Source organism: Arthrobacter sp. P1_B11 (assembly GCF_056406715.1).
In genome coordinates this window covers 110,466-157,878 of record NZ_JBFTZQ010000006.1, presented here as the reverse complement: position 1 = coordinate 157,878, position 47,413 = coordinate 110,466, and the positions used below count along the sequence as shown (strand labels likewise).

The 47,413-nt window shown below is 67.0% G+C and carries 41 protein-coding genes, 1 rRNA gene and 1 pseudogene (1 of these 43 running past the window's edge); 12 read left to right on the top strand and 31 right to left on the bottom strand.

The features are described 5' to 3' along the window. The 5 genes from AC1D14_RS07125 to AC1D14_RS07105 form a co-directional block, all read right to left on the bottom strand. Window positions 1-148, bottom strand: a 16S ribosomal RNA gene (locus tag AC1D14_RS07125); the annotation flags it as partial. Between the two features lie 516 nt (window positions 149-664). After that, window positions 665-1,978, bottom strand: coding sequence for a tyrosine--tRNA ligase (gene tyrS / locus AC1D14_RS07120; RefSeq protein WP_230117637.1), 1,314 nt, complete (start codon window positions 1,976-1,978; stop codon window positions 665-667). Between the two features lie 83 nt (window positions 1,979-2,061). Next, window positions 2,062-4,290, bottom strand: coding sequence for a HelD family protein (locus tag AC1D14_RS07115; protein WP_230117636.1), 2,229 nt, complete (start codon window positions 4,288-4,290; stop codon window positions 2,062-2,064). Between the two features lie 128 nt (window positions 4,291-4,418). After that, window positions 4,419-4,976 (bottom strand): adenine phosphoribosyltransferase, encoded by a 558-nt coding sequence (locus AC1D14_RS07110; protein WP_476968232.1) that lies wholly within the window; start codon window positions 4,974-4,976, stop codon window positions 4,419-4,421. Window positions 4,977-5,035: 59 nt separating this feature from the next. Further along, window positions 5,036-5,695, bottom strand: coding sequence for a DNA-3-methyladenine glycosylase (locus AC1D14_RS07105; protein ID WP_230117634.1), 660 nt, complete (start codon window positions 5,693-5,695; stop codon window positions 5,036-5,038). 112 nt (window positions 5,696-5,807) lie between these two features. Here AC1D14_RS07105 and AC1D14_RS07100 point away from each other — a divergent pair, with 112 nt between their 5' ends. Both AC1D14_RS07100 and AC1D14_RS07095 read left to right on the top strand, forming a co-directional pair. After that, on the top strand, window positions 5,808-7,307 hold the full coding sequence (locus AC1D14_RS07100) for a DNA-3-methyladenine glycosylase 2 family protein (RefSeq protein ID WP_476968231.1): 1,500 nt from the start codon (window positions 5,808-5,810) through the stop codon (window positions 7,305-7,307). Window positions 7,308-7,330: 23 nt separating this feature from the next. Then, entirely contained in the window at window positions 7,331-7,840 is a 510-nt protein-coding gene (locus AC1D14_RS07095; protein ID WP_230117644.1) for a methylated-DNA--[protein]-cysteine S-methyltransferase, read from the top strand. A 323-nt stretch (window positions 7,841-8,163) separates the two neighbouring features. On the opposite strand, the gene AC1D14_RS07090 is transcribed toward AC1D14_RS07095, so the two are convergent. The 10 genes from AC1D14_RS07090 to argC all read right to left on the bottom strand — a co-directional run bounded on the left by AC1D14_RS07090 (window position 8,164) and on the right by argC (window position 18,360). Beyond that, window positions 8,164-8,895 carry a maleylpyruvate isomerase family mycothiol-dependent enzyme gene (locus tag AC1D14_RS07090; RefSeq protein WP_230117632.1) on the bottom strand — a complete coding sequence of 244 codons (732 nt, stop codon included), beginning with the start codon at window positions 8,893-8,895 and terminating at the stop codon, window positions 8,164-8,166. A gap of 30 nt (window positions 8,896-8,925) precedes the next feature. Further along, window positions 8,926-9,465 (bottom strand): pyridoxine/pyridoxamine 5'-phosphate oxidase, encoded by a 540-nt coding sequence (locus AC1D14_RS07085; protein WP_476968230.1) that lies wholly within the window; start codon window positions 9,463-9,465, stop codon window positions 8,926-8,928. 148 nt (window positions 9,466-9,613) lie between these two features. Beyond that, on the bottom strand, window positions 9,614-11,050 hold the full coding sequence (argH, locus tag AC1D14_RS07080; RefSeq protein WP_230117630.1) for an argininosuccinate lyase: 1,437 nt from the start codon (window positions 11,048-11,050) through the stop codon (window positions 9,614-9,616). Window positions 11,051-11,055: 5 nt separating this feature from the next. Further along, entirely contained in the window at window positions 11,056-12,261 is a 1,206-nt protein-coding gene (locus AC1D14_RS07075; RefSeq protein WP_230117629.1) for an argininosuccinate synthase, read from the bottom strand. 108 nt (window positions 12,262-12,369) lie between these two features. After that, the gene (locus tag AC1D14_RS07070) at window positions 12,370-12,906 is read right to left on the bottom strand and encodes an arginine repressor (RefSeq protein WP_230117628.1); all 537 of its coding nucleotides are present in this window, start codon (window positions 12,904-12,906) and stop codon (window positions 12,370-12,372) included. Further along, window positions 12,907-13,914: an ornithine carbamoyltransferase gene (gene argF / locus AC1D14_RS07065; protein ID WP_230117627.1), complete on the bottom strand. Its 1,008-nt coding sequence runs from the start codon at window positions 13,912-13,914 to the stop codon at window positions 12,907-12,909. Beyond that, a complete protein-coding gene (locus tag AC1D14_RS07060) occupies window positions 13,911-15,179 on the bottom strand; it encodes an acetylornithine transaminase (RefSeq protein ID WP_230117626.1) in 1,269 nt (422 codons plus the stop codon). The genes argF and AC1D14_RS07060 overlap by 4 nt, the downstream gene beginning before the upstream one ends. Further along, on the bottom strand, window positions 15,176-16,135 hold the full coding sequence (gene argB, locus AC1D14_RS07055) for an acetylglutamate kinase (protein ID WP_476968229.1): 960 nt from the start codon (window positions 16,133-16,135) through the stop codon (window positions 15,176-15,178). The genes AC1D14_RS07060 and argB overlap by 4 nt, the downstream gene beginning before the upstream one ends. A 30-nt stretch (window positions 16,136-16,165) precedes the next feature. Then, window positions 16,166-17,332 (bottom strand): bifunctional glutamate N-acetyltransferase/amino-acid acetyltransferase ArgJ, encoded by a 1,167-nt coding sequence (gene argJ, locus AC1D14_RS07050; RefSeq protein WP_230117624.1) that lies wholly within the window; start codon window positions 17,330-17,332, stop codon window positions 16,166-16,168. Further along, the gene (gene argC, locus AC1D14_RS07045) at window positions 17,329-18,360 is read right to left on the bottom strand and encodes an N-acetyl-gamma-glutamyl-phosphate reductase (RefSeq protein ID WP_230117623.1); all 1,032 of its coding nucleotides are present in this window, start codon (window positions 18,358-18,360) and stop codon (window positions 17,329-17,331) included. The genes argJ and argC overlap by 4 nt, the downstream gene beginning before the upstream one ends. 158 nt (window positions 18,361-18,518) lie before the next feature. On the opposite strand from argC, the gene AC1D14_RS07040 reads away from it, so the two are divergent. Further along, the gene (locus AC1D14_RS07040; RefSeq protein WP_230117622.1) at window positions 18,519-19,607 is read left to right on the top strand and encodes a fatty acid desaturase family protein; all 1,089 of its coding nucleotides are present in this window, start codon (window positions 18,519-18,521) and stop codon (window positions 19,605-19,607) included. A 27-nt stretch (window positions 19,608-19,634) separates the two neighbouring features. Here AC1D14_RS07040 and AC1D14_RS07035 read toward each other — a convergent pair whose 3' ends face one another. The 11 genes from AC1D14_RS07035 to AC1D14_RS06985 all read right to left on the bottom strand — a co-directional run bounded on the left by AC1D14_RS07035 (window position 19,635) and on the right by AC1D14_RS06985 (window position 30,774). Next, window positions 19,635-20,732, bottom strand: coding sequence for an alanine racemase (locus tag AC1D14_RS07035; protein ID WP_230117621.1), 1,098 nt, complete (start codon window positions 20,730-20,732; stop codon window positions 19,635-19,637). Window positions 20,733-20,797: 65 nt separating this feature from the next. Further along, entirely contained in the window at window positions 20,798-21,610 is an 813-nt protein-coding gene (locus tag AC1D14_RS07030; protein WP_476968228.1) for a DeoR/GlpR family DNA-binding transcription regulator, read from the bottom strand. A gap of 62 nt (window positions 21,611-21,672) precedes the next feature. Further along, the gene (locus tag AC1D14_RS07025) at window positions 21,673-22,362 is read right to left on the bottom strand and encodes an SDR family NAD(P)-dependent oxidoreductase (RefSeq protein ID WP_476968227.1); all 690 of its coding nucleotides are present in this window, start codon (window positions 22,360-22,362) and stop codon (window positions 21,673-21,675) included. Continuing rightward, a complete protein-coding gene (locus AC1D14_RS07020; RefSeq protein ID WP_476968226.1) occupies window positions 22,359-23,678 on the bottom strand; it encodes a sialidase family protein in 1,320 nt (439 codons plus the stop codon). Before AC1D14_RS07020 ends, AC1D14_RS07025 begins: the two co-directional genes overlap by 4 nt. A 3-nt stretch (window positions 23,679-23,681) precedes the next feature. Next, on the bottom strand, window positions 23,682-24,458 hold the full coding sequence (locus AC1D14_RS07015; RefSeq protein ID WP_230117617.1) for an HpcH/HpaI aldolase family protein: 777 nt from the start codon (window positions 24,456-24,458) through the stop codon (window positions 23,682-23,684). A gap of 87 nt (window positions 24,459-24,545) precedes the next feature. Continuing rightward, complete coding sequence (locus AC1D14_RS07010; protein ID WP_230117616.1) at window positions 24,546-25,535, bottom strand: aldo/keto reductase; 990 nt, start codon at window positions 25,533-25,535, stop codon at window positions 24,546-24,548. A 51-nt stretch (window positions 25,536-25,586) separates the two neighbouring features. After that, window positions 25,587-26,417 (bottom strand): ATP-binding cassette domain-containing protein, encoded by an 831-nt coding sequence (locus AC1D14_RS07005; protein WP_476968225.1) that lies wholly within the window; start codon window positions 26,415-26,417, stop codon window positions 25,587-25,589. After that, window positions 26,410-27,327 carry an ABC transporter ATP-binding protein gene (locus tag AC1D14_RS07000; RefSeq protein WP_230117614.1) on the bottom strand — a complete coding sequence of 306 codons (918 nt, stop codon included), beginning with the start codon at window positions 27,325-27,327 and terminating at the stop codon, window positions 26,410-26,412. The genes AC1D14_RS07005 and AC1D14_RS07000 overlap by 8 nt, the downstream gene beginning before the upstream one ends. 1 nt (window position 27,328) lies before the next feature. Next, window positions 27,329-28,264 carry an ABC transporter permease gene (locus tag AC1D14_RS06995; RefSeq protein ID WP_230117613.1) on the bottom strand — a complete coding sequence of 312 codons (936 nt, stop codon included), beginning with the start codon at window positions 28,262-28,264 and terminating at the stop codon, window positions 27,329-27,331. Further along, entirely contained in the window at window positions 28,261-29,196 is a 936-nt protein-coding gene (locus AC1D14_RS06990; RefSeq protein WP_476880867.1) for an ABC transporter permease, read from the bottom strand. Before AC1D14_RS06990 ends, AC1D14_RS06995 begins: the two co-directional genes overlap by 4 nt. A 3-nt stretch (window positions 29,197-29,199) precedes the next feature. Then, entirely contained in the window at window positions 29,200-30,774 is a 1,575-nt protein-coding gene (locus tag AC1D14_RS06985; RefSeq protein WP_230117611.1) for an ABC transporter substrate-binding protein, read from the bottom strand. 222 nt (window positions 30,775-30,996) lie between these two features. Between AC1D14_RS06985 and AC1D14_RS06980 the strand changes: the two genes are divergently transcribed. The 5 genes from AC1D14_RS06980 to AC1D14_RS06960 all read left to right on the top strand — a co-directional run bounded on the left by AC1D14_RS06980 (window position 30,997) and on the right by AC1D14_RS06960 (window position 39,940). Then, the gene (locus tag AC1D14_RS06980; RefSeq protein WP_230117610.1) at window positions 30,997-32,334 is read left to right on the top strand and encodes a four-carbon acid sugar kinase family protein; all 1,338 of its coding nucleotides are present in this window, start codon (window positions 30,997-30,999) and stop codon (window positions 32,332-32,334) included. Next, on the top strand, window positions 32,331-33,368 hold the full coding sequence (pdxA, locus tag AC1D14_RS06975; protein ID WP_230117609.1) for a 4-hydroxythreonine-4-phosphate dehydrogenase PdxA: 1,038 nt from the start codon (window positions 32,331-32,333) through the stop codon (window positions 33,366-33,368). Before AC1D14_RS06980 ends, pdxA begins: the two co-directional genes overlap by 4 nt. 131 nt (window positions 33,369-33,499) lie before the next feature. Further along, window positions 33,500-34,465: a quinone oxidoreductase family protein gene (locus AC1D14_RS06970; protein WP_230117608.1), complete on the top strand. Its 966-nt coding sequence runs from the start codon at window positions 33,500-33,502 to the stop codon at window positions 34,463-34,465. Between the two features lie 205 nt (window positions 34,466-34,670). Beyond that, window positions 34,671-38,525, top strand: coding sequence for a Pls/PosA family non-ribosomal peptide synthetase (locus tag AC1D14_RS06965; protein ID WP_230117643.1), 3,855 nt, complete (start codon window positions 34,671-34,673; stop codon window positions 38,523-38,525). A 56-nt stretch (window positions 38,526-38,581) separates the two neighbouring features. Next, window positions 38,582-39,940: a M1 family metallopeptidase gene (locus AC1D14_RS06960; RefSeq protein WP_230117607.1), complete on the top strand. Its 1,359-nt coding sequence runs from the start codon at window positions 38,582-38,584 to the stop codon at window positions 39,938-39,940. A gap of 24 nt (window positions 39,941-39,964) precedes the next feature. Here the strand turns inward: AC1D14_RS06960 and AC1D14_RS06955 are convergent, their stop codons facing one another. From AC1D14_RS06955 to pheS, 3 genes are all read right to left on the bottom strand, one after another. Then, on the bottom strand, window positions 39,965-40,588 hold the full coding sequence (locus tag AC1D14_RS06955) for a 4'-phosphopantetheinyl transferase family protein (protein WP_230117606.1): 624 nt from the start codon (window positions 40,586-40,588) through the stop codon (window positions 39,965-39,967). 61 nt (window positions 40,589-40,649) lie between these two features. Continuing rightward, a complete protein-coding gene (gene pheT / locus AC1D14_RS06950) occupies window positions 40,650-43,193 on the bottom strand; it encodes a phenylalanine--tRNA ligase subunit beta (RefSeq protein ID WP_476968224.1) in 2,544 nt (847 codons plus the stop codon). Between the two features lie 2 nt (window positions 43,194-43,195). Beyond that, a complete protein-coding gene (gene pheS, locus AC1D14_RS06945) occupies window positions 43,196-44,257 on the bottom strand; it encodes a phenylalanine--tRNA ligase subunit alpha (RefSeq protein ID WP_476968223.1) in 1,062 nt (353 codons plus the stop codon). Window positions 44,258-44,510: 253 nt separating this feature from the next. Between pheS and AC1D14_RS06940 the strand changes: the two genes are divergently transcribed. The 3 genes and pseudogenes from AC1D14_RS06940 (at window position 44,511) to AC1D14_RS06930 (ending at window position 45,368) form a co-directional block, all read left to right on the top strand. Further along, a complete protein-coding gene (locus AC1D14_RS06940; RefSeq protein WP_476880872.1) occupies window positions 44,511-44,960 on the top strand; it encodes an eCIS core domain-containing protein in 450 nt (149 codons plus the stop codon). Then, a pseudogene (locus tag AC1D14_RS06935) lies at window positions 44,957-45,040 on the top strand (SIMPL domain-containing protein); the annotation flags it as partial. The gene AC1D14_RS06940 and the pseudogene AC1D14_RS06935, both read left to right, overlap by 4 nt. 34 nt (window positions 45,041-45,074) lie before the next feature. After that, window positions 45,075-45,368, top strand: coding sequence for an SIMPL domain-containing protein (locus AC1D14_RS06930; RefSeq protein ID WP_354962127.1), 294 nt, complete (start codon window positions 45,075-45,077; stop codon window positions 45,366-45,368). On the opposite strand, the gene pcp is transcribed toward AC1D14_RS06930, so the two are convergent. After that, window positions 45,365-46,006 (bottom strand): pyroglutamyl-peptidase I, encoded by a 642-nt coding sequence (gene pcp, locus AC1D14_RS06925; protein WP_230117602.1) that lies wholly within the window; start codon window positions 46,004-46,006, stop codon window positions 45,365-45,367. The two genes, AC1D14_RS06930 and pcp, sit on opposite strands and share 4 nt — an antisense overlap. 77 nt (window positions 46,007-46,083) lie before the next feature. Between pcp and AC1D14_RS06920 the strand changes: the two genes are divergently transcribed. Continuing rightward, window positions 46,084-47,199, top strand: coding sequence for an Rv2578c family radical SAM protein (locus tag AC1D14_RS06920; protein WP_476968222.1), 1,116 nt, complete (start codon window positions 46,084-46,086; stop codon window positions 47,197-47,199). Between the two features lie 36 nt (window positions 47,200-47,235). On the opposite strand, the gene AC1D14_RS06915 is transcribed toward AC1D14_RS06920, so the two are convergent. Next, on the bottom strand, window positions 47,236-47,413 hold the 3' portion of the coding sequence (locus AC1D14_RS06915; RefSeq protein ID WP_476968236.1) for a (deoxy)nucleoside triphosphate pyrophosphohydrolase. Its footprint extends 311 nt past the window's final position; only the last 178 of its 489 coding nucleotides appear in the window; the start codon falls outside the window, past its right edge; the stop codon is at window positions 47,236-47,238.

The window sequence follows — 47,413 nt, the reverse complement described above, 5'->3', positions numbered from 1 at the left end:
CTTATCCCAGAGTTAAGGGCAGGTTACTCACGTGTTACTCACCCGTTCGCCACTAATCCCCGRTGCAAGCACCGGATCATCGTTCGACTTGCATGTGTTAAGCACGCCGCCAGCGTTCATCCTGAGCCAGGATCAAACTCTCCGTTGAAAAAAACAGACACAACCAGGAACCACGGGAAAACGCGGAACCAAGCTGCACAAAATTTGAAACCAGCTGTAAAAACCAGACCACACCACAGGGGCGGCGCARYCYGGTCAATTCAACCAATTCATATAAAATAAACCGGTATCAACAAACTTGGCACACTATTGAGTTCTCAAACAACAGACACATTCGAATACTTCTCGAAACAATTCGCAAGTCTATTCGCAAATTTCATTTGTTTCGCATTTCTTCGCTGCGATGTTTATAGCTTATTTCATTCATATTCACTTTGCAAATCCGGGTTGTTTTCCCGATATTCACTTGGTGGTACGAATCCGCCCATAGCAAATGGAAGCTTTTCTTCATTTCGTGCGTTGCACATGAAGAATCGCATCTCAAGTGAAGGGGGGTTTGTCACCACTCAGCGGCGGCGACTCAGAAAACATTACACGCTCCCCCGCGGCCGTGCAAATCGGCTGCGAAGGAGCGTGCAATTGGGTTTTTGCGGCGCCAGAAGTGCTAGACGCCTGACACCTGAACGGTGGCCAGGTTCTTCTTTCCCCGGCGCAGCAGCAAGTACTTTCCGTGAAGCAGCTCGGATGCAGGAATCACAGCATCCGGATCTGACACCTTGGCATTGTTGACGTAAGCGCCGCCCTCACTGACGGTCCTGCGGGCAGCGGATTTGCTCTCCGACAGTCCTGAGGCAACCAGGAGATCGATGATGCCCAGGCCCGCCCCGTCCACTGACGCGGAAGGCAGTTCGGCGGTCGCGGCCGCGAGGGTCTGCTCGTCAAGCAACGAGAGGTCGCCGTTGCCGAACACGGCGGCCGACGCAGCGATGACCTTTTCTGTGGCGTCGACGCCGTGAACCAGCGAAGTCACTTCGTAAGCAAGCTTGCGCTGGCCCTCCCGGGCGAAGGGACGCTCAGCAATGGATTCCGCCAGTGCCTCAATCTCTGCCCTGCCTAGGAACGTGAAGACCTTAAGGCGGTCCACAACATCGGCATCCGCCGTGTTCAGCCAGAACTGGTAGAACGTGTACGGGCTGCACATGGCCGCGTCCAGCCAGATGGCGTTGCCCTCGCTCTTGCCGAACTTGGTGCCGTCGGAGTTGGTGATGAGCGGGGTGCCGAGCGCGTGGACGGTCTTGCCCTCCACCTTGCGGATGAGTTCCGTACCGCTGGTGAGGTTGCCCCACTGGTCGGATCCGCCGGTCTGCAGAACACAGCCGTAGTCGCGGTGGAGCTGGAGGTAGTCCATCCCCTGCAGGATCTGGTAGCTGAACTCCGTGTAGCTGATGCCTTCGTCCGAGCTGAGGCGTGACGCGACAGCGTCTTTGCGCAGCATGGTGCCTACACGGAAGTGCTTTCCGATCTCGCGCAGGAAGTCGATCGCGCTCAGCGGCGCGGTCCAGTCGAGGTTGTTGACCATGCGGGCAGCGTTGCCGCCCTCGAAGCTGAGGAACCTGCGGACCTGGGCCTGCAGGTAGCCCACCCACTCAGTGACGGTGTCCTTCGTGTTCAGGGTGCGTTCCGCCGTCGGCCGCGGATCCCCGATCAGGCCGGTGGAGCCGCCCACGAGACCCAGGGGCTTGTGGCCGGCCAGTTGCAGCCTCCTCATAAGGAGGAGCTGGACCAGGTTTCCCAGGTGCAGGCTCGGCGCCGTGGGGTCGAACCCGCAGTAATACGTGACCGCATCCCCTGCGAGGAGTTTCTCCAGCTCCACCTCGTCGGTGGAGACGTGGACAAGGCCGCGCCATTTGAGCTCCTGCCAGACGTTGGCAAAGCTGGGGTCGTTCTGCTGGGATTCGAGGTCGTTTAGGTGTGACACGACTTCTAAGTTAGCAGGATCGGCGGCGCCTGGCCCCCGATGAAGGTTCGGATGTCAGGCGCCCGGGCCGTTCTCTTCAACTTCTAGCGTTCGATGCCCGCCGGAATGCCGTCAGCAGCGATGAGCCGGAGCCGTTGGGTGGGCCGGGTCATCGCCACATAGAGGTCTCCCACGCGTCCGTGTTCATGATTCAGCATCACGGACGGTTCAAGGACCACCACGCCGTCGAACTCGAGGCCCTTGGCTTCCCTGGGACTGATCACCACAACGTCCTGTTCGTAGCTGCCGGCGCCCGTCCCGATGCGGCGGCCGTAGGCCGCGCGCAGCGCTGACGTCGCTTCCGCCAGGAGATCGCCGTCGGCAATCACCGCCAGCAGGCCGCCGTCGATCGCGTCCAGCTCCTCCGGGAGCACCTCCACCAGCCGGCTCACCAGGCCGCCCGGCTCCACGCGGTCGATGACGGGCGACCAACGGCCCTCACGGACAGCCTTGGGTGCGGACACCACGAGCCCGGCGGCGTTTGCCATCCGGGCTGCGGCCTCGGCGATCTGCGACGGTGTCCGGTAGTTGACCGTGAGCTCTTCGAGCTGCCAGCGGTCTCCGAACATCGGAGCGAGTGCACCCTGCCACGAATTCGCGCCGGCCACGGAGCTGGTCTGGGCAATGTCCCCCACGATGGTGAAGGACTTCAGCGGGCAGCGCCGGACGAGGAGGCGCCACTGCATGGGCGAAAGTTCCTGGGCTTCGTCGACCACGATATGGCCGAATGCCCAGGTGCGGTCGCTGGTGGCACGCTCGGCGGCGGTCAGCCGTGCCTCGCGTTCCTCGTTCTGCTCAACCAGTTCCTCGGCAGAGACCAGGACATCGACGCCGGCCGTCTCCATGTTGACGAGCGTCTGCCGGGCGTTTGCCAGATCGCGGGCGCGGTCGTGCTCCTGCTGTGCCAGTCCGCGGCCCGCGGCGGGATCGAGCTCGCCGAGGAGTTCGGCTGCCTCGTCGAGCAGGGGAACGTCGGCCTCGGTCCACCGGGCGTCAGGTGCCCGGAGCAGGAGTTCGCGCTCCTTGGCGGTCAGCTTGGGCGTGCAGGCTTCCAAAATCGCGGGTTTGCTCAGCAGTTCACTGACAAGCTTTTCGGGCGTCATCGGCATCCAGCAGAGGTTCAGGGCCACGCGGACATCCCGTGCGGAGCGCACATCCTCGGCGAGGTAGGACCGGTCGGCATTGTTGCCGATGTTGCCGGCTTCCACCAGTTCCGTCATCTGCTCCGTCAGTTCCCGGAGCAAAATCTTGACGAAGGTAACGCGTGCCTCGTTGTGCGGCTTGCCGGTGGAGCGGGCGCGCTCCCGGGCCCGCCGGACCTGCCGCGGCGTGAGGACCAGCTTGCGTCCGTCCACTTCCAGAATGCGGTTTTCGGCGGGGATGCGCTGGCGGTTTGCCACGGCGTTGGCGACGACGTCGGCCATGTCCAGCCGCCCCTTGATTGCAGCGACGTCCGCCTCCGGCTCGGGCACGGCATTGATGCCCGGCATCAGCCGGCCAACGCTCGCCATCACCACTCCGGTCTCGCCGAGCGAGGGCAGGACGCGTTCGATGTACTTCATGAACGACGACGACGGTCCCACGAGCAGCACGCCGGCGGTCTTGAGCCTGTCCCGGTGCGTGTACAGCAAGTATGCGGCGCGGTGGAGCGCAACGGCGGTTTTGCCCGTTCCCGGACCACCCTGGACGACAAGGGCTCCGGAGATGGAGGACCGGATGATGCGGTCCTGTTCGGACTGGATGGTGCCGACGATGTCCGACATCCGGCCGGTCCGCTTCGAGTTCAGGGCAGCGAGCAGGGCACCTTCACCCTGCAGGGAGTCGTTGTCTGCCAGCATGTCCGCGTCGAGGACGTCGTCTTCGATGGCCTTGACCTCGCGGCCCTGCAGGATCAGGTGCCGGCGACGGCGAACACCCTGGCGGTCGAAGGCAGTGGCCTGGTAAAAGTGCCCGGCTTCGGGCGCACGCCAGTCCACCATGAGGCGCTGGAGGTCCTCGGTGGTCAGGCCGATGCGGCCGATGTACTGCGCCTCGCCCGAGTCGAGGTCCAGCCGGCCGAACACGAGGCGGTCGTCGACGGCGTCGAGTTGCGCCAGGCGGTCTTCGTACAGTGCAGCAAAGGCGTCGCGTTCTGAAACGTTCTGCATGGTGCCCACAGCGCCGGCACGGCGCACGTGCGCCAGCTGGGTGCGCTTTTCCTCGCGCAATTCATCAAGCCGTGCGTACAGACCGGCAACATAGTCCCGTTCGTGGGCCAAATCGGCGTCGAGCATCTAAACGTTCCCCTATCGCAAAAGACAGACCGTCCATTCTACAACCATTTTTGTCAGCGCGCCCGTGGTGCCATGTATTTCCGGCGCCTCAGAGAATTGTCGCCAGCGCTGGCTGCTCACACGAGCTGCTAGAGGCGGAGCAGCGAGCGGACGCGGTGCCCGGCAAGGGCTGCGCGGCCGCGCAGCTCCCCCAGCTCCATGACCACTCCCACGCCGGACCCGTGGACACCGCAGCGTTCGAAGAGCCGCACCGCTGCACTGAGTGTTCCGCCGGTGGCCAGGACGTCGTCCAGGATCAGCACCCGGCTGCCGGCGGGCAGGTCCGTCTTGTGGAGTTCAAGCGTGGAGGTTCCGTACTCCAGGGCGTAATCCTCGGCGTAGACGTCACGGGGCAGTTTGCCCGCTTTCCGCACGGTGATGACCCCTGTTCCCGTGGCGTAGGCTGCGGCGGCGGCAAGCAGGAAGCCGCGGGCCTCGACGCCTGCCACGGCATCGAACTGGCCCTTGAACGGTTCCACCAGGGAGTCCACGACGGCCCGCAGCGCACGGCCGTCGGCGAACACGGGAGTCAGGTCCTTGAACACGATTCCCGGCTTCGGATAGTCCGGCACGGTGGCGCAAAGCCGGGTGATCAGCTGGTCCACGGGAACGGATTTGGGGGCCGGGGTCTGCTCGCTCTGGTTCACCCGTCAAGCCTACGACGTGTTGCCGAGCCGCCGCGTTACTGAACCCCGCCGGTCACGGACTAGGCCGAACGCACCTTCGCCGCCTTATAGCGGGAAACCGTGGGGTCCCCCGTCAGCCAGAAACGCCAGGGATAGTCGTGCGATCCGCCGTCCCCGGCGACGCCCACTCTGGGTCCGGCGCTTACGCCGGCCACCGGCGCCGGGGGAAGTTCGAGGCTGAACGGGTGCGTGAGCGCGTCCCGGCCGCTGTCCGCCGTCGTCAGTCCGAGGGCGGTGGCCAGGCGGGCAGGTCCGCTGGCCAGGTCCTTGGCCGATTTCGACGTCGGCCGCCTCGCCAAGGCAAGCGGCAGCCCGTCCACAATCTCTCCCGCACGCAGCAGCACGGCGGAGGCGTGGCCGGACGGCCCGCAGACGATGTTGGCGCAACTGTGCATGCCGTATGTGAAGTACACATAAAGATGCCCGGCCGGGCCGAACATCGGCGCGTTCCGGCGCGTGGGGCCGCGGAATGTGTGGGACCCGGGATCGGGATGCAGCGAATCGCCGGGCCCCATGTAGGCCTCGAGTTCCGTGATCCGCACGGACACAGGACCATCCGGGCTGTGGTGGGTGAGGACGGCGCCCAGGAGCAGGGGCGCTACCTCGCGGGCATCGCCGGTGAGGAATTCCCGCACGTGATCCTCGTCCTCCGATGCGGGGTGGCTGCTGCTGACGGTCATGCTCCGACTTTACCCACCCGTGCCCCCGCCACCGACGGGAGGGCGCAAACTATCGCACGGCGATGTCCGATTTCCGCTAGCTGCGTCCTGCTTCGGCTGGCAGGATGGAGTCATGGACTTCTTGCAGCGCTACCGTGCAATCGACGCACGGGACACCCGTTTCGACGGGCAGTTCTATACGGCGGTGCGGACCACGGGAATCTATTGCAGGCCCTCGTGCCCGGCCAGGACGCCGAAAGCCGAGAACGTCACCTTTTACGAAACCTCGGCTGCGGCCCACGACGCCGGCTACCGCGCGTGCAAGCGCTGCCTTCCGGAAGCAGTGCCGGGAACGCCTGCGTGGAACGTGCGCTCGGACATCGCGGGCCGTGCCATGCGGCTCATCAACGACGGCGTGATCAACCGCGACGGCGTGGAAGGACTGGCCGCACGCCTGGGATATTCGTCCCGGCAGCTGAACAGAATCCTCAGCCACGAGCTCGGCGCCGGGCCGCTCTCCCTCGCCCGGGCCAGCAAGGCACAGACCGCCCGAACACTGCTGGTGTCGACGCCCATGAAACTCGCGGACATCGCTTTCGCGGCCGGGTTCAGCAGCGTTCGCCAGTTCAATGAGACCGTGGGCGAGGTGTTCGACATGACCCCCACCGCCCTGCGCGCCACCGCGCGGATTCATCCGTCGCCGGCTGCCAGTACCGCGCTCACGCTGAACCTTCCCTACCGTGAACCCTTCGACCCGGGCATCTTCGGCTTCCTTGCGGTCCGCGCCATTCCCGGAATCGAGGCGGGCACGCCGTCGTCCTATGCCCGTTCGCTGCGGCTGCCGCACGGTGACGCGCGCTTCAGGGTCGAGTACGACGCCGGCGCCCCTGGGCGGCCCCTGGTGCTCACCATCGGCGCGGTGGACCTGCGCGACCTGTCAGCCCTGCTGAGCAGGGTCCGCCGGCTCTTCGACCTCGACGCCGACCCCCTCGCCATTGACGGAGCACTCGGCACCGATCCCCGGCTGTCAGAGGCTGTTGCCGAAACTCCCGGCATCCGCATGCCCGGCGCCCTGGATCCGCACGAGCTCCTGGTCCGCGCCATGGTCGGGCAGCAGATCACGGTGGCCGCGGCCAGGACGGCCCTCACCCAGCTGGCCGCCGCGGGCAGCCCGAGCACCGCTCCCGGCGAAGGCTTGGACAGGATGTTCCCGACGCCGGAGCAGATCGCACTGGCCGGCCAAGGACTGCTGCGCGGGCCGCGGCGGAGAATAGACTCCCTTGTGGCAACCGCCGCGGCGCTTGCTTCCGGGGACCTGGACCTGGGCTACGGGGACGATCTGCCCGGTCTTCGCGCGAATCTCCTTCCCTTGGCGGGCGTGGGCCCCTGGACAGTGGGATACGTTGCGATGCGAGTGATCGGCGCACCGGATATCTTCCTGGCCAACGACGCCGCGGTACGCAATGGAATCCGGGCACTCGGGCAGGTGTCCGCCACTCAAGGCGCCTCGCCTGATTCCACGCTGTCCTCAGATTTCAGCGAAGTCAGCCCGTGGCGGTCGTACGCCACCATGCACCTCTGGCGCGCCGCAGCGGCCGCGCCGAAAACCACCACAAAGAAGGCTTTGAAATGACATCTCAGCACAACGGCGCAGACATGAATGCGCAGCTGCTCACCATGACCACGCCGGACGGCCCATTCACGATCATCGCCCGCGACGGCGTTGTGCTGGCTTCGGGCTGGACCGCCGATTCGGGCGAACTCACCGGGCAGATCCATCCGGAGCTGCAGCCCGTGGCGTACGACAGCGTGGACGACCTCGGCCCCATCTCCTCCGCGGTGGAAGCCTTCTACGCCGGGGATCCTGTTCCGGCCATGAGCGTGCCGGTGCTGCAGAAGTCAGGCCCGTTCCGCGCCCATGCCTGGGATGTGCTGCGCACCGTCAGCCCCGGCGCGCCGGTGACGTACACCGAATACGCGGTGCTGTCCGGCAACGCCAAAGCGGTCCGCGCCGCGGCCAGCGCGTGCGCCTTCAACGCTGCGGCCCTTTTCGTGCCGTGCCACCGTGTGGTCCGCACCGACGGCACGTTGGGCGGTTTCCGGTGGGGGCTGCGGATCAAGGAAAGCCTGCTGGCCCGTGAAAAAGAGGCCCTCACCCGGACCTAGGTCTTAGGCGGCTATCGGCCCGGTGGGGCGTGCGCGTTTGTGGGCCTTGGCTTGGTGCCGGAGTTCGCGTCTCTGGCGGGTTTGAGGCTGTGGCATTTCCGGACCCTGAACGCCGCGCTGCCGGCATCGCCGGAGTCACCGGCGGGCTCAAACGCGACGGCGATCCGGGCCTGAGTGGCAGCCGCCGCGGACTTAAGATCCTCCAGCTCCCGCAACTGGTCAATCATGGTGCCGCTACTGGCTTCTGGTTGCCGTCCATAACCAGAGTCTGCCAGCGACCCCTGACAAAAATGCGATAGGGCGGGCAAGGGTCCAGCATCCGGCTAGTGCGGCACTCCCGAGGGCCAAGGAAGCAGCTCCGGCAGGTCCACTCCGTCGGCGGCTGCCGAGGCACGCAGGCTGCCCAACGAAGGTTCGCGCCCGGCCAGCCACGCAGCGATATCCGTGACCATCCCGCTGATCACCGTGGAACGCCCGCCGGCTCCGATGGCCACGGGCGGCAGGCCCAGCGGCTGGAGCACAAACTTCTGCCCCTCCGGAACCCGTGCCGTCAGGAAGTCGAACAGATGCTCGCAGAAAAGCCTGCTCCACGCTTCAGGGCCAGGACCCGTGCCGAGGTCCGAGGCATGGATCACGAGTTCGCGCCAGAGGGCGCGGCCGCCGTCGAAGACCACTCCCCCGCGGTAGGCGATGGGGACCTGCCAACCGGCGGCATCCAGCGCGTCGAAGGCCCGGAGCGCCCGTTCCAGCGCGGCGTCCAGGTCGGCGCGGTGTTCATCGATGCTGTGCCCCGCGGCCATCCCGATCGCCTTCGTGCGGCCCTCGTAGCCGCCGTCGTACAACTCCACGGAAGCGCCGCGAGCGGCGAACTCCAGCTGTCGGGCCATCGCGTTCGAGATCCCGGTGATGTGGGCCAGAACATGTCCCCGTGTCCAGCCCGGAAGTTTCGACGACGCCGGGACGTCATCAGCGGTGAGTTTTGCCGCCTGGGAGGCAACGGCGTCGGCCGCTTTGTGCAGTTCCGTGAGTACTGTCTCAGGTGTGATTGCGGTCATACGGCAATCGTAGCGGACGGTTAATCGGCCTTAACGCAGCTCGGCGTTCCCCGCCGGCCGGTAGAAGTGCCTGATGTGCCTGCGGTCGTGCCGGGCCTGCCAGAACTCGATCTCCAGAGGCTGGATGGCGTAAAGCTGCCAGTCCGGATTGTGGCTGCCGTCCGCCGCTGGCCGGGCGTCCCAGTCCGCCGCCGATGCCTCCGCGGACAGCTCCACCGCGTGGCCAACCACACGGACCTGCCTGCCCTGCAGCGGCCAGTAGAAGTTCAGCGCGGCCCTGGGGTTCGCCGATAGTTCCCTCCCCTTGCGTGAGGTACGGGACGTCGCGATGTGCCAGCCGTCGTCGTCGATGTCTTTCAGGATCAGCATCCGGGACGACGGCTGGCCGTCGGAATCCGCCGTGGCCAGGCTGCACGCATGCGGCTGCCGCTCCCCGGCATCCAGGGCAGCCGCCAGCCACTTCCGGAACAGCTCGGCCGGGTCCGCGGGGGCAGTAGCCGCATCAAAGTCCGGAAGGTTTTCGGGGAAATCCGGCAGGGCACGCAATTGCCGGCGGAAGGATTCGCTCATGGCGCCATGGTAGCGGGGAGTTTTCGCTCGTTAACGCGCAACGCTCTCTCACTTTTCGCAGGAAAATCGGCAACGCTCTCTCCCTTTCTTGAGGAAAGTGAGAGAGCGTTGCCCAAAAAGCTGCAGGAAGTGAGAGAGCGTGCGGCTGTTAGCCGGCGTACTCCCGCACACCGGCGAGCTCGGCTTCCAGCGCACCAAGCTGGCGTTCGACGGCGGCCGGTGCCGTGCCGCCCTGCGAGTTGCGGCTGTTGAGCGAACCCTCGGTGCTGAGGACTGTGCGGACCTCCGGCGTCAGGTGCTCCGAGATGGCGGCGTATTCCTCATCCGTAAGGTCCCAGAGCTCGACGCCGCGGCCTTCGGCCTGCTTCACCGCGGCGCCGGAGAGCTCATGCGCCTCGCGGAACGGGACGCCCTGGCGGACCAGCCATTCGGCAATGTCGGTGGCCAGCGCGAAGCCCTGCGGTGCCAGCGACTCCATCCGTTCGGTGTTGAACTTCAGCGTCGCGATCATGCCGGAGACTGCCGGGAGCAGGAGCTCCAGCGTGTCGGCGGCGTCGAACACCGGCTCTTTGTCCTCTTGGAGGTCGCGGTTGTACGCGAGCGGCAGTCCCTTGAGCGTGGCCAGCAGCCCGGTCAGGTTGCCGATCAGCCGGCCGGCCTTGCCGCGTGCCAGTTCAGCCACGTCCGGGTTCTTCTTCTGCGGCATGATCGAGGAGCCCGTGGAGTAGGAATCATGCAGCGTGACGAAGGAAAACTCCTTCGTGGCCCACAGGATCACTTCCTCCGAGACACGCGAGAGGTCCACGCCGATCATGGCGGTCACCCAGGCGAACTCAGCGAAGACATCGCGGGAGGCGGTGCCGTCGATCGAGTTGTGCGTTGCCGAGAAGAAGCCCAAGTCCGCAGCAACAGCTTCCGGGTCCAGGCCCAGCGAGGAGCCCGCAAGAGCGCCGGAGCCGTAGGGCGAAACGCCGGCGCGTTTGTCCCAGTCCTGCAGCCGCTGGACATCGCGCAGCAGCGCCCAGGCGTGGGCCAGCAGATGGTGGCTGAGCAGGACCGGCTGCGCGTGCTGGAGGTGCGTGCGGCCAGGCATGGCCACGCCCCGGTGCGCCTTGGCCTGCTCCACGAGAGCATCGATGGTGGCCAGGACTCCTCGGGCAATGATCCGGGCGTGGTCGCGCAGGAACATGCGGCCGAGGGTGGCCACCTGGTCGTTGCGTGACCGGCCGGCGCGGAGCTTGCCGCCCAGCTGGGTGCCGGCGCGCTCGATCAGGCCCCGTTCCAGCGAGCCGTGCACGTCCTCGTCGGACTCCGCGGCCGTGTAGGCGCCGGAGGCGACGTCCGCGTCCAGCTGCTTGAGGGCCGCGAGCATGCCCTCCAGCTCGGCATCGTCCAGGAGGCCTGCCTTGTGCAGCACGCGTGCGTGCGCCACCGAGCCGGCAATGTCGTAACGGGCCAGGCGCCAGTCAAAGTGCGTTGACTTGCTCAGCGCTGCCAGGGCGTCTGCGGGGCCGCCGGCAAAGCGGCCGCCCCACAGGGCTCCAGTGTTCGTTGCTTCCGATTTGGTGGTTTCCTGCTCAGCCACAGGGGCTACTTTCCGGCGACGCGGAGGTCGCGGCCGGAGGCAACCTTGGCGGACATGCCCCACAGTTCGATGAAGCCGCGGGCCATCGACTGGTCGAAGGTGTCGCCGGTGTCGTACGTGGCGAGGTCGAAGTCGTAAAGCGAGGTCTCGGAGCGGCGGCCGTTGACGATCGCCTGGCCGCCGTGCAGCACCATGCGGATGTCGCCGGAGACATACTTCTGGGTGTCCTCGATGAAGGCGTCCAGGGAGCGCTTGAGCGGGGAGAACCACTGGCCGTCGTACACAAGCTCGGCCCAGCGCTGGCCAACGGTGGCCTTGAAGCGTGCCTGTTCGCGCTCGATGGTGATGTCTTCGAGGTGCTTGTGCGCGGTGATCAGCGCCATGGCACCAGGGGCCTCGTAGATTTCGCGGGACTTGATGCCCACGAGGCGGTCCTCGACGACGTCGATGCGGCCCACGCCCTGCGCGCCGGCGCGGCGGTTGAGTTCCTTGATGGCCTGCAGCGGGGTGACCTTGACGCCGTCGATCGCTACCGGCACGCCGGCTTCGAAGGAGATGGTGACCTCATCCGGGGCCGGCGGGAATTCCGGCGTGGCGGTGTAGTCGTAGATGTCCTTCGTGGGGGCGTTCCAGATGTCCTCGAGGTAGCCGGTTTCGACGGCGCGTCCCCAGACGTTCTGGTCGATCGAGTACGGGTTCTTCTTGGTGGTCTCGATCGGCAGTCCCTTTTCCTCGGCGAAGGCGATGGCCTTGTCCCGGGTCAGGGCAAGGTCACGGACCGGCGCGATGCACTTCAGGTCCGGGCCGAGGGTCTGGATGCCCACTTCGAAGCGGACCTGGTCGTTGCCCTTGCCGGTACAGCCGTGGGCCACGGTGGTGGCGCCGAATTCACGGGCAGCCTTGACCAGGTGCTTGACGATCACCGGGCGGGAGATGGCGGAGACCAGCGGGTAGTGGCCCTGGTAGAGGGCGTTGGCCTTCAGCGTGGGCACGCAGTATTCGTTGGCGAACTCGTCGCTCGCGTCCGCCACATAGGCTTCGACGGCACCGCAGCCCAGCGCGCGCTGGCGGATGGTCTCCAGCGATTCGCCGCCCTGTCCGACGTCGACCGCTACGGCGATGACCTCGGCGCCGGTGGCTTCACCGATCCAGCCGATGGCTACAGAAGTATCCAGGCCACCGGAGTAGGCCAGAACAATACGCTCAGTCACTTCACATGCTCCTTAGTTGTTTGGTTGAATTTGTTCGTCTGATGAAAGCCTGTCACACCCTTGTGCCGGGCCCAATTTTTGTACGTCGCTGCTGCTTCGGGCCGGCGGCTACGGGCTGGTGCCGGCTTCCTCCGCGAGCTGCAGAAACCGGGCGGCAAGGTCCGGTCCGCCCTGCGGATCCCGGGCGACCAGCAGCACGGTGTCGTCCCCCGCGATGGTGCCCAGGACGGACGGCATCACGGAATGGTCGATCGCGAGGGCCAGGAAATTCGCGGCCCCGGGCGGCGTGCGCAGCACGGCAATGTTGGCAGACGCTTCGGCCGTGACCAGGAGTTCGCCGCACAGCCTCGCCAGCCGTGCGTCAAGGATTTCCTGGCTGACTCCGCTCTTGGCCCCCCGCTCCCCGCCCTCGCCGGGCACGGCGTAGACCAGGACGCCTTCTTTACCGCGGACCCGGACGGCGCCCAGCTCCACGAGATCCCGCGACAGGGTTGCCTGCGTGACCTGCACCCCGTCGTCCGCGAGCAGCGCCGCCAGCTCCGCCTGGGAGCGCACGGACTCGCCGGTGAGGATCGCGGTGATCCGCGCCTGGCGGGCTGTCTTGGTGGCCGGGCTCGCGCCCGGCGACGGAGGCTGGACTGACAATTAGGCCTGCCCTGCCACCGGCGGCAGTCCCTCAACAACGGCCAGGCCCGACCGGTGCATGAGCCAGGCCATCAGCGCCTTCTGCGCGTGGAGCCGGTTTTCGGCCTCGTCCCAGACGATCGACTGCGGGCCGTCGATGACGGCCGCCGAGATCTCGTAGCCGCGGTACGCGGGAAGGCAGTGAAGCACGACGGCGTCTTCCGCCGCCTGTGCCATAGCCGCCTCATCGACGGAGTACTCGCGGAAAAGCTGCAGCCGGGCTTCCTTTTCGGCTTCCTGGCCCATGGAGACCCAGGTGTCCGTCGCGACGACGTCCGCTCCCTTGAGGGCTTCCCCGGCGTCCGTCGTGACGAGGACGGAGCCGCCGGTTTCCGCGGCGCGCTCCTGGGCCGCCGACACGATGCCCGCGGCTGGCAGGTAGCCTTCCGGCCCGGCGATGCGGACGTGCATTCCGGCGGTGACACCGGCCAGCAGGTAGGAATTGGCCATGTTGTTGGCGGCGTCGCCAAGGTAGGCCATGGTGAGCCCCTTGAGCTCGCCCTTGTGCTCCTTCACGGCCAGCAGGTCCGCCAGGAGCTGGCACGGGTGGTAGTCGTCGCAGAGGGCATTGATGACCGGCACCCGGGAGTTTTCCGCCATGGCGACGAGGCCCGAGTGGGCGCCCGTGCGCCACACGATGGTGGAGACCATGCGCTCAAGCACCTTGGCGGTGTCCTCCACTGATTCCTTGTGGCCGATCTGGGCCTCACCGGGGTTGATGATGAGGGCGTTTCCACCCATGTCCGCCACACCGGTGGCGAAGGAAACCCGGGTCCGGGTGGAGGTCTTGTCGAAGATCACGGCGACCGTCTGGCGGCCGCTGCCCTCTGCCGCGAAGGGCTGCGCGCTGTACGGCGCGGCCTTCAGTCGCATGGCGAGGTCCAGCACCTCGGCCTGCTCGGCAGGAGTCAGGTCGGTGTCCTTCAGGAAGTGGCGGATCTTGACGGATGATGTGGCTGGTGAAGTCACTGTGCTTCCTTTGCAGTGTGCAGGATGTCAGGAAGGGCGGCCAGGAAACGGTCCGCCTGCTCTTCCGTGAGGATCAGGGGCGGGGCCAGCCTGATGGTCCGCGGACCGGGGCTGTTGATGATGAACCCGGCATCCAGGCCGGCTGTCACGACGGCGGGGGCTACGTCCGCGTCCAGGTCGAAGCCGATGAGGAGGCCTTCGCCGCGGACTTCCGTGACGCCGTCGATTCCGGCCAGCCTCGAGCGGAGGTGTTCCCCCACGCTGCGGACGTTGTCCAGGACGTGCTGGTTTTCGATGGCGTGCAGGGTGGCCAGGGCGGCCGCCGTAGCCACCGGGTTCCCGCCGAACGTGGTGCCGTGCTGCCCGGCCGTCAGGAGCGCGGACGTTTCAGGGCCGAACGTGACCAGCGCTCCGATGGGGAACCCGCCGCCCAGGCCCTTGGCGAGGGTGACGGCGTCCGGCACGATGCCGGCGTCTGCACTGGCCAGCCATTTGCCGGTGCGTCCGATGCCGGTCTGGACTTCGTCTAGGATCAGCAGTGCGCCTGCCTTGGTGGTGGCTTCGCGTGCGGCCCGCAGGTAGCCGGCGGGCAGGGGGCGGACGCCGGCCTCGCCCTGGATCGGTTCGAGGAAGACAGCCGCCGTGGTTTCATCGATCGCCTCCACGAGGGCGTCGACGTCGCCGAACGGAATGTGGACCACGCCGCCGGGCAACGGTTCGAACGGCGCCCGGTACGCTTCCTTGGCGGTCAGGGCGAGGGCGCCCATGGTCCGGCCGTGGAAGGCGCCCTCCAGCGCGATGATCTTGGTCCGGGGCGTTCCGTTCCCGGCCGTACCGGAGCCGTTGTTCCGCCGGGCCAGCTTGAACGCGGCCTCGACGGCCTCCGTTCCGGAGTTCGCGAAGAACACCTTGGAACCGGCCGGCGCCTTGCTCAGTTCGAGCAGTTTTTCGGCCAGTGCGATCTGCGTGGGGCTGGTGAAGAAGTTGGAGACGTGGCCCAGGGTGGCAAGCTGGCTGGAGATCACCGACGTCACGAACGGGTGCGCGTGGCCCATGGCATTCACGGCGATGCCGCCGAGCAGGTCCAGGTACTCCTTGCCGTCGGCATCCCAGACCAGGCACCCGGCGCCGCGGACCAGGACACGCTGAGGGGTGCCGAACACTCCCATGAGCGAGGACGAGTAGCGGCTCAGCCACTCGGCTCCGGTCGTGTGGCCGCGGGTCTCGACCAGGTCGACCACCGGGGACTTTTCAATCTGGCTCATGCATTCACTTCCTCGTCCGGTACCACCTGCGTGCCAATGCCCGCGGTGGTGAAGGTTTCCAGCAACATGGAGTGCGGGAGGCGCCCGTCCACAATGTGCGCGCGCTCCACACCCTCATCGACGGCCTTCAGGCAGGCAGCCATTTTGGGGATCATCCCGGACTCCAGCCGCGGCAGCATCTCCCGCAGCTCCGAGGCCGTCAGCGACGAAATAAGCGATGACCTGTCCGGCCAGTTGGCATAGAGGCCTTCGACGTCGGTCAGGATCACCAGCTTGGAGGCGCCAAGGGCCGACGCGACGGCAGCGGCCGCAGTGTCCGCATTGACGTTGAGCACCTGTCCGGTGGTCTGGAACCGCCGAGCTCCTTCGTCATTGCTGTCCTCGTCAATGATTTCCGGAGCGACAGTGGAAATCACCGGGATCCGGCCTGCCGCGAGGATATCGACGATACCCTCCGGGTTGACACCAACGACTTCGCCGACGAGGCCCAGGTCCACTTCCTCGCCGTCCACGACCGTTCCGGTGCGGACGGCGCGCAGCAGACCGCCGTCCTCTCCGGACATGCCCACAGCGTACGGGCCGTGGGAATTGATCAGTCCCACTAGTTCGCGTCCCACCTGGCCGGTGAGGACCATGCGGACCACGTCCATGGCTTCGGGGGTGGTGACACGCAGGCCGCCCTTGAACTCGGACTCGATGCCCAGGCGGCTGAGCATGGCGTTGATCTGCGGGCCGCCGCCGTGCACCACCACGGGGTGGATGCCCACATGGTGCAGGAACACGACGTCTTCGGCGAAGGCCCGGCGCAGTTCGTCGTTGACCATGGCGTTGCCGCCGTATTTGATCACCATGGTGGTTCCGGCAAAGCGCTGGATCCACGGCAGGGCCTCGATCAGTGTGCCGGCTTTGTCCTGGGCGTCACTCATGGACGTGGTCGCGCGGGTCTGGGTGTTCATGCTGCTGTTCTCCAGGGGTGGCTGGTGGATCTAGCTTGAGTACGCGCTGTTTTCGTGGACGTAGTCGTGCGTGAGGTCGTTGGTCCAGATGGTGGCTTCCGCGCCGCCTGCCTGCAGGTCGATCTCCACGAGCACCTCGCGCGGTTCGAGGTCCACGAGCTTGCGGTCCTGGCCGATGCTGCCGTTCTGGCAGATCTGGATGCCGTTCATGGAGACGTTGAGCTCGTCCGGCTCGAAGGCGGCGTCGGTGGTTCCGACGGCGGACAGGACACGGCCCCAGTTCGGGTCCTTGCCGAAGATGGCGGCCTTGAAGAGGTTGGACCTGCCCACCGCGCGGCTGACGGTTTCGGCGTCGCGTTCGCTGGCGGCATTGAAGGTCCGGATGGCGATGTCGTGGCTTGCACCTTCTGCGTCGCCGATCAGCTTGCGGGCCAGCTCGGCGCACACCTGGGTGAGGCCGTCGCCGAAGGTCTCCGCGGACGGCACGGCGCCGGAGGCGCCGGAAGCCAGCAGCACCACGGTGTCGTTGGTGGACATGCAGCCGTCGGAGTCAGCACGGTCGAAGGTGACGCGCGTGGCGTCTCGGAGGACGACGTCGAGCATTTCAGCTTGGACATCCGCGTCAGTGGTGAGCACCACCAGCATGGTGGCCAGCCCGGGCGCGAGCATACCGGCGCCCTTGGCGATGCCGCCGATGGTGAATTCGTTTCCCTCGGCGTCAACGCCGGTGAAGATTGCCTGCTTGGGAACCGTGTCCGTGGTCATGATGGCCGTTGCGGCGTCCGCACCGCCGTCCGCGCTCAGGGCGGCCGCCGCGGCGTCGATTCCCGGAACGATCTTGTCCATGGGCAGCTGCTCGCCGATCAGGCCGGTGGAACAGACGAACACGTCCGTGGCCGAAATGCCGAGGACTTCAGCCGTTTTCTCCGCGGTGGTGTGCGTGTTCTGGAAGCCCTGCGGCCCGGTGCAGGCGTTGGCGCCGCCCGAATTCAGGACAACGGCGTCCACCCGCCCGTCGGAGACCACCTGGCGCGACCAGTGGACGGGAGCGGCCGCCACGCGGTTCGACGTGAAAACCGCCGCGGCTGCCTTGGAGGGGCCGTCATTGACCACGAGCGCGAGGTCCGGATTCCCGGAGGCCTTGAGGCCGGCTTTGACGCCTGCGGCGCGGAATCCTTGGGGTGCGGTAACAGTCACGGGGCAACTCCCTGCAGGTTGAGGCCGGCGGTTTCCGCCAGTCCGAGGGCAATATTCATGGACTGCACGGCTCCGCCTGCGGTTCCCTTGGTCAGATTGTCGATGGCACAGGTGACGATGACGCGGCCGGTGTGTTCGTCGAAGGCCAGCTGCATGGCGGCGTGGTTGGACCCCTGCACGGACTTGGTGGAGGGCCACTGACCCTCCGGGAGCAGGTGGACGAACGGTTCGTCGTCGTAGGCCTCGGCCCAGGCGCGACGCAGCTCCTCGGCCCCAATGCCGGGCTTGACCCTGGCCGTGGCCGTGGCCAGGATGCCCCGGCTCATCGGCGCCAGCGTGGGCGTGAAGGATACCGTCACGGACTCTCCCCCGGCGTTTGACAGTCCCTGTTCGATTTCCGGGGTGTGGCGGTGGCCGCCGCCCACGCCGTAAGGGCTCATGGACCCCATGACCTCGGCGCCGATCAGGTTTACCTTGGCGGCCTTGCCTGCCCCCGAGGTGCCCGAGGCGGCGACGATGACCACGTCCTCGCCCTGCAGCAGCCCGGCGGCGAAGCCAGGGGTGAGTGCCAGCAGGGCCGACGTCGGGTAGCAGCCGGGAACGGCGATCCGCCGGGCTCCCTTGAGCTTCTCGCGCTGGCCGGGCAGTTCCGGAAGTCCGTAAGGCCAAGTGCCGGCGTGCGCCGAGCCGTAGAACTTCTCCCATGCGGCGGCGTCCTCCAGGCGGTGGTCCGCTCCGGCGTCGATCACCACGGTGCCCTCAGGCAACTGGGCAGCGATTTCCGCCGACGCCCCGTGCGGGAGCGCCAGGAACACGACGTCGTGCCCGGACAGGTTCTCCACTGTGGTGTCCTCAAGAATCCTGCTCGCCAGGCCATGGAGATGTGGCTGCAGTTCGCCTAGTCTGGAACCGGCGTTGCTGTGCGCCGTGATGGCACCGATGGTGACGTCGGGATGCCCGGACAATAGGCGCAGCACCTCGCCGCCGGCATAGCCGCTCGCGCCGGAGACGGCAACAGAAATAGTCATGGGAACGACTATACAGCAAGAGTATGCATAGGTCCTGATATTTATGCATGACCTCGGTGCGCGCCGTAACAGCGTATGGTTGACAGAGGGTGATCCTGACCGCGCAGCCGAGTGTCGGCTGCAGCGTTGCCCGTAATCAGTTACGAGGCAAGCCGTCCATGACGCCCACCATCACTTCCGAGCGCCCGAAGTCGCGGGTCCGCCAAGCCAATCCGGTGACCCAAAGCTACTCGGACCTGCTTAAGTCCGTGCGCGCAGCCGGCCTGCTGGAACGGCGCCAAGGCTTCTACATCACCGTTTTCTCCAGCCTGGTGGTCCTCATGACCGCCACCTGGTTCGGCTTCGCGCTGATCGGGCAGAGCTGGTTCCAGCTCCTGATCGCTGCCGCTCTCGGCATCATCTGCACACAGCTGAGCTTCCTCGCCCATGAGGCAGGCCACCGCCAGATTTTCGCCTCCCGGCGCGCCAACGACTGGTCCGCCAGGCTGATTGCCACGTCTGTGGCCGGAATCAGCTACTCGTGGTGGGAGCAGAAGCACGGGGCGCACCACAACCACCCGAATGTCATCTCCAAGGACCCCGACATCGCCACCGGTGCCATCGCATTCCACACCGAAGCCGCTGCCGGCCGCCAGGGACCGCTTTCGTTCCTCACGCGCAAACAGGGCTGGTTCTTCTTCCCGCTGCTGTTCCTGGTGGGCCTGGGCTTGCAGATCGATTCGGTCCGCTTCATCTTCCGGCGCGCCAAGGTCACCCACCGCTGGGTGGAACTGCCCATCCTGCTGGTCAGGCTCAGCATCCTTCCCGTGCTCGCGTTTTCCTTCCTCCCGCTCGGGATGGCCTTCGCCTTCGTCGGCGTGCAGCTCGCCGTCTTCGGCTTTTACATGGGTGCCTCCTTTGCGCCAAACCACAAGGGCATGCCGGTTCTTCCGGCGGACAGCCGGGTGGACTTCCTGAGCCGTCAGGTCCTCACGTCCCGGAACATTTCCGGGGGCCGCTTCATGGACATCCTTCTCGGCGGGCTGAACCGCCAGGTGGAGCACCACCTCTTCCCGGACATGGCCCGGCCCCAGCTGCACAAGGCGACGGCGATCGTGCGCCAGTACTGCGACACCCACGGCATTCCCTTCACCGAGACCACGCTGACGGCCTCCTACGGCATCATCGTGCGCTACCTCAACGACGTGGGCCTTGCAGCCGGCCGCCGCTTTGAGTGCCCCATGGCCACGGTCACGCGGCGCTACTAGGAACCGCACCCTGAGGCACGGCCATCCTCAGGTGTTCTTGCCGCGGGCCGCAACGGTCCACCGGCCAGTGAACACCCCGCCGCTGACCAGGCTCGCCTCGTCCACCAGGTTGATGGTCAGGCATACGTGGTTGGGGACCACCCTGAGCCGCCGTCCGAGCGCCGGCATTGGAGTGCCGTCGGGCCACTCCACCGTGGCGTGGTGTTCGGACAGCGACGTGATCCTGGCACCGGGATAGTCGAGCAGGCGGCCGTAGCCGCTGGCCCACGCCGCGCGGTCGCTCCCCAGGATCTTGCTGCCGGCATCCATGATGAACCGCCCAGGCTCGCCTGGACCCGTCCTGTGATGGCTGACCACCGTACTCGCAACCGTCAGCGCGATGCTCTCTGGCGTGCACCGCTCAAGCTCCAGCTGCTGGGCATCACCGAAAACGTAGACGCCCGGCCGCAGTTCGGTAGCTGCTGTGTCTCCTCCCACCAAGGCGGTCGGAGTGGAGCCGCCGCTAATTTCTGACACGTTGAACCCCTCCGCCGCCATGCGCGTGGCCGCCCGGATCAGCGCTTCATCCTCCTGCCGGGCCGCTGCCGCAGGCATCCCGGGCGCATAGCTGTGGCCGGGAAACGTGAAGACGCCGACAACCTCCAGCCCGGCGTCCGCGGCCGCGCGGGCAACGCCTGCGGCTTCGTCAGGATGGACTCCGCTTCGGTGGTGTCCGCTGTCGATCTCCACGCGAACGGCAATGTTGCCGGCGTCCGTTCCGAGGTTTTGTCCCATGAACGCCGCGCTCTCCGCAGAGTCCACACCGACGGTGATGCGGGCTTGGGCCGAAAGGCGGCGCAGCCGTTCTGCCTGACCCTGGGTTACCCACAGCGGGTAGGCGATGAAGATGTCCTTCACCCCGCCGTTGGCAAAGACTTCCGCCTCGCCGATCGTGGCCACGGTGAGCCCCACTGCTCCTGCCGCGAGTTGCCTGGCCGCTACCTCGAGGATCTTGTGTGTCTTGGCGTGCGGGCGAAGCTTCACTCCGCGGGCACGGGTGGCGGCGGCCATCCGTGCGATGTTGCGGTCCAGCACGTCCACATCGATCATCACTTCCGGCGTGGTGATTTCATCGGGAATGCACATTCAGGGACCTCGGATTCTGCGATGGATGGTTCATGTGGCCGTGGTGCGCGTCTGCGCCTGCGGCCCTAACTGACACGTTTCGCGGGGGCGGGGCCAGCGGCTCCGTTGTCGCCAACGTCCACAAGCTGAACGGTGGCGCCCGTTTTGCGGAACAGCTGGATCTGGAATGCATCGGCGTGGCTGTCAGTCACCAGCGTCCAGGGAAGGGGAATCCGCGCCCAGGCGTGGAAGGGCCTTTTGCCCAGCTTGGTGGAGTCGGCAAGGACATAGACAGTGTCACCGCGCCGTGCCATGAGTTCTTTGAGCCTGGTCTGGGCATGGTCTGCCTCGCACAGTCCGTCCTCGGCCGTCACGGCATCTGCGCTCAGGAAGACCCTGTCGAAGCTCATGCGTTCGAGCGCGGCTTCGGCGAGAGGACCGACGAACGTCTGGCTGACGCCGCGGAGTCTGCCGCCGAGGCAATCCACCTGCACGCCCGGCGAGTCAGCGAGTTCCTGCAGTGTGTTGATGCCGGGTGTTGCCACGGTCAGGTTGTTCCGCTCCCGGAGGGCGTGCGCGAGGGCGCCGACAGTAGAACCGCCGTCGAGCAGTATGCTTTCGCCGTCCTTAACCTCCGCGGCGGCCCAGGCCGCAATTGCCTGCTTTTGTTCGAAGGCCTCGCCGGTACGCTGACGCAGCGATGGTTCCGGATGCGCGCCCAGCGCAACGGCCCCTCCGTAGGTCCTGGCGAGCTTCCCCTGTTCGTTCAGCTGTGCCAGGTCCCGGCGGATCGTAGAGGCGGTCACGTTGAAGTGACGCGACAGCTCCTCCACAGAGGCCAGCCCTGTGGTGACGGCGAGGTGGTAGATCTCTTCTCGCCTGGCTTTGGCGGTGGTCATGTTCCGTTCTCCTTCGGGAAGGGCGCGCTGTCATCATGCCACGGGCAGGCCTGCCCGGCCTGCTACAGAGACGCGCCGCCGCAGATCACATAGTTCTGCCCGGTAATGGACTTGCCGTGCGGCCCGAGCAGGAAACCGGCCAGTGCCGCAACGTCTTCCGGATCCACCAGCCGGCCCAGGGCCGGGAGTTTCGGCGGCGTGGCCGACCTGCCGGGATCGTCGAGCATGGGTGTGTCCGTCGGGCCGGGAGAAAGGACATTGACGGTGATGCCTCGCGGGGCCAGTTCCTGCGCCCAGGTGCGGCCCATGCCAAGCAGCGCCGCCTTGGTGGCTGCGTACTGGCTTTTGCCGGGCGAACCCGTAGACGTTCTGCTGCCAATCAGCAGGACGCGGCCGCCGGCCGGCATCCGCGGCACGACGATGTTGGCCAGAGCGCTGGCGGCGGCCACGTGCACCGTGAACATACCGGCGAGCGCCTCCGGATCCAGGTCGCCCAGGACGGCGGTCCGCTGGAACCCGGCCGCATGCACCAGGGCGTCGACAGGGCTGACTCCGGCGACGGTTTCAGCCAGCGACGCCGGGTCCGAGAGGTCTGCCCGCAGCCACCGGAACCCTGGTCCCAGCGAAGTCTCGCTGCGGCTCAACCCGGTGACCGTCCAGCCGTCGGCCAGCAGTCGCTCGGCGATGGCCGTGCCGATGCCCGAACTGCAGCCGGTGACGACGGCGTGCCGCTCAGCCTGCGGACTGCTCACGAGTCCCCGCCGGGCGTCGCGGTCCCTTCGTAGGCCCACTGCGGGTCCACTCGCACGTACTTGATGGCCTGGCGGAAGTACGTGTAGGCGATGTTCAGCGCGCCGTCCGGGCCCTGATGGATGGACGGGTAGGAGTACTCGCGGTTCAGGCCGTCCCGGGAGTTGTTGGACAGGCAGTAGCCGTCGCCCACATCCAGGTTCCGCCGGACGGGCCAGCTGCGGCCGGAGTCCTCCGAAATCGCCAGCGTCATCGGCGAGCGCGGCGTGCCCCAGAAGGCCGTCCGCTCCCCGGCATCGGCGGGACCCGAACCGCGGGCCTGCACAGCCGGTCCCACCTGTGCGTCAGCGAGTTGCCCCTGTTCGTCGGCCAGCCCGTCGTCGTCGATCTCGTCGTAGAGCGAGAGCCGCCGTTCGGTGTTCTCCTCCGCCCTGGCGTGGTTGTAGACCAGCGCCAGCCGGCCGTCAGCCAGTGCCGTGAACTGGATGGAGGAGTTGTTGTTGGGCAGCTCGGTGGGGACCGGTTCACTCCAGGTGGTGCCGTCATCGGTGGAGCGGGACTCGTAGATCGAGTCCGCCCAGCGGCTGCGGAACAGCGCCAGCAGCGAACCGTCGGCCACCGGCTGGATGTTCATGTGGACGCAGCCCAGGCTCCCCGGCAGGACGTGCTCGCTCCAGCTGGCGCCGGCGTCGTCGGAAATCATGACGGCGCTGTCGTCACTATTGCCCACCCACTTTTCACCCGGGGTGGTGATGCAGCGGAAGATCGGGATGATCAGCCGGCCCGACGGCAGGACCACCGGCAGCTGCCGGACGAACACGCCGCCGGTTTCGTTGGCCGGGAACAGCGTCTCCACCGGACCCCACGTCCGGCCGCTGTCCTTGGAAGTCCGACGGCGGACCTCGGCGGTGTCCTGGTTGCCCGCCTTCTGCGCGGTGTAGAGCAGCCACAGCGAGCCGTCCGGTGCGGTGAACAGGATGGGGTTCTGCTCGGACCGGGTGCCGTCGTCGGAGAGCTGCTCCGCCGGGGACCATTGCGTGCTCCCCGGTTCGAGCGTGGAGAACCAGATGGAGATGTCCGGCACGCCCTCCTGGGTTCCGCCGAACCAGACACAGCCCAGGCGCCCGTCCGGCAGGGTCAGGAGGTTCGCGGCGTGGCTTTGCACGGTGGGCGCGGGCAGGTAAGCGAAGTCCGCGCCGTCGGCGTGCCTGACGCTGCCGTCGGGGGTGATGGAGCTGTACTCGGTGCCGTGCGTCGTGGGGGTGGGCGTCGTGGGGGTGGGCGTCGTGGGGGTGGGCGTCGTGGGGCTCGTGGACATGGATCAGTCCTTCGCGGTTGCGGCGGCCAGGTGGGCTTTGGCGGCCAGTTCCAGGTGGGTCAGGTCCGAGGCCACCGTGGTGAACGTGTAGCCCTGGCGGAGCCGTTGGGCGGCGATGTCGCCCGAGGCGGTGTGGATGCCGGCGGCCACGCCAGCCGAGGCCGCCGCTTCGGCGATCGTCTCCAGCGCGGCGTTGAACTCGGCGTCGATCGCGGGGTCGCCGGGGTACGCGCCGCCGACGGCGATGGCCAGGTCAGACGGGCCCACGTAGATGCCGTCGAGCCCGGGCGTCGCGCAGATTTCCTTGACGTTTTTCAGGCCGTCCGGCGTCTCGATCATCGCGAATACCAGGGTGGCGGCGTTGGCGTCGGCCGGAACCGGCCCGATCCGCAGGGCGGAGCGCATGGGCCCGTACGAGCGGCCGCCCATCGGCGGGTACTTGGCCGCAGCAACTGCCGCGGCGGCGTCCGCCGCCGTGTTCACCAGCGGCACGATCACGCCGACGGCGCCGGCGTCCAGGGCCTTTCCGATCGCGGTCAGGTTGTTGTCCTCAACGCGCACCATGCCGACGGCGGTGTGCCCGGCGTCGATGGCCATGAGGCCGCTGAGCACGCCCGAGTAGCCGAGCAGGCCGTGCTGCGCGTCGAGTGCCACATAGTCGTAGCCCAGACGGCCGATGCGCTCCGTGGCCACGGGTGCATCCAGCACGGCCCAGTAGCCGACCGCCTGTTCACGGGCGCGGATCTTACGGGCGAATTCGAGGGCCAGTTCCGATGTCATCTTTTTCTACCTTCAGTCATGTGTGTGGAGCGGTGCCGGATGTTTACGGGCCGGATATATAAGGGCCGGATTTGTATACAGGCCCGGTCAGCGGTTGTAGGCGGGCATGGGGCCGCGGAGCCCGGCGCCCACGGCGTCGCAGGCTTCGGACACGTCGGCTGGCAGCGGGCCCTTGGCCACGGCCGCGATATTGGCGCGGAGCTGTTCCACCTTGGATCCACCGAGCAGCATGGAGCCCACTCCGTCCCGGTACGCGAGCCAGCGCAGCGAGAGTTCCGCCAGAGTGACTCCGGCGTTCTCCGCAATGCCTGCCAGCGCGTTGACAGCTTCGAACAGCTGCTTGTCCCAGTAGCGCTGCGTGTACATGGCAGCGAGCTTGGAGTCGCCGAAACGGCCCTCGGAGGGCTTGGACTCGAAGCTGTGCTTTCCGGTGAGCAGGCCGCCGCCCAGGGGGTTGTAGACCATGGTGTGGACGTCGTGCGTGGCGGCGAATTCGAGGTATTCCTCCTCCACACGGCGGGCCACGAGGTTGTAGAGCTGCTGCGCCACCACCGGCCGCGGTGCGCCGACCTCTCGGGCCACATGGATGACGTCGGCGATCTGCCAGGCCGCGAAGTTGGAGACGCCCAGGGCGCCGATCTTGCCTTCGGCGGCGAGCTCGGCCACGGTGCGCAGGGTGTCGTGCAACGGCGTGGCACGGTCCGGCTGGTGCAGGTAGAACAGGTCAATGCTGTCCGCGCCGAGGCGCCGGAGGCTGCCCTCGACGCTGTTGCGCAGCCCCTCGGGTGACAGCGGCGAGTGCTGGCCATGGTCCGGGTGGGGCATGCCCGCCTTGGAGGCGAGGATGATGTTCTCCCGGCGGTCCTTGAGGAGCCGGGCCAGCATTTCCTCGGTGGCCCCGCCCACATAGGCGTTGGCGGTGTCAATCGTGGTGATGCCGGCGTCGAGGGCCTCGTCCACCATGCGGCCTGCGGTGGCCTCGTCGGCCGTATCACCAAAGGTCATGGTGCCCAGGACGAGCCGGGAGATGGGTAGCTTCAGGCCGTCCACCGGGGTGCCTGCTGGCTGCTTGCTCATGTGTTGCTTCCTCATGGTTGCGGTATCGGTTTTGGTCGGGTTCAGTTCAGTTCAGGCGCTGGTTTTCAGCGCCAGCGACGAGACAAGGTGGCGCGGCTTGAGCCCGCGCATGGTGGACGGGTCCAGTGCCGCGCGGCGGAGCCGGCGGGTGTAGTCCTCCTTCGGCGAGGTGAGCACCGAGGCGGTGGTTCCCGCTTCCACGAGCTTGCCGCGCTGCATCACCATGACGCTATCGCTGATCTCCTGCACCACGCCAAGGTTGTGCGAGATGAAGACGTAGGTGATGCCGGTTTCGTCCTGGATGGACTTCAGCAGCCGGAGTACCTGGGCCTGGACGGAGACGTCGAGCGCGCTGGTAGCCTCGTCACAGACCAGCAGTTCGGGCTTGGACGCCAGCGCGCGGGCGATGCCGATCCGCTGCCGCTGGCCGCCCGAGAATTCCGCGGGGTGCTTGTCCAGGGAATTTGCTGGCAGGCCCACCTGGTCGATGAGCTTCGCCGCGGCCTTGTTCCGCTCGGCCTTGGACCGGACGCCCTGCAGCTTCAGCGGCTCGGCCACAATTTCCTGCGCGGTGAGGTGCGGGTCCAGGGAGCCGTAGGGATCCTGGAACACCATCTGGAATTTGGAGCGGAGCGGGCGCAGCTTCGCCTCGCTGAGCGCGGCCAGGTCCGTTCCGTCCAGCTCGATCCGGCCGCTGGCCGGCGTCACCAGCCGCATCAGTGCCTTCGCGATGGTCGACTTGCCGCAGCCTGATTCACCGACGACGGCGATCGTCTTGCCCTTCTCCACCGAGAAGGAGACGTCGTCCACCGCCCGAAAGGTTCCGCCCGGCACGTGGTAGTCCACCACGAGGTTTTCGACGGAGAGGAACGGCTTACTCATGGCGGGCTCCAGTGTTGGTCAGGGCGGCGTCGGGCGTTGTGGTGGTGGCAGGAAGCCCTGGGGTTTCGTCCCAGGGACCCAGGACCGGCACGGCGGCCAGCAGGTCGCGGGTGTACTCCGTGGCGGGATGATCCACGATCTGCTGGACGTCTCCGGATTCCACGAAGGAACCGTCCTTCATCACATGGATCCGGTCCGAGATGAGCCGGGCCACGCCGAGGTCGTGCGTGATCATCAGGATGCCGATGCCGCGCTGTTCCTGGAGCTCCAGCAGGAGGTCCAGGATGCCGCCCTGCACGGTAACGTCCAAGGCGGAGGTGGGCTCGTCGGCCACGAGGAGCTGCGGTTCGCTGGCCAGGGCGATGGCGATCAGCACGCGCTGGAGCATGCCGCCGGAGAGTTGGTGGGGGTACTTCTTGAGCTGCTTTTCCGGCGTCGGGATGTGGACCTGTTCCAGAAGGCGGATGGCCCGGGCCTGGACGGCACCCTTGTCCGTGGAGGCGGCACCGGCGATCCTGATGGCTTCGGAGAGCTGGCTGCCGATCGAGTGCACCGGGCTCAGGGCGGTCATGGGGTCCTGGGGAATCAGCGCGAGCGTCTTGCCGCGGACCTTCTCGATGGCCTTGGGCTCGGCGATCACGTCCACTCCGTCGATCTTGACCGATCCGGACAGCACAGCGAGGTCCTCCGGCAGCAGCCGCAGGATGCCCATCGCCGTCGTCGATTTCCCGGAGCCGGACTCACCGATGATGGTGACGGTCTCGCCCCGGTGGATGCTGAAGCTCACGGAGTCCACGGCACGGATGATGCCGGCGTCGGTGATCAGCTCCACCTGGAAGTCACGGACCTCCAGCAGGGCCTGCTCCTTGTGGCCGGAGTCAGTGTGGCCTGCGTCTGTGTGTGCGTTCATGTCAGGCACCCTTCTTCTTGCGGCGGGGACGGTCGCGGAGGCCGTCACCCAGCAGGTTCACGCCCACCACCATGAGCACGATCACAAGGCCTGGCAGAGTGACCATCCACCACGAGGTGGTGATGTAGTCCTGGCCGTCGGAGATGATGCGGCCCCAGGTGGCGAACGGCCGCTGCGGGCCGGCGCCGAGGAAGCTGAGCGCGCTCTCGAGCAGCACGGCCTGGGCCAGGAGCAGGAGCACCACAAGGGTTGCCTGCTTGATGACGTTGGGGATGATGTGCTGGATCAGGATCTGGATCCTGTGCAGGCCCAGGATCCGGGCTGCCGAAACGTACGGTTTTTCGCGTTCCACGAGGACCATGGACCGGGTTAGGCGGGCCACTTCGGGCCATTGGGCGATGGCGATGACGCCAGTGATGACAGGAATTGACGGCCCGAAGAGGGCCACCACGAGCAGCAGCATCATCAGCAGCGGAAGGGACATCTGGGCTTCGAGGACGCGGGACACCACGGTGTCCACCCAGCCGCCGAAGTAGCCGGCGGCCGCGCCAAGGATGATGCCGATCGCGCCGGACACCACCACGGCCAGGACGCCGATGGTCAGTGACACCTGGCCGCCGTGCAGGACGCGGGAGAGCAGGTCGCGCCCCAGTTGGTCGGTGCCGAACAGGTGCCCGTCCATCAGGGGCGGGAGCCGGCGGGCCGAGAGGTCCTGGTGGTTGGCGTCCGGCAGGGGCAGGACCTGGGCCAGCAGGATGGGGATGATGACCAGGAGCGTGCAGAGGGCGCCGATCCGCATCTTCCATTTGGCGGAATTACGACGGCGGGTGGCGCCGGCCTTCGCGATCAGCGCCTTGGTGACGGCGCTGGGGGACGGTTTGCGCTCCGGGGTGCCGTCAGGCAGGCCGGCGGTCGGTGCTGCGGTGTCGAGGCTCATGCTGCTGCCGCCTTTCCAAGACGAACGCGGGGATCAAGAAGCGGGTAGGCGAGGTCGATGACCAGCTGGACGCCTACGGCCAGCAGGGCCGTGAGGAGGACTGTTGCCTGGATCAGGGGGTAGTCGCGGGTTTCGAGGGCACGGACGATCAAGGAACCGACGCCTGGCCAGGCGAACACCACTTCCACCACCACCACGCCGTTGAGCATGGCGGCGAAGCGGGTACCAAGTGCGGTGAAGACCGGAATAGCTGAGTTGCCCATGGCGTAGCGCCAGGTGAGGATCGAGTTCCGGATTCCCCGGGACCGGGCCACGGTGAGGTAGGGGGCCGCGAAGTTGGTGGTCATTTCCCGCCGTACCATCCGGGAGATCAGGGCGATCTGCAGGATGGCGATGGTGACGGTGGGCAGGACCAGCCCACCCCAGGTGGCGAACCCGGAGGCCGGGAAGATCGGAATGAGGACGGCGAATCCGGTGAGGAGCATGATGCCGGTCCAGAAGTCGGGCATGGACTGCCCTGCGATGGTCAGGACGTTCACGCCGAACTCGCTTTTGGTGTCTGGCCGCCGGGACATCCACACGCCCAGCGGGATGGCCACCACGGCGGTGAGGAGGATCGACGCCGTGGCGAGCGTCAGCGTGTAGGGCATCCGCTCGGCCACCACCTGGAGGGCCGGGGCCTGGAAGGAGTACGAGGTGCCGAGGTTGCCGGTGAACAGCTGCTGCAGGAAGATCCAGTACTGCTCCAGCACGGGGCGGTCCAGTCCGAACTGCTCGCGGACCCTGGCCAGCTGCTCGGTGGTGGCCAGCGGTCCGGCGTAGGAGACCGCAGGGTCGCCGGGGGCCAGACGGATAAGGATGAAGACGGTGGAAACGGTGAGGAACACGGTCAGCAGGCCTTGGCCCAGCCGTTTGAGGATGTAGTTCGTCATGACTCAGGCCTCCAGCCGGACGTCAACAAGTGGGTAGGAGTTGGTGGGCGCCAGTGAAAGGCCGTCCACGCGCTTCTGGTGTGCCAGCACGGACTTGGGCACGAACGCCCAGGCGCACGGCCAGGTATCCCAGATGGCCTTCTGCGCCGTGGCGAGCAGCTGCTGCCGGCGCACCGGATCCACTTCGGACGACGCCGCCTGGATCTTGGCCTGCACCTCCGGGACCACGTAGCCCTGGTAGGTGTCGCGGGTCTTTTCCTTCTCGGCAGTGCCGGCGTACATGCCCTGCATCATGGTGATGGCCAGGCCGGTGGGGCTGCTGAAGCCGTTGCCCAGCAGGTCCCAGTCGCCCTGCTTGCCCTGGCGCCAGGCCAGGATGTTGCCGCCGGGCTCGAACTGCTGGAGCTGGGTTTTCACGCCCACGGCGCCGAACATTTCCACAAGGGCCTCCATCACGGAGGTATCGGACGCGAACTCGCCGGTTTCCCAGATGATCTTCAGGTTCAGGTCGGTGGCGCCCAGGCTCTTCAGCGTTGCCTTGGCCTTCTCCGGATCGTAGGTGTAGGAGCCGGTCTTCGAGTAGCCGGTGAGGCTCGACGGCACCACGCCTTCGGCCGCGCTGACCGAATCGACCAGCACGTCCTTGACCAGAGCCTCGCCGTCGACGGCCCAGCTGAGGGCCTCGCGGACCCGGACGTCGGCCAGCGGGTGGCTGGCGGGCTTGCGGAAGTTGTAGAAGATCTGGTTCAGCCGAAGGCTCGACGCTTCGGCAAGGACGACGCCGGGAAGCCCGGCCAGCTGTTCGCGCGAGTCCGGCGTGATGGAGTCGATGACGTCCACCTCGCCGCTGCGCAGGGCGATCACGCGGCTGGATTCCTCAGGGAGGAACCGGACCTCGACGTTCTCCACCTTGGGCGCCGGGCCCCAGTAGTTCTCATTGCGCTTGAGGCTGTAGGTGCCGGCGCCGCGGTTGAACTTGGTGACCATGTAGGGGCCGGAACCAACGCCCTCCTGGAGCTCTTCGGGCTTGTTCTTCGCAGCCGGGCTGATCAGGATCATGCTCATGAGCGAATCCAGGATGGGGATGGGGTTCTTGGACTCCATCAGGAAGGTCCGCTCGTCAACGGGCACCACGGTGGGAAACTCCGGGAAGAACCCGGCGACGAAGGATCCCTGCACCTGCTGGTACATCTTCAGGGCCGTGGCGATGTCCTCGATGACCACCGGCGTGCCGTCGGAGTAGCGGACTCCCTCGCGGAGCTTGACGGTCCACTGCGTGGGCTTGGTCATCTTGAAGCTTTCCGCGAGAACGAGGACCGGCTTGGTTTCCGGCCCGATGGCCGTGAGTCCCTGCCGGACAGCCCGCTGGACGGTGACGGCCGCATCGAACTGGTTCAGTTTGTTGTCCAGGCTGACAAGGGACCTGTTGAGCGCCAGGGTCAGGGTGCTGGGACCCGGCAGGCCCGTGGGGCCGGCACACCCGGCGATGGAGCCTGTGCCCAGGAGAAATCCGGCGGCTGCGCCGAACTGCAGGAGGCGGCGCCGTGAGATCTCACTTCCCTGAGGAAGAACGGTCATCGTTGACCTCTCGGTTGAACGGGACGGCTGGCGGCCGGTTGGCCTGCGCCGTGTTACATGGATCACTCTGCCACTCATGCGCGAAATGCGCAAGCACTATGGCGCGTTCCGCGCAATCGTGCCATGATGGTGCTACCGACGACTCGGCCTGGGACCCATCCCGGCCGGTTCGCAGTCGGTGGATCTTTACAAGAGCGGATCTACAGAAGAAAGGAGGACGACGTGACCGCAGTCCTTATTCAGGCGGATGACTTTTCCGGCGCGGCCGAGGTGGGACAGTGCTTTGCCACCCAGGGTCTTCGAACGCGCCTCCTCCTGGCCGGCACCGCGGACTCAGGCGTTGCCGACAATGACGCTCCGGACGTCCTCGTGGTTGACACGCATACCCGGGCCCTTTCTCCGGAAGCAGCCGAAGCGGCCGTTTCCGGAGTCTTTGACGGTGCCACGGCAGCCGGTGCACAGGCCCTGTTCAAGAAGATGGATTCGCTGTGGCGCGGCAACGTGGGCCCGGAACTGGCCGCACTGACGGGCATGGGCTACCACGTCGTGGTGGCGGGTGCACTCCCCCAGCTGCGGCGGACCGTGGTGGGCGGCCAGCCGTTTGCCGACGGCATCCGCCTCGACCTCACGACTCTCTGGAAGGCGGAGGACGCCGCGCCGCCATCGTCAGTAGAACAGGTACTGAACCGGCCTGAGGGCTCCTCCCTCACCCTGGCCGGCCTCGACATTGTGAGGTCCGGCGGCCTGGCGGCCTTCATAGCTGAAGCCCTGCAAGCCGGGGGCCCGGCCACGGTGATTGCCGACGGCGAGACCGAGGCGGATCTGGAAGCCGTCACGGACGCCCTGCTGGACCTGGAGTTCACCGCCGCCGGCCGCCGGATCGTGCTGGCCGGAACAGGCGGCATCGCCGCCCTCCTGGCCACGAAACTGGGTGCGAAACTGGGCAACAAATCTGCGCGAAACACGCAGAGCCAGCTTTCCCGGCGACAAGATCAGGCAATGGCGCGTTCCACCCCAAGAGTGCTTGCCGCCGTCGGCTCCGCCTCCGCGGCGGCGGCTGCGCAGCTGCTGCAGCTGGAAAGCGCCGGGTTCAGCGCACTGCGGATAGCTCCCGCCGAACTCCGGGATCCTGAAGCCTGGGCGCAGCGGCTCCTTTCGGCCAAGCAGCTCCTGGTTGCCGACACGCCGACCGCTCTGACTGTCAGCGCCGACGTCGTGAATCCGCAGGAATCCGGCGCGATCGTCCGCAGCCTCGGTCGCCTGGCGGCAGATGCCGCCGGCACCGCCGACCTCATCCTCACCGGCGGCGAAACCGCCCGCGAGGTGCTCGATGACCTTGGCATCCGCCAGTTGACGCCGCTGGCGTCCGCGCAGCACGGGGCCGTGGTCAGCCTGTCCGATGACGGGAGACTCGTCGGCACCAAACCGGGCAGCTTCGGGGACGGCCACGCGCTCGTCGAGCTGTACCAGTCCATGAAAGACCTCCGGGCGTATCCCTTCACGCACGTCCGGCCGGAGAACACCCCCACAAGCCCTCCCACCAATCTGGAGCAGACATGACATCCGCAGTAGCGAACATTACTGAGCAGGACCGCCGGCCGTTCATCGCCGTGACCATGGGGGACGGCGCCGGCGTCGGCCCCGAAGTGACAGTGGGCGCGCTCATTGCTGAGAACGCCTACCGCGACTGCCGGCCGGTGGTCATCGGAGACACCTACCGTTTGCAGCTCGGTGCCAAGGCGCTTGGCGTCAAGGCCGACATTGTGGAGATCGCGAGCGTGGGCGAAGCCGTCTTTGAGGCCGGCCGCATCAACGTGATCGACCCCAAGCTACTGTCCAGGGACCTGCCTTGGGGCCAGGAGTCCGCCGAGGCGGGCAACGCCGCATACCACTACATCAGGATCGCCTGCGAGCTGGGCATGAGCGGCCAGGTGCAGGGCATCTGCACCGCGCCGCTGAACAAGGCCGCCCTGCACAAGGCCGGGCACATCTACCCCGGGCACACGGAACTGTTGGCGCACTTCATGGGCATCGAGGAAGTGTCGATGATGCTTTCGACCCCGAAGGTGAAGGTCATCCACGTCACCACCCACATCGGTCTCCTCGACGCCATCAACAGGATTGAGCCCGGGCTGGTGGAACGGACGGTGCGCCGGGGCCACGGTGCCATGCAGCGCGCTGGCATCGCCAACCCGAAGATCGGCGTCTGCGCCATCAACCCGCACGCCGGCGAGAACGGGCTGTTCGGCTACGGCGAAGAAGCGGAGAAGATCACCCCCGCCATCGAAAAGCTCCAGGCCGACGGCATCGACGCCCGCGGCCCCCTGCCGGCCGACACCGCCTTCTTCCTCGCCGGCCGCGGCGACTACGACCTCATCGTCGCGATGTACCACGATCAGGGCCACGGTCCGGTCAAGGTCCTCGGCATCGAGGCCGGCGTCAACATCACGGTCGGGCTGCCCGTCATCCGCACCTCGGTGGACCACGGGACCGCCTTCGACATCGCCGGCAAGGGCATCGTTGAGGTGGGCAGCATGATCGAGGCACTGCGCCAGGCCGCCGAAATGTCGCCGAGTCCGGCACAGCAACGCTGACCGCCCCCAGCGCCAGGTTGGCGCGGCCCGGACCCCCGGATGAAGCCCGACTTCGCCTGCGGCGCCTGACGTCCCTAGGATGGACTGAGGATCCGGCCGCCGGAAGTCCCGGCCCGGGAAGGAGAGCTTCCATGACGCACGCCATCGTCGCCCAGCAGCCGGGCGGACCCGAGGTCCTGGACTTCGCGGAGATCGACCGCCCCGTTCCCGGTCCGGGCCAGCTGCTTATTAAGGTGGCGGCTGCCGGCGTCAACTTCATTGACACCTACCAGCGCGGCGGCATGTACAAGGTGCCCTTTCCCTTCACTCCGGGCTCGGAGGCTGCCGGCACGGTCGAGGAAGTCGGCGAGGGAGTCGAGGACTTCGCGATGGGCAGCCGGGTAGCCACGGCCGAGGGCTCGAAGTGCTATGCGGGATACACGGTGCTTGACGCGGCCAAGGCCCTGCCGGTGCCCGACGGCGTGGACGACCTCACGGCTGCGGCACTCCCCCTGCAGGGCATGACCGCCCACTACCTGATCAACTCGTCGTTCCGGGTTGAACCGGGCCACAGCGTGCTGGTGCACGCGGGCGCCGGCGGCGTCGGCCTGCTCCTGATCCAGCTCCTGAAGGCCCGCGGCGCCCGCGTCATCACCACGGTCTCCACCGATGAGAAGGAAGCTCTGGCTCGGGAAGCCGGCGCCGACGAGGTGCTCCGCTATGACGGGTTCGCGGCCACTGTCCGTGAGCTGACCAACGGCGACGGGGTGAACGTGGTGTACGACGGCGTGGGGAAAGACACGTTCGACGGCTCACTGTCCAGCCTGCGCACGCGCGGCTCGCTCGTTTTGTTCGGCGCAGCCTCAGGGGCGGTCCCGCCGGTGGATCCGCAGCGGCTCAACGCGGGTGGTTCGCTGACGCTCACGCGGCCCTCGCTCGCCCACTTCCTGGGCAACCCGCAGGAACGCCTCTGGCGCTCCACCGAAATTTTTGGCGCCGTGGCCGATGGCAGCCTCAGCGTGCGGATCGGCGCCACTTATCCCCTGGCCGAGGCCCGGCGGGCCCATGAGGACCTCGAAGGCCGGCGCACCACGGGCAAAGTACTTCTTGTTCCCTAAACGGCCACCCGGATCCACTGGCAAGTGAACGCCCGGTAAACCGCGACACCTTCCGTTCACTTTGCCGGGAGAGAATCCACCTGTGAATGAGCAGCCTCCGCAGACCACCCGCACCCTAGGCATCCCTGCGGGCGGTGCTGCGCCTGCCACGGTGCACGCAGCCCAGCTTCCCGGTGCCCACGCTGCGCCGCCGGAGCGGACCCTGATGGACATCCTGCAGGACACCGCGGCAACGTTTCCGGACGCGTCAGCCCTGGATGACGGCCGGCAGTCACTCAGTTACGCGCAGCTGATGGCATCCGTCCGGGCAACCGCCCGCCGGCTTCATTCGGCCGGCCTGGGCGCAGGTGACAGGATCGGCGTCCGGATCCCGTCCGGCACCAACGAGCTCTACATTTCCATCCTTGCGGTCATGCTCATCGGGGCGGCCTACGTTCCGGTCGACGCCGACGATCCGGACGAGCGCGCCAAACTGGTCTTTGGCGAGGCCCGGGTGGCCGGGATCGTGCGGGCCAACGGCGATATTGTCACCGACCAGAAGCGTCCCCGGCCTTTTCCCCAGCCCCGGACGGCAACTCCCGACGACGACGCCTGGGTCATCTTCACGTCAGGTTCCACGGGGACGCCGAAGGGCGTGGCCGTCCGCCACCGGTCGTCGGCGGCCTTCGTCGACGCCGAGTCGAGGATTTTCCTGCGCGATGAGCCCGTGGGGCCGCAGGACCGTGTCCTCGCGGGGCTGTCCGTGGCCTTCGACGCCTCGTGCGAAGAGATGTGGCTGGCCTGGCGCCACGGAGCCTGCCTGGTGCCGGCTCCCCGGGCACTTGTCCGCACGGGCATGGACCTCGGGCCGTGGCTGATCAGCCACGGCATCACTGTTGTCTCCACCGTCCCCACGCTCGCGGCATTGTGGCCTGCGGAGGCACTCGAGAATGTGCGGCTGCTGATCTTCGGCGGGGAGGCTTGCCCGCCCGAACTGGCTGAACGCCTGGCCGTGGAAGGCCGCGAGGTGTGGAACACCTACGGGCCGACCGAAGCGACGGTGGTGGCCTGCGCTGCTCCCCTTGGCGGCACCGGTCCGGTCAGGATCGGGTTGCCTCTCGACGGCTGGGACCTCGCCGTGGTCGCTTCCGACGACGTTCCCGTCGCCGAAGGGGAAATCGGTGAACTCATCATCGGGGGCGTGGGCCTGGCCCGCTACCTCGATCCTCTGAAGGACGCGGAAAAATATGCACCCATGCCGGCACTGGGGTGGGACCGCGCCTACCGCTCAGGCGACCTGGTCCGCTACGAACGTGCGGGCCTGATCTTTATCGGACGGGCCGATGAACAGGTCAAGCTCGGCGGCCGCAGGATCGAGCTCGGCGAGATCGACGCTGCGCTCCAGTCGCTTCCGGACGTGGCGGGCGCCGCTGCCGCGGTACGCACGACGGCGGCCGGCAACCAGGTCCTGGTGGGATATCTCGCCCCCTCCGGTGATGCTGTCCTTGACCTCGCGGCGGCCCGAAAGCTGCTGCTTGCGGTTCTCCCCGCGCCGTTGATCCCGCTGCTGACCGTCGTCGGCAGCCTGCCGACCAAAACCAGCGGGAAGGTGGACCGGCATGCGCTTCCGTGGCCCTTGCCGGGGGCCGGCGGCGCGGACGACGCTGCCGCCCCGCTGAACCTCCCGCACGACGCACAGTGGATTGTGGAGCAATGGGCGGCAGTCCTGGGAAGCAGGGTGGCGAGTCTTGACGCGGACTTCTTCGCCCACGGCGGCGGATCGTTGGCCGCAGCCCAGCTCGTCTCGGCGCTCCGTGTCCGCTACCCCACCATCACTGTGGCGGACATCTATGCCACCCCGCGCGTCGGCGCCCTGATTGACACCGCACGCCAGTCGCTGCCGGACGGCATGGCCGCCGGGCCCGCCCCGGAGCGGCCGGTGCGGCCCACCGCCCTCAAGTCACAGGTGTTCCAGACCCTCATGGGCATCCCGCTGCACATTCTCGTGGGCATGCGCTGGCTGACATACCTGATGGCCGCGAACAACCTGCTGTCGGCCTTCGCCGGCTTCTCGGCTGCCCCGGTCCTTTCCTGGTGGTGGGTTGCGGCGTCCTGGCTGGTCTTTGTCAGTCCTGCGGGGCGGATGGCCATCGCGGTTGCCGCTGCGCGCCTCCTGCTGTGGAACGTGACACCCGGAACCTATCCGCGCTCCGGACGGGTTCACCTGCGGCTTTGGCTGGCCGAGCAGATCCAGGATCTCTCCAGCGCCATCAGCCTGGCCAGCGCTCCGTGGGTGCCCTATTACGCACGGGCGCTGGGGGCAAAGATAGGGGTCAACGTCCACCTGCACTCCCTGCCCCCGGTGACCGGCTTCCTCTCACTGGGCAACGGCAGCAACATCGAGCCCGAGGTGGACTTGTCCGGGTGGTGGATCGACGGTGACGTCGTGCACATCGGCCGGGTCCACGTGGGAGCAGAGGCTTCCGTCGGTGCCCGCAGCACCCTCATGCCCGGGACCAGTATCGGTGCCGGAGGCCAGGTGGAACCGGGCTCGGCCGTTCTGGGGAAGGTCAAAGCGGGCCAGGTCGTGGCGGGATCGCCCGCTGAGCGCCGCGGCAAGGCCAAACAGGGCTGGCCCGCTGCCCAGCCTGCCAGCTCCCTGATCGGCAGGCTGTGGTTTGCCGCTTTCGCCGCGGCCTCGGCGGTCCTGGCCATGATTCCGTACGCTTCAGCTGCATGCGCAGCGCTGGTGGTGTTCCTGTTCATCAGGGGAAGCGACACCCTGATCGGTGCCTGGCCCCAGCTTCTGGCCGCGCTACCGCTGGCTGCCCTCACCTGGTTCCTGACGAACCTGCTCCTGATCCTGGCAGCCACGAGGCTGCTGGGCACGGGCCTTGCGGAAGGCTACTACCGCGTTCGCAGCCGCATCGGCTGGCAGGTCTGGGCCACGGAGCGGGTCCTGGACATGGCCCGTGACCTCCTCTTCCCGATCTATGCGAGCCTCTTCACGCCTGTCTGGCTGAGACTGCTGGGCGCCAAGGTCGGCAAGAACGTTGAGGCTTCCACTGTCCTCCTGCTGCCCAAAATGACGACCGTGGGCGAGGGCGCCTTCCTTGCGGACGACACCATGGTGGCCTCCTATGAGCTGGGCGGTGGCTGGATCCGGATCGCCCCTGCCAAAATCGGCAAACGCTCCTTCCTTGGCAACTCGGGAATGACGGCGGCCGGGCGCAACGTGCCGAAGAACTCCCTGGTGGCAGTCCTGTCGGCAACGCCCAACAAGGCGAAGTCCGGTACGTCCTGGCTCGGCAGCCCTCCGGTCAGGCTTCGGCGGACAGCGGTGGCGTCGGACAGCACCCGGACGTTCCAGCCGCCCGCAAGGCTGAAGGTGGCCCGGACGCTGTGGGAGCTGTGCCGCTTCGTGCCCGTGATGCTGACCGTCGCCCTGGCCATGGGGGTCATGGTGACGTTCGATTGGCTCGCGGCCCTCTGGGGCTACGCGGCGGCCGCCGCGCTCGGCGGGCTGGTGCTTTTGGCTGCCGGTGGGATAGCCGCAGGCAGCGCCGTGGCTGCCAAATGGCTCCTGGTCGGAAGAATCAAACCGGGCGAACATCCCTTATGGAGCTCGTTCATTTGGCGCAACGAGGTGGTGGACACCTTCATCGAGATGGTCACCGCGCCGTGGTTCGCCCGGGCAGCCACGGGAACACCTGCACTGGTGTGGTGGCTCCGCGGCCTGGGCGCAAAAATCGGCCGCGGCGCCTGGTGCGAGAGCTATTGGCTGCCTGAAGCTGACCTCGTCACCCTGGGTGACAGCTCAACAGTTAACCGCGGCTGTGTGGTCCAGACGCACCTCTTCCACGACCGCATCATGAGCATCGACACTGTTACGCTCGAAGACGGGGCCACCATGGGACCGCACGGCGTCATCCTGCCGCAGGCGCGGATCGGCAAGGGTGGGACCGTGGGCCCGGCATCCCTGGTAATGCGCGGCGAGACGGTCCCGGCCGCAACTTACTGGATGGGCAACCCGGTCAGCCCCTGGACGGGCCCGGGAGTTCCGGCTCCCCGCCTGAAGTAACTGCCCGCAGAAGACCAACCGATCCGCCCGACAAACCTGATTGAGGCACACGCCTGATGAGTTCTCCAGATTCCCCCGGCCCCGCTGCTGTGCTGCCTGTGCCGGGTCCGGCCGGCACCGCCGATCCCTACGTTCCCGGGCACGGAACCGATGCTTATCGGGTCCTGCGCTATGAACTGGAGCTGGACTACAAACTGGCCAGCAACAGGCTCAACGGCCGGGCGGTGGTGCGGGCGGTTGCCGCACGCCGCATCTCCGCAGTGGTGCTGGACATGACCGGCCTCCGTGCCTTGAAGATCCAGTTGGACGGGTCCCGTGTCAGGAGATTCACCCAGCGGGCGGAGCAGTTGGTGGTTCACTGCGAGCAGCCCCTGGACCCTGGAGCGGAATTCACCCTGGACATCCGCTATACCGGTAATCCGGAGCCGCGCAAGGGCCTCTGGGGAGAAGTGGGGTGGGAGGAGCTCACGGACGGAGTGCTCGTTGCGGGCCAGCCCAACGGGGCACCGTCCTGGTTTCCGTGCAACGACCATCCGCGGAATAAGGCAAGCTACCGTATCTCCGTCACCACCGACGCCGGTTACCGTGCCGTGTGCAACGGCCTGTTGGTGGGACATACCAGCCGGTCGAGCAGGCAGACCTGGGTCTATGAACAGGCGGAGCCGATGGCGACCTACCTGGCCACTGTGCAGATCGGCCGGTATGAACTGTTGACGCTGCCCGACGAAGGCGGAGTGGCGCAGCACATCGCCGTGCCCGCCTCGTTTGCCGGTTCCGCGAGGGCCGCACTGACCCGCCAGCCGGACATGATGCGCGCGTTCATCGGCTGCTTTGGACCGTATCCCTTCCGGGAGTACACCGTGGTGGTGACCGACGACGACCTCGAGATTCCCCTTGAGGCCCAGTCGCTTTCGATCCTGGGCCGCAACCACCTGGCCGCGGATTGGGAGTCGCAGCGGCTCATCGCGCACGAACTTGCGCACCAGTGGTTCGGCAACTCCCTGACCCTCAGCATCTGGAGCGATATCTGGCTGCATGAGGGCTTCGCCTGCTACGCGGAATGGATCTGGTCCGAGGAAGCCGGCATCATGCCCGTGCAGGAGAGGGCCGCGGCAGCGTGGCGAAAACTCGACTCCGGCATCCAGGACATCCTCGTAGGAGACCCTGGTCCCGAACTGATGTTCGACGACAGGGTGTACAAGCGCGGCGCGCTGGCCCTGCACGCACTCCGCCGGCGGTGCGGTGATCTGGCATTCTTCGCGCTGCTGCAGGACTGGACCCGGAGCAGAGTCCATGCCTCAGTATCCACAGCCGAGTTCATTCTGGCTGCGGACCGGGTGACGGGCCTGGACTCGGAGTCCCTGCTGCACCCGTGGCTGTTCGAGGAGGCACTTCCGGCGTTGCCCGGCGCCTAACGGGCCCGGCTGTCCGGTGCCCGGTCAGCCCAGTGCCACTGCAGCCACGAGCCAGGCCGGCAGGCCGGCCGCCGCGGCGTCGACATCGGAAATTTCCGGATGCCCCAGTGCTTCTACCGTTCCTGGCTGCACGGTCAGCCCCTCGCCGGTCATCTTGAGCCACGCCTCTTTCCGCGCCCAGAGCCGGGCGCGGGCCTGAAGCAGTTCAGTGTCCCGCAGCCCCGTTACGGCCGCGCGCTCCGACTCCGTCAGCGCTACAGCTTCGAAACCCGAAAAATCGGTGCCGCGGGGATCCTCAATGTCGATGCCCAGCCTGGTTCCGGGCTGCGGCTCCAGGACAGCACCCACGAGCGTCCAGCCCGCCGCCCTGGACAGGCTGAGGAGCAACGGAAGCCCCACGCCCGCCCGCGAATATCCCGGCCGGCCGTGCGATAGGCCCGGGCCGCTGCCGCACCTCGGACAGCTGTAGTCGCAGGTCAGGTCCCGGGCGGGGGTCCCCAGCAAATCGGCGGCCAACTCCCGCTGCGCCAGCCGACCGGACACAAAAGCCCGGCGCAGGCCGGGCTCCATGGCGGCTGCGCGTTCCAGCTCGGGAGGGTCAAGCAGCGATTCGTCGGCGGGACCGTCCGGGGAAGCGCGAAAGACCACGCCGGAGGGCGTGGTCCTTCGCGTTGTTCCCAAACTGGTGCCCAGTCGACTCGTCCCCCGGCTAACGCTGCACGGCGCCAAACCGCGCGGCGGCAACCGCGACCGCACTCTCGCGTGCGGCAGAGGCTTCATCGGCGGTCAGCGTCCGGTCATTGGCGCGGAAGCGGAGACCGAAGGCCAGCGACTTCTTGCCTTCCTCGATCCCCTTGCCGGCGTACACGTCGAACAGCGCGACGTCCTCCAGGAGTTCGCCCGCTCCTTCCCGCAGCGCGGCCAGGACGTCATCTGCAGGAATTTCCTGCGGCACAACAAGTGCCACGTCCTGGGTGGCCACGGGGAAGGTGGAGATATGGCGTGCCACGATGACATCGGCAGCCGCCTCGAACAGGGCGTCGGCATTGATCTCAAGTGCCGCGGAACGGGCCGGCATGTCGTGGGCGGCAAGGAGCTTCGGGTGCAGCTCCCCCGCGTAGCCCACAACCTCGCCGGTGCGCAGCGAAAGCTGCCCGGTCCGGCCCGGATGGAACGCCTGGTGATCGCCCTGGCCCACAACCAGCTCAACACCCAGAATGTCGCCAGCCAAGCGGGCGATGTCCAGCGCATCAGCCCAGTCCCACGCCCTGGGCGAGTGACCCGCAGCAGCGCGTGAGTCGTGGCCGGTCAGGACCGCGGCGACGTGCAACGGCTGGTCCGGCACGCCGTCGTACAGGGCATCCAGCACCTCATCGGAGGGCTTGACGCCCAGCGGCGGGATGGAGGACGTTCCCACGGTGTCGCCGGGCAGGAAGACAAGGCCTGCCTCGAAGAGCGCCAGGTCGCGGAAGCCGCGCGAGTGGTTGCGCTTGGCTACCTCGATGAGTCCGGGCAGGACCGAGGTCCGCAGGTAGCCGTGTTCCTCGCTGATGGGGTTGGCCAGCTTGACCGCCGTGCGGACCGCGCCGGCTTCGGCCACGCCGAAGGTGTCGTTGGCAGCCTTCGACACGAATGGGTAGGCCAGGACCTCGGTAAGCCCGGCGTCGGCGAGGGCCTGGATCAGTCGCCGCCGCTGCTGCTGCACGCGGGTCAGCCCGCGTCCCGGAGGAGCGACCGGAAGGGTCGCCGGGATCTGGTCGTATCCCACCAGGCGGGCGATTTCCTCGGACAGGTCTTCCTTGGTTTCGAGGTCGTTCCGCCAGCTGGGCGCCGAAACCGTCCAGCCGCCGTCGGCCTTTTCCACCACGGCGCCGAGATCCTCAAGGGAGGTGACAATCTGCTCTTCAGTGAAGTCGATGCCGATCCGTGCGGCGGCGAAGCCCGCCGGCAGGGCGATGGTCACGGCGTCCGGTGCGGTCCCGACGTCGGTGCCCGCCTCGTCAGCGACGCCCCCGGCGAGTTCCACCATAAGGTCCACAACGCGCTGGGCGGCAATGTTCGCTACCTGCCAGTCCACGCCGCGTTCAAATCGCTTTGACGCTTCGGACGGCAGCTTGTGCCGGCGGCGGGAGCGTGCGATGGAAACCTCATCGAAGTGGGCCGCCTCGACCAGCACGTTGGTGGTGGAGTCGGACACCTCAGTGGCCGCGCCGCCCATGACGCCGGCGATGCCGATCGCCCCGGAGCCGTCCGTGATGAGGAGATCCTCGACGTCGAGCGTCCGTTCCTTGTCATCCAGGGTGGTGATCTTCTCCCCCGCCACGGCACGGCGGACCACGATGTCGCCGGACAGCTTGTCCAGGTCGTAGCAGTGCGTGGGCTGGCCGAGCTCCAGCATGACGTAGTTCGAGATGTCCACGGGAAGGGAGATGGAGCGGATACCGGCAAGACGCAGCCGTGAAACCATCCACTGGGGTGTCGGTTTTGTGGCGTCGACTCCGCGGACGGTCCGGGCCACGAAGCGGTCACAGCCGGGCTTGCCGTAGATGGGCGCGTCGTCGTTGAGCTTGACGCCGTGGCCGCCGGCCAATTCCGCCGGGGCCGACACCTTGGACGCGGGGTCCGTGAAGGACGTTCCGGTGGCGTGGGCGTATTCCCGGGCCACACCGCGGATCGAGAACGCGTAGCCACGGTCAGGGGTGACGTTGATCTCGGCGGCTTCGTCGTAGAGCCCCAGGAGCTCCATGGCGTCGGTACCGATTTCCGGGTCCAGGCCGATCCTCGACAGCACCAGGATGCCATCGTGGTCTTCACCGATGCCCAGTTCGCGTACGGAGGCGATCATGCCCGCGGAGAGGTGCCCGTAGGTTTTCCGTGCCGAGATGTGGAAGTCGCCGGGCAGCACGGCACCGGGGAGGGTGACTACCACCTTGTCCCCTTCGACGAAGTTGTGGGCTCCGCAGATGATGCCCTGGACACCGGAGGGATCGATGCCCTTGCCGGTGAGGGTCTGCTCTTGGCCTTCGGGGACCACGCGGACCTGGCACCAGTTGATGGTCTTGCCGTTGGTCTGCGGTTCCTTGACCAGGCTCAGGACCTGGCCCACCACGACGGGGCCCTTAAGGCCGTCCGTGGGACGGTGGACCGCTTCTTCTTCAAAGCCGACCTTGACGAGCTCGGCCATGACGTCTTCGGCCGTTGCTCCGGCCGGTACCTGCGCGAATTCACGCAGCCAGGAAAGTGGGATACGCACTGTTAGATCTCCATCCCGAAGTGCTCGCTGAAACGTACATCGCCTTCGATCATGTCGCGCATGTCGCCGACCTCGTTGCGGAACATGAGGGTGCGCTCGATGCCCATGCCGAAGGCAAATCCTGAATAGGTGTCGGGGTCGATGCCGGCAGCCCGGAGAACATGGGGGTTGACCATGCCGCAGCCGCCCCATTCGATCCAGCGCGGACCGCCCTTGGCGCCCGGGTGCCAGATGTCCAGCTCGGCGGACGGCTCGGTGAACGGGAAGTAGTTGGGACGCAGCCGGATTTGGGCCTCGCCACCGAACATCTGCCGGGCGAAGTGCTCCAGCGTTCCGCGAAGGTCCGCCATGCTGAGTTTCTTGTCGATGGCCAGGCCTTCGAACTGGTGGAACACCGGCGTGTGCGTGGCGTCCAGTTCGTCGGTGCGGAACACCTTGCCGGGGCACAGCACGTAGATGGGAACCTCGCGTTCCAGCATGGAGCGGACCTGCACCGGGGAGGTGTGGGTGCGCATGAGGAGGTGCGCTTCCGGTGGTTCCACGAAGAAGGTGTCCTGCATTTCGCGGGCCGGGTGGTCCGGCTTGAAGTTCAGGGCATCGAAGTTGAACCATTCGGATTCGACTTCCGGGCCCTCGGCGATTTCCCAGCCCATGCCCACGAAGATGTCCGCCACGCGGTCCTGCAGCGTGGAGAGCGGGTGGCGCGCCCCGGCACGGCGGCGTCGCGGAGCAGCGGTGACATCCACGGTTTCCTCAACCAGGATGCGGGCGTCGTTCTCGGCTTCGAGCTCGACGGTGCGGTCGGCGAGCGCCTTGTTGACGCGTCCGCGGGAGGAACCCATGAGCTTGCCGGCGACAGCCTTCTGGTCTTTGGGAAGGCGCCCGATCTCACGGTTGGCCAGGCTCAGCTGCGATTTCTCGCCGGTGTGGGCCAAACGGACAGCCTTGAGTTCATCGAGCGTGGAGGCACCGGCAATCGCGGCGATTGCCTGGTCGACGGCGGCGGTGATGGCGGCTTCATCCAGAGGGTTCGGGGCGGCAGCGCCCGGCAAAGTTTCAGTCATCTACTGTTCTTAGCTACGAGTCGGGTGATGCCAATGGCCGGGGCTGCTGTGCCGGTTCCCCGGCAGCGCGTCCGTCACTGGCATGTCATTGGATGGAGTCATCCAATGACATCATCCAAAGACAAGGGCAGGCTCGCCGGAGTTTGGCCGGCAGGCACTGTTCCCAGTCTAATTGACGGGGCCCGGCTGCCCGAACGGCAGGGCGCGCGTCGCCGCAGTGTGCAGCGAATATGGCTGCCGCTACCATGGCAGGATGACCCCCGCACAGCGGTTGCGCCAACTTGCGAACGTGCTCAACGCCTCCACAACCCTGGGACTCCTGCTGGCCAGACTGGCAGGCACCGAAACGGTTGGCGGCCCCCGCGGTCTGGTGATTGCCGCCGGCTACCGCTGGCGTCTTCCCTTCGCGCAGGCCTTCACGGTCGGCAACGTGGTCATCTTCCGGGCCGGAGCGGAGGAAGCCCTGGCCAATCCTGTGCTGCTGGGACACGAGGAACGGCACAGCAGCCAATACGCCTGCCTGGGCCTGCCGTTCCTGCCGCTGTACTTCATCGCCGCGGGGTGGTCCCGGCTGCGGACAGGCAACCCGGGGTCCGCCAACGTCTTTGAACGCCTGGCGGGCCTGGAAGCAGGCGGATATGCGGAGACCGGAAAACGCGGAACGGGCAAAGCTTCCCCCGAACGGAATCGAGGCGTGACATGACGGAAATTCCGAGGACCATCTCTGTGACCGGGACCGGAACCGCGGAAGCCGTGCCGGACCTGCTGACCGTTTCCCTTGGCGTGGAGTGCCGCCGGGAGGACGTGGGGGCCGCCTATGCCGCGGCGGGGCGGGCTGGATCTCGGTTTTGCCGATCCCGCCGCCGTGATGTCACGGGCTCGGGAGGCAGCCTGGCAGGATGCCCTCGCCACGGCCACGCAGTTCGCCGCACTGGCTGGCGCCGAACTGGGCCCTGTGGCCTCGGTTACCCAGCAGCCCGGCGCCGCCGTGCCCATTCCGGTAGCGAAAATGCAGCGGGCCGTATCCGCTGATGCCGTGGGGATCGAAGCCGGCCAGTCGAGCGTCTCCGCGACGGTGGGCGTCGTCTGGGAACTCCGCGCAACCGGCTAGTGGACGGTACCGGCGGACAGTTTGAGGTCCGCCGTGGTCGCCAGTGCAGTGCGGACGACGGCGGCGATCGCCTCGGCCATCAACGTCACGGCCAGAGAGGGGGCTGCGCTCCCCTCCGGCAGCTGCCCGGGCTCGAACGGGACATGGACGAACCCGCCCCGCACATCCGCCCGGGACGCGAGCTCGTGCATCAGGGTGTAGAAGATGTGGTTGCAGACATATGTCCCTGCCGTCTGCGAGATCTCTGCGGGGATGCCGGCCAGAGTCACGGCACGGAGGGCTGCCTTCACCGGCAGTGAGCTGAAGTACGCGGCCGGCCCGCCCTGCACCACTTCGCTGTCGAGCGGCTGGTTCCCGGCATTGTCGGGAATCGGGGCGTCATCGCAGTTGATGGCGACTCGCTCCAGCGACACACGGTCACGGCCTCCCGCCTGACCGATGCACACCACGAGTTCCGGCTCCAGTTCGTCCAGGGCATCGCGGAGGACGGCACCGGCTGCACCGAAGATGCAGGGCAGTTCAACCGCCCTGACGGCCAGGCCTTCGCTGCGGAGCAGTTCCCGCGCGTGGAGTGCTGCTGCCCATGACGGGTTGGAAGACTGGCCGCCGAACGGTTCAAATCCGGTGAGGAGGATCATGAAGCAAGCGTAGCGGCCGGGCGAAACACCGACGCCGGGCCTTGACATTGATTAGAACATACCTTCGAATTGAGATCATGAGATGGGACGCACAAGCACTTAATCCGGCATCTGGAGAGCAAGGCGCAAACAGCCTAACCGCGGCCGCCCCAGCCGCAGTGCCGCTGCTGCCCCTGGCCGGGCTTGTGCGTTCCGTCTCCACCCCTGAATTTGCCGGGGTCACCTTCCACGAGGTCACTGCCAAATCGGTGCTCAACAAGGTGGCTGCCGGTTCACGGATGCCCTTTGAGTGGACCGTCAACCCCTACCGCGGATGCAGCCACGCGTGCGTCTACTGCTTCGCCCGCAAGAGCCACACCTATCTTGACTTCGATGCCGGGCTCGACTTCGACAGCCAGGTGGTGGTGAAAATCAACGCCGCGGACGTCCTGCGCAAGGAGTTGGCCAAGCCGTCCTGGGGACGCCAGCAGGTTGCGCTCGGCACCAATACCGATCCCTACCAGCGTGCCGAAGGCCGTTACCGGCTGATGCCCGGAATCATCAGCGCGCTGGCGGACTCGGGCACACCCCTGTCCATCCTCACCAAAGGGACCCTGCTTGCCAGGGACATCCCCCTGCTGAAACATGCCGCCACGCAGGTCCCCGTGGGGATCGGAATCTCGCTCGCCATGACGGATGAACAGCTTTCCGAGGCCGTTGAGCCCGGAACGCCCGGTCCGCGGGCCCGGCTCAAGCTCATTTCAAGGCTGCGCGAAGCCGGGCTCCCCTGCGGAGTGATGGCCATGCCCATCCTGCCCTGGCTGTCGGACAGCGACGAAGCGCTGGACTCACTTTTCAGCTCGCTGGCCGCTGCCGGAGCCACCGGAGTCACTGCCGGGGCGCTTTACCTCAAGCCCGGCACCCGCGAATGGTTCATGCAATGGATCGCCGCCCGGCACCCGGAACTTGCCGGACGGTACCGCAGGCTTTACGGCACGGGCTCGTACGCTTCCAAGGAATACCGGACCTGGCTCGCCGGCAGAATTCGCTTCTTCAAGGCGCGGCACGGTTTTTCGGGCTCACAGGGGTTCAGCCACCGCGACGTCGATGACCCCCGCGGGGAGGAAGCGGCGTACCCGGAGGGCAGCCTGCCCGCGGCGCGTGCCGGCCACCCCAGCGGAGCGGCGGCCGCACCACAGCCGACACTTTTCTGAACGCCCTCTGACAGAGCAGGCTGATTTGGCACCTTCCTACCCGGCGTGACTCTTACGCGCGGGGGGCGCAGGCAGCGGCGCGCCCAGCGCGGTCAGCAGTGCCCTGACAATCGGAAGGTCGGCGGGGATCCAGGGAAGGTGGAGAGCTTCGTCACGGTCCTGAATGCTGACCCACCGGAGTTCATCGTGGTCCTCGAGGGGCCGGGGGTCGCCG

Coding starts and splice junctions, on each gene's coding strand:
- AC1D14_RS07115 (WP_230117636.1), bottom strand. CDS start 4,290: ATGCTCGACGCCGATTTGGCCCACGAACGGGACTATGTTGCCGGTCTG.
- AC1D14_RS07105 (WP_230117634.1), bottom strand. CDS start 5,695: ATGACCGTCAGCAGCAGCCACCCCGCATCGGAGGACGAGGATCACGTG.
- AC1D14_RS07100 (WP_476968231.1), top strand. CDS start 5,808: ATGGACTTCTTGCAGCGCTACCGTGCAATCGACGCACGGGACACCCGT.
- AC1D14_RS07095 (WP_230117644.1), top strand. CDS start 7,331: ATGAATGCGCAGCTGCTCACCATGACCACGCCGGACGGCCCATTCACG.
- AC1D14_RS07090 (WP_230117632.1), bottom strand. CDS start 8,895: ATGACCGCAATCACACCTGAGACAGTACTCACGGAACTGCACAAAGCG.
- AC1D14_RS07085 (WP_476968230.1), bottom strand. CDS start 9,465: ATGAGCGAATCCTTCCGCCGGCAATTGCGTGCCCTGCCGGATTTCCCC.
- AC1D14_RS07060 (WP_230117626.1), bottom strand. CDS start 15,179: ATGAGCCAGATTGAAAAGTCCCCGGTGGTCGACCTGGTCGAGACCCGC.
- argB (WP_476968229.1), bottom strand. CDS start 16,135: ATGAACACCCAGACCCGCGCGACCACGTCCATGAGTGACGCCCAGGAC.
- argC (WP_230117623.1), bottom strand. CDS start 18,360: ATGACTATTTCTGTTGCCGTCTCCGGCGCGAGCGGCTATGCCGGCGGC.
- AC1D14_RS07040 (WP_230117622.1), top strand. CDS start 18,519: ATGACGCCCACCATCACTTCCGAGCGCCCGAAGTCGCGGGTCCGCCAA.
- AC1D14_RS07035 (WP_230117621.1), bottom strand. CDS start 20,732: ATGTGCATTCCCGATGAAATCACCACGCCGGAAGTGATGATCGATGTG.
- AC1D14_RS07030 (WP_476968228.1), bottom strand. CDS start 21,610: ATGACCACCGCCAAAGCCAGGCGAGAAGAGATCTACCACCTCGCCGTC.
- AC1D14_RS07020 (WP_476968226.1), bottom strand. CDS start 23,678: ATGTCCACGAGCCCCACGACGCCCACCCCCACGACGCCCACCCCCACG.
- AC1D14_RS07015 (WP_230117617.1), bottom strand. CDS start 24,458: ATGACATCGGAACTGGCCCTCGAATTCGCCCGTAAGATCCGCGCCCGT.
- AC1D14_RS07010 (WP_230117616.1), bottom strand. CDS start 25,535: ATGAGCAAGCAGCCAGCAGGCACCCCGGTGGACGGCCTGAAGCTACCC.
- AC1D14_RS07005 (WP_476968225.1), bottom strand. CDS start 26,417: ATGAGTAAGCCGTTCCTCTCCGTCGAAAACCTCGTGGTGGACTACCAC.
- AC1D14_RS07000 (WP_230117614.1), bottom strand. CDS start 27,327: ATGAACGCACACACAGACGCAGGCCACACTGACTCCGGCCACAAGGAG.
- AC1D14_RS06995 (WP_230117613.1), bottom strand. CDS start 28,264: ATGAGCCTCGACACCGCAGCACCGACCGCCGGCCTGCCTGACGGCACC.
- AC1D14_RS06990 (WP_476880867.1), bottom strand. CDS start 29,196: ATGACGAACTACATCCTCAAACGGCTGGGCCAAGGCCTGCTGACCGTG.
- AC1D14_RS06985 (WP_230117611.1), bottom strand. CDS start 30,774: ATGACCGTTCTTCCTCAGGGAAGTGAGATCTCACGGCGCCGCCTCCTG.
- pdxA (WP_230117609.1), top strand. CDS start 32,331: ATGACATCCGCAGTAGCGAACATTACTGAGCAGGACCGCCGGCCGTTC.
- AC1D14_RS06970 (WP_230117608.1), top strand. CDS start 33,500: ATGACGCACGCCATCGTCGCCCAGCAGCCGGGCGGACCCGAGGTCCTG.
- AC1D14_RS06965 (WP_230117643.1), top strand. CDS start 34,671: ATGGACATCCTGCAGGACACCGCGGCAACGTTTCCGGACGCGTCAGCC.
- AC1D14_RS06960 (WP_230117607.1), top strand. CDS start 38,582: ATGAGTTCTCCAGATTCCCCCGGCCCCGCTGCTGTGCTGCCTGTGCCG.
- pheS (WP_476968223.1), bottom strand. CDS start 44,257: ATGACTGAAACTTTGCCGGGCGCTGCCGCCCCGAACCCTCTGGATGAA.
- AC1D14_RS06940 (WP_476880872.1), top strand. CDS start 44,511: ATGACCCCCGCACAGCGGTTGCGCCAACTTGCGAACGTGCTCAACGCC.
- AC1D14_RS06930 (WP_354962127.1), top strand. CDS start 45,075: ATGCCGCGGCGGGGCGGGCTGGATCTCGGTTTTGCCGATCCCGCCGCC.
- pcp (WP_230117602.1), bottom strand. CDS start 46,006: ATGATCCTCCTCACCGGATTTGAACCGTTCGGCGGCCAGTCTTCCAAC.
- AC1D14_RS06920 (WP_476968222.1), top strand. CDS start 46,084: ATGAGATGGGACGCACAAGCACTTAATCCGGCATCTGGAGAGCAAGGC.